The 57,671-nt window shown below is 36.7% G+C and carries 56 protein-coding genes, 2 pseudogenes and 1 riboswitch (1 of these 59 running past the window's edge); of the genes and pseudogenes, 16 read left to right on the forward strand and 42 right to left on the reverse strand.

The features are described 5' to 3' along the window. Together K9V48_RS04720 and K9V48_RS04725 are read left to right on the forward strand one after the other, a co-directional pair. A partial coding sequence (locus K9V48_RS04720) for a DnaB-like helicase C-terminal domain-containing protein (RefSeq protein ID WP_224137358.1) occupies positions 1-239 on the forward strand: 239 nt, incomplete at its 5' end. Positions 240-310: 71 nt separating this feature from the next. Next, entirely contained in the window at positions 311-739 is a 429-nt protein-coding gene (locus tag K9V48_RS04725) for a hypothetical protein (protein ID WP_224137360.1), read from the forward strand. A 215-nt stretch (positions 740-954) separates the two neighbouring features. Here K9V48_RS04725 and K9V48_RS04730 read toward each other — a convergent pair whose 3' ends face one another. Next, positions 955-1,374, reverse strand: a complete 420-nt coding sequence (locus K9V48_RS04730; RefSeq protein ID WP_224137361.1) for a hypothetical protein — start codon at positions 1,372-1,374, stop codon at positions 955-957. 14 nt (positions 1,375-1,388) lie between these two features. Next, the gene (locus K9V48_RS04735; protein ID WP_224137362.1) at positions 1,389-1,784 is read right to left on the reverse strand and encodes a deaminase domain-containing protein; all 396 of its coding nucleotides are present in this window, start codon (positions 1,782-1,784) and stop codon (positions 1,389-1,391) included. Between the two features lie 255 nt (positions 1,785-2,039). On the opposite strand from K9V48_RS04735, the pseudogene nikA reads away from it, so the two are divergent. From nikA to K9V48_RS04765, 6 genes and pseudogenes are all read left to right on the forward strand, one after another. After that, positions 2,040-3,639 (forward strand): annotated as a pseudogene (nikA, locus tag K9V48_RS04740) (nickel ABC transporter substrate-binding protein). Then, positions 3,640-4,584, forward strand: a complete 945-nt coding sequence (gene nikB / locus K9V48_RS04745) for a nickel ABC transporter permease (RefSeq protein ID WP_224137364.1) — start codon at positions 3,640-3,642, stop codon at positions 4,582-4,584. It abuts the pseudogene before it with no gap. Continuing rightward, complete coding sequence (gene nikC / locus K9V48_RS04750; protein ID WP_224137365.1) at positions 4,584-5,432, forward strand: nickel transporter permease; 849 nt, start codon at positions 4,584-4,586, stop codon at positions 5,430-5,432. Before nikB ends, nikC begins: the two co-directional genes overlap by 1 nt. Beyond that, on the forward strand, positions 5,429-6,229 hold the full coding sequence (locus K9V48_RS04755) for an ABC transporter ATP-binding protein (RefSeq protein ID WP_224137366.1): 801 nt from the start codon (positions 5,429-5,431) through the stop codon (positions 6,227-6,229). The genes nikC and K9V48_RS04755 overlap by 4 nt, the downstream gene beginning before the upstream one ends. Then, a complete protein-coding gene (locus K9V48_RS04760; protein ID WP_224137368.1) occupies positions 6,226-6,987 on the forward strand; it encodes an ABC transporter ATP-binding protein in 762 nt (253 codons plus the stop codon). The genes K9V48_RS04755 and K9V48_RS04760 overlap by 4 nt, the downstream gene beginning before the upstream one ends. 193 nt (positions 6,988-7,180) lie before the next feature. Then, a complete protein-coding gene (locus K9V48_RS04765) occupies positions 7,181-8,521 on the forward strand; it encodes an MATE family efflux transporter (RefSeq protein ID WP_224137369.1) in 1,341 nt (446 codons plus the stop codon). A gap of 574 nt (positions 8,522-9,095) precedes the next feature. Here K9V48_RS04765 and K9V48_RS04770 read toward each other — a convergent pair. The 4 genes from K9V48_RS04770 to K9V48_RS04785 form a co-directional block, all read right to left on the reverse strand. Further along, positions 9,096-9,473, reverse strand: coding sequence for a retropepsin-like aspartic protease (locus K9V48_RS04770; protein ID WP_224137370.1), 378 nt, complete (start codon positions 9,471-9,473; stop codon positions 9,096-9,098). After that, on the reverse strand, positions 9,470-9,730 hold the full coding sequence (locus K9V48_RS04775; RefSeq protein WP_224137371.1) for a hypothetical protein: 261 nt from the start codon (positions 9,728-9,730) through the stop codon (positions 9,470-9,472). The genes K9V48_RS04770 and K9V48_RS04775 overlap by 4 nt, the downstream gene beginning before the upstream one ends. A 62-nt stretch (positions 9,731-9,792) precedes the next feature. Further along, on the reverse strand, positions 9,793-10,734 hold the full coding sequence (locus K9V48_RS04780) for a hypothetical protein (protein WP_224137372.1): 942 nt from the start codon (positions 10,732-10,734) through the stop codon (positions 9,793-9,795). A gap of 11 nt (positions 10,735-10,745) precedes the next feature. Then, positions 10,746-11,000 carry a hypothetical protein gene (locus K9V48_RS04785; RefSeq protein WP_224137373.1) on the reverse strand — a complete coding sequence of 85 codons (255 nt, stop codon included), beginning with the start codon at positions 10,998-11,000 and terminating at the stop codon, positions 10,746-10,748. 338 nt (positions 11,001-11,338) lie between these two features. On the opposite strand from K9V48_RS04785, the gene K9V48_RS04790 reads away from it, so the two are divergent. Continuing rightward, on the forward strand, positions 11,339-11,536 hold the full coding sequence (locus tag K9V48_RS04790; protein WP_224137374.1) for a hypothetical protein: 198 nt from the start codon (positions 11,339-11,341) through the stop codon (positions 11,534-11,536). 141 nt (positions 11,537-11,677) lie between these two features. On the opposite strand, the gene K9V48_RS04795 is transcribed toward K9V48_RS04790, so the two are convergent. Then, positions 11,678-13,171 (reverse strand): sodium:solute symporter family protein, encoded by a 1,494-nt coding sequence (locus K9V48_RS04795; protein ID WP_224137539.1) that lies wholly within the window; start codon positions 13,169-13,171, stop codon positions 11,678-11,680. Then, positions 13,171-13,374, reverse strand: a complete 204-nt coding sequence (locus K9V48_RS04800) for a DUF3311 domain-containing protein (RefSeq protein WP_224137375.1) — start codon at positions 13,372-13,374, stop codon at positions 13,171-13,173. The genes K9V48_RS04795 and K9V48_RS04800 overlap by 1 nt, the downstream gene beginning before the upstream one ends. Positions 13,375-13,516: 142 nt before the next feature. Between K9V48_RS04800 and K9V48_RS04805 the strand changes: the two are divergent. The 3 genes and pseudogenes from K9V48_RS04805 to K9V48_RS04815 all read left to right on the forward strand — a co-directional run. Further along, positions 13,517-13,775: pseudogene (locus K9V48_RS04805) on the forward strand (SAR2788 family putative toxin); the annotation flags it as partial. A 26-nt stretch (positions 13,776-13,801) separates the two neighbouring features. Continuing rightward, positions 13,802-13,984, forward strand: a complete 183-nt coding sequence (locus K9V48_RS04810; RefSeq protein WP_224137376.1) for a hypothetical protein — start codon at positions 13,802-13,804, stop codon at positions 13,982-13,984. Positions 13,985-14,146: 162 nt separating this feature from the next. Then, complete coding sequence (locus K9V48_RS04815) at positions 14,147-14,437, forward strand: type 1 periplasmic-binding domain-containing protein (protein WP_224137377.1); 291 nt, start codon at positions 14,147-14,149, stop codon at positions 14,435-14,437. 430 nt (positions 14,438-14,867) lie between these two features. Here the strand turns inward: K9V48_RS04815 and K9V48_RS04820 are convergent, their stop codons facing one another. The 10 genes from K9V48_RS04820 to K9V48_RS04865 form a co-directional block, all read right to left on the reverse strand. Next, entirely contained in the window at positions 14,868-15,503 is a 636-nt protein-coding gene (locus K9V48_RS04820) for a YczE/YyaS/YitT family protein (protein WP_224137378.1), read from the reverse strand. A gap of 399 nt (positions 15,504-15,902) precedes the next feature. Beyond that, positions 15,903-16,142, reverse strand: a complete 240-nt coding sequence (locus tag K9V48_RS04825) for a hypothetical protein (protein WP_224137379.1) — start codon at positions 16,140-16,142, stop codon at positions 15,903-15,905. A 10-nt stretch (positions 16,143-16,152) separates the two neighbouring features. Beyond that, positions 16,153-17,112, reverse strand: coding sequence for a homocysteine S-methyltransferase (gene mmuM / locus K9V48_RS04830; protein WP_224137380.1), 960 nt, complete (start codon positions 17,110-17,112; stop codon positions 16,153-16,155). Continuing rightward, positions 17,087-18,490 (reverse strand): S-methylmethionine permease, encoded by a 1,404-nt coding sequence (gene mmuP, locus K9V48_RS04835; protein WP_224137381.1) that lies wholly within the window; start codon positions 18,488-18,490, stop codon positions 17,087-17,089. Before mmuP ends, mmuM begins: the two co-directional genes overlap by 26 nt. A gap of 80 nt (positions 18,491-18,570) precedes the next feature. Continuing rightward, positions 18,571-18,674, reverse strand: a riboswitch (SAM riboswitch). A 753-nt stretch (positions 18,675-19,427) separates the two neighbouring features. Next, on the reverse strand, positions 19,428-20,348 hold the full coding sequence (gene rbsB / locus K9V48_RS04840; RefSeq protein ID WP_224137383.1) for a ribose ABC transporter substrate-binding protein RbsB: 921 nt from the start codon (positions 20,346-20,348) through the stop codon (positions 19,428-19,430). Between the two features lie 17 nt (positions 20,349-20,365). After that, a complete protein-coding gene (gene rbsC / locus K9V48_RS04845) occupies positions 20,366-21,289 on the reverse strand; it encodes an ABC transporter permease subunit (protein WP_224137540.1) in 924 nt (307 codons plus the stop codon). Between the two features lie 43 nt (positions 21,290-21,332). Beyond that, a complete protein-coding gene (locus K9V48_RS04850) occupies positions 21,333-22,814 on the reverse strand; it encodes a sugar ABC transporter ATP-binding protein (RefSeq protein ID WP_224137385.1) in 1,482 nt (493 codons plus the stop codon). A gap of 18 nt (positions 22,815-22,832) precedes the next feature. After that, on the reverse strand, positions 22,833-23,228 hold the full coding sequence (gene rbsD, locus K9V48_RS04855) for a D-ribose pyranase (RefSeq protein ID WP_224137386.1): 396 nt from the start codon (positions 23,226-23,228) through the stop codon (positions 22,833-22,835). A gap of 2 nt (positions 23,229-23,230) precedes the next feature. Then, complete coding sequence (gene rbsK / locus K9V48_RS04860; RefSeq protein WP_224137388.1) at positions 23,231-24,109, reverse strand: ribokinase; 879 nt, start codon at positions 24,107-24,109, stop codon at positions 23,231-23,233. Then, the gene (locus K9V48_RS04865; RefSeq protein WP_224137389.1) at positions 24,102-25,088 is read right to left on the reverse strand and encodes a LacI family DNA-binding transcriptional regulator; all 987 of its coding nucleotides are present in this window, start codon (positions 25,086-25,088) and stop codon (positions 24,102-24,104) included. Before K9V48_RS04865 ends, rbsK begins: the two co-directional genes overlap by 8 nt. 492 nt (positions 25,089-25,580) lie before the next feature. Between K9V48_RS04865 and K9V48_RS04870 the strand changes: the two genes are divergently transcribed. Continuing rightward, positions 25,581-26,282 (forward strand): YdeJ family lipoprotein, encoded by a 702-nt coding sequence (locus K9V48_RS04870; protein WP_224137391.1) that lies wholly within the window; start codon positions 25,581-25,583, stop codon positions 26,280-26,282. Positions 26,283-26,516: 234 nt separating this feature from the next. Here the strand turns inward: K9V48_RS04870 and K9V48_RS29960 are convergent, their stop codons facing one another. The 6 genes from K9V48_RS29960 to K9V48_RS04900 form a co-directional block, all read right to left on the reverse strand. Then, positions 26,517-26,693, reverse strand: coding sequence for a zinc ribbon domain-containing protein (locus K9V48_RS29960; protein WP_224137541.1), 177 nt, complete (start codon positions 26,691-26,693; stop codon positions 26,517-26,519). Between the two features lie 92 nt (positions 26,694-26,785). Next, the gene (locus K9V48_RS04880) at positions 26,786-27,133 is read right to left on the reverse strand and encodes a hypothetical protein (RefSeq protein ID WP_224137393.1); all 348 of its coding nucleotides are present in this window, start codon (positions 27,131-27,133) and stop codon (positions 26,786-26,788) included. Positions 27,134-27,425: 292 nt separating this feature from the next. Continuing rightward, positions 27,426-28,541 carry a tRNA 2-thiouridine(34) synthase MnmA gene (gene mnmA / locus K9V48_RS04885; protein ID WP_224137395.1) on the reverse strand — a complete coding sequence of 372 codons (1,116 nt, stop codon included), beginning with the start codon at positions 28,539-28,541 and terminating at the stop codon, positions 27,426-27,428. Between the two features lie 144 nt (positions 28,542-28,685). Beyond that, positions 28,686-29,546 carry an SIR2 family NAD-dependent protein deacylase gene (locus K9V48_RS04890; RefSeq protein ID WP_224137397.1) on the reverse strand — a complete coding sequence of 287 codons (861 nt, stop codon included), beginning with the start codon at positions 29,544-29,546 and terminating at the stop codon, positions 28,686-28,688. Between the two features lie 553 nt (positions 29,547-30,099). Then, entirely contained in the window at positions 30,100-31,395 is a 1,296-nt protein-coding gene (locus tag K9V48_RS04895) for an MFS transporter (RefSeq protein ID WP_224137399.1), read from the reverse strand. A 557-nt stretch (positions 31,396-31,952) separates the two neighbouring features. Further along, positions 31,953-32,396 carry an Lrp/AsnC family transcriptional regulator gene (locus K9V48_RS04900; RefSeq protein WP_224137401.1) on the reverse strand — a complete coding sequence of 148 codons (444 nt, stop codon included), beginning with the start codon at positions 32,394-32,396 and terminating at the stop codon, positions 31,953-31,955. 119 nt (positions 32,397-32,515) lie between these two features. On the opposite strand from K9V48_RS04900, the gene K9V48_RS04905 reads away from it, so the two are divergent. Continuing rightward, positions 32,516-33,061: a cysteine hydrolase family protein gene (locus K9V48_RS04905; RefSeq protein WP_224137403.1), complete on the forward strand. Its 546-nt coding sequence runs from the start codon at positions 32,516-32,518 to the stop codon at positions 33,059-33,061. Positions 33,062-33,220: 159 nt separating this feature from the next. Here K9V48_RS04905 and K9V48_RS04910 read toward each other — a convergent pair whose 3' ends face one another. The 11 genes from K9V48_RS04910 to K9V48_RS04960 form a co-directional block, all read right to left on the reverse strand. Continuing rightward, positions 33,221-33,943 carry a cytochrome c biogenesis CcdA family protein gene (locus K9V48_RS04910; RefSeq protein WP_224137405.1) on the reverse strand — a complete coding sequence of 241 codons (723 nt, stop codon included), beginning with the start codon at positions 33,941-33,943 and terminating at the stop codon, positions 33,221-33,223. A gap of 543 nt (positions 33,944-34,486) precedes the next feature. Beyond that, positions 34,487-34,840 (reverse strand): PTS glucitol/sorbitol transporter subunit IIA, encoded by a 354-nt coding sequence (locus K9V48_RS04915; RefSeq protein WP_224137407.1) that lies wholly within the window; start codon positions 34,838-34,840, stop codon positions 34,487-34,489. A gap of 496 nt (positions 34,841-35,336) precedes the next feature. Further along, positions 35,337-37,052, reverse strand: a complete 1,716-nt coding sequence (gene ptsP / locus K9V48_RS04920) for a phosphoenolpyruvate--protein phosphotransferase (RefSeq protein ID WP_224137408.1) — start codon at positions 37,050-37,052, stop codon at positions 35,337-35,339. Beyond that, positions 37,049-37,315: a phosphocarrier protein HPr gene (locus tag K9V48_RS04925; protein WP_224137410.1), complete on the reverse strand. Its 267-nt coding sequence runs from the start codon at positions 37,313-37,315 to the stop codon at positions 37,049-37,051. The genes ptsP and K9V48_RS04925 overlap by 4 nt, the downstream gene beginning before the upstream one ends. 257 nt (positions 37,316-37,572) lie before the next feature. Then, the gene (locus tag K9V48_RS04930) at positions 37,573-38,967 is read right to left on the reverse strand and encodes an MFS transporter (RefSeq protein ID WP_224137412.1); all 1,395 of its coding nucleotides are present in this window, start codon (positions 38,965-38,967) and stop codon (positions 37,573-37,575) included. Between the two features lie 72 nt (positions 38,968-39,039). Then, positions 39,040-40,437, reverse strand: a complete 1,398-nt coding sequence (locus K9V48_RS04935) for a glycoside hydrolase family 1 protein (protein ID WP_224137414.1) — start codon at positions 40,435-40,437, stop codon at positions 39,040-39,042. Between the two features lie 68 nt (positions 40,438-40,505). Further along, the gene (locus tag K9V48_RS04940; RefSeq protein WP_224137416.1) at positions 40,506-42,398 is read right to left on the reverse strand and encodes a beta-glucoside-specific PTS transporter subunit IIABC; all 1,893 of its coding nucleotides are present in this window, start codon (positions 42,396-42,398) and stop codon (positions 40,506-40,508) included. A 361-nt stretch (positions 42,399-42,759) separates the two neighbouring features. After that, positions 42,760-43,611: a BglG family transcription antiterminator LicT gene (licT, locus tag K9V48_RS04945; RefSeq protein ID WP_224137421.1), complete on the reverse strand. Its 852-nt coding sequence runs from the start codon at positions 43,609-43,611 to the stop codon at positions 42,760-42,762. A 309-nt stretch (positions 43,612-43,920) separates the two neighbouring features. Then, entirely contained in the window at positions 43,921-44,499 is a 579-nt protein-coding gene (locus K9V48_RS04950) for an HD domain-containing protein (protein WP_224137422.1), read from the reverse strand. Positions 44,500-44,539: 40 nt separating this feature from the next. After that, a complete protein-coding gene (locus K9V48_RS04955; RefSeq protein ID WP_224137423.1) occupies positions 44,540-45,382 on the reverse strand; it encodes a Sir2 family NAD-dependent protein deacetylase in 843 nt (280 codons plus the stop codon). 62 nt (positions 45,383-45,444) lie between these two features. Continuing rightward, complete coding sequence (locus tag K9V48_RS04960; RefSeq protein WP_224137424.1) at positions 45,445-46,296, reverse strand: SIR2 family NAD-dependent protein deacylase; 852 nt, start codon at positions 46,294-46,296, stop codon at positions 45,445-45,447. A gap of 211 nt (positions 46,297-46,507) precedes the next feature. On the opposite strand from K9V48_RS04960, the gene K9V48_RS04965 reads away from it, so the two are divergent. Next, positions 46,508-46,837, forward strand: a complete 330-nt coding sequence (locus K9V48_RS04965; protein ID WP_224137426.1) for a winged helix-turn-helix transcriptional regulator — start codon at positions 46,508-46,510, stop codon at positions 46,835-46,837. 756 nt (positions 46,838-47,593) lie between these two features. Here the strand turns inward: K9V48_RS04965 and K9V48_RS04970 are convergent. The 7 genes from K9V48_RS04970 to K9V48_RS05000 all read right to left on the reverse strand — a co-directional run bounded on the left by K9V48_RS04970 (position 47,594) and on the right by K9V48_RS05000 (position 56,955). After that, entirely contained in the window at positions 47,594-49,003 is a 1,410-nt protein-coding gene (locus K9V48_RS04970; protein ID WP_224137427.1) for a DUF4179 domain-containing protein, read from the reverse strand. Beyond that, a complete protein-coding gene (locus K9V48_RS04975; protein WP_224137429.1) occupies positions 48,996-49,535 on the reverse strand; it encodes a sigma-70 family RNA polymerase sigma factor in 540 nt (179 codons plus the stop codon). The genes K9V48_RS04970 and K9V48_RS04975 overlap by 8 nt, the downstream gene beginning before the upstream one ends. A gap of 881 nt (positions 49,536-50,416) precedes the next feature. Next, positions 50,417-51,685 (reverse strand): mechanosensitive ion channel family protein, encoded by a 1,269-nt coding sequence (locus tag K9V48_RS04980; protein ID WP_224137430.1) that lies wholly within the window; start codon positions 51,683-51,685, stop codon positions 50,417-50,419. 193 nt (positions 51,686-51,878) lie between these two features. Then, on the reverse strand, positions 51,879-53,282 hold the full coding sequence (gene rlmD / locus K9V48_RS04985; protein WP_224137432.1) for a 23S rRNA (uracil(1939)-C(5))-methyltransferase RlmD: 1,404 nt from the start codon (positions 53,280-53,282) through the stop codon (positions 51,879-51,881). Between the two features lie 18 nt (positions 53,283-53,300). Continuing rightward, positions 53,301-54,167, reverse strand: a complete 867-nt coding sequence (locus tag K9V48_RS04990; protein ID WP_224137433.1) for a DNA-3-methyladenine glycosylase family protein — start codon at positions 54,165-54,167, stop codon at positions 53,301-53,303. Positions 54,168-54,432: 265 nt separating this feature from the next. Next, a complete protein-coding gene (gene pdaA / locus K9V48_RS04995; RefSeq protein WP_224137435.1) occupies positions 54,433-55,233 on the reverse strand; it encodes a delta-lactam-biosynthetic de-N-acetylase in 801 nt (266 codons plus the stop codon). A 183-nt stretch (positions 55,234-55,416) separates the two neighbouring features. Beyond that, positions 55,417-56,955 (reverse strand): fumarate hydratase, encoded by a 1,539-nt coding sequence (locus K9V48_RS05000; RefSeq protein WP_224137436.1) that lies wholly within the window; start codon positions 56,953-56,955, stop codon positions 55,417-55,419. A gap of 712 nt (positions 56,956-57,667) precedes the next feature. Between K9V48_RS05000 and K9V48_RS05005 the strand changes: the two genes are divergently transcribed. Next, on the forward strand, positions 57,668-57,671 hold the beginning of the coding sequence (locus tag K9V48_RS05005) for a hypothetical protein (RefSeq protein WP_224137437.1). It continues 188 nt past the right edge of the window; the window shows 4 of its 192 coding nt (coding positions 1-4); its start codon is at positions 57,668-57,670; its stop codon lies off the right edge, out of view.

Raw genomic sequence — 57,671 nt, forward strand, 5'->3', positions numbered from 1 at the left:
ATCGATCAGTGGAATCAAGAGCCAATAAACGGCCGATGATGTCAGATATTCGAGAATCGGGCAGTGTTGAACAGGACGCCGATGTCATTTTGTTCTTGTATCGTGAAGCATATTATGACAAGGACTCTCAGGATGAAACACTAGAAATCATCGTTTCGAAAAACCGAAATGGTCCAGTTGGAACCGTCGCAGTGAATTACAATGAGTATACAGGAAAGATTGAGGAGCAAAAGGAATAGCGACTTATCCTTCAATAACCTAAAGAACGAAAACCAAAGGTGAAAAAATTCTCATATCGAGGTGTTATCACGTGATTGTGAAAGATCTTTACCTGGATTCTATACGTTTTGAAGAATCATCATTGGCCCATTACATCCACCATTTACTAGAAGAGGGGAGAATTTCATTGGATGACAATATATCTAAAATAGATTTTGATCAAGCAGATCATTGGAAAGTAGCGGAAATGATTGAAAACAATGTATTAAGTTTCCATAAGGTTGGTATCTACTCACTGAAGATGAATCAGAATGAGTTTGTGTTCATTTTTGCTGAGAGCGAGCAAAAGGCAATCAAATTTTATATTGAAACATTTCGTCATGCTCCTTTGAGTTGTCATGAGTATTCGCTGGATTTTGAGATTGTAAGAGGTCATGGGGTGATTTCGTTTCGGGAGATGAGGAAGGAGTTTATGGGGTTTCCGGTTGTTGCGGGGTATTTTGAGAGGGTGGGGACCTAGGTAACAGATGATGATTTTTAATAGAAGTGTTCATCAAGAAGAATTGGTTTCCTTAAATTAGTATGTTATTTGGCATTTTAAGTTAGAAAAAAAGGGTCCTATATGAGACCCTTTTTCATGTAAAAAAGTTATGTATTTATTAATATACTTTTATAAAATACAACTTTCGACCTTTCCTAAATAAACAACAAGAGTACCCCAAAGGAGAACTCTTGTTATTTATTATAACGATCTATTTGTTGATATAAATCCTCTATAACTTCTTCTTTTGCTTCAGAGTCCTCATGATTTTTTATTTGTTCCAACAGTTTATAATATACAAAGATTCTATTTTCTTTTCTTAGTTGCATCCAATTAAGGAGGTCATCAATAATCATATCAGTTAATACTGAAGGATCATTATATTTGCTTTTTAATTCTTTCCAAGTTTCAATAATCTCGTTTTCAACTGATTCCATTGAACGATTTCTAAGTACGGAATCGAGTAAACTAGGAACTCTAGATGGAATCTCTGGTTGTTCTAATATACTTTTTTTTCTAGAAGGGATGATTTTCTTAGGTTTCCTACGTGGGATATTAGGATGATTTTTATTTTCTTCAACTGCTGAGATAAAATAAAAATTATTGTTATCCATTTAAAATCTCCCCTTTATAATTCATTATAAGGAACTTCATAATATATTGTTAATATTATTCTTGGAAACAAGCGTGCAAATTCAATAAAATGATTTTCACAGCTAAGGCAAGGTTCACGATAAGTGTATAATTCAACTTTTCCTCTGTTGTCAGAAAAATCCGGGTCAAAGATACTTATCAGTTTTTCTATAATTTTAGACTCAGTATCCCTTTGCCTTTCCATACTTCCTTTACCTATTTCGCGATGGCTGTTTACTTGTAACTTGTATGTTCTTGTACCTTCCGATAAAAAATCATCTCTCATAAAATCAAAAGGATCATTTTTTTGGTTATTTGAAACTTTACTATGAGCAATAAAACATCCTGACTTGCCTAATTGTGCTCGGAATACTTCTTTAAAGGAACTCATTTACTTATGATACGGTTTACCGTAACGAATCTAAATGAGGTTTTTTTAATCTTAATTAATTTTAATATCATCTATTGTTATTGATTAAATATAGGACCCTGTAAAAATCACTTTGCTCATTATTAATTTTTCTAACATTAATCTCCAATATTTTCGAGTTATCTATTATAATTTATAGGAATATTTCCCTTTGCCAAATAAGAATCATTCCGATATTATATAAATCGTAATGATTTTGAAAAAGGGAGATTCACTATGAAAACAATAAAAAATAATAATTGGTACGGCTTCGTAAGTTGTAAAATTTTCCATGAATACATAAAAAATCACTTTCTTAAAATTAGTATCTTATTGGTATGTATCAGCTTGTTAAGTGCTTGTACGCAGTCCTTGCAAAGTACTGATGAGGAAAAAGCAGAGGACAAACACATCAGTTTCCTCTATAATTTCTCCACTAATTCTCTAGATCCTCATGTTGATTCAAGTTATATTCCATTAAGAGCAGGGATAACTGAAACACTAGTCCGACTAGATGAAAAAAATTTAACTATCGCACCATGGCTGGCAGAGAGCTGGGAAGGTGATAATGGTCAAGATTGGAAGATTAAACTTCGTGAAGATGTCACGTTCCAAAATGGTAATAAAATGGATGCTAAAGCGGTAAAAGCCTCTCTTGAACGAGCACTGAAAGAGAGTGTCGCCATTCAAAATGCACTCAAAATCGATAAGATTGAAGCAGATGGCTATACATTGCATATTTCAACGAAGGAACCTTTTCCAGAGTTTATTTCTGAGCTTGTTAACCCAAATGTTTCGATCATTGACGTAACAGAAGAGGATATTGTCAACAAACCGATCGGTACAGGACCTTTTGCCTTGAAGTCATTCACACCTGGAAGCAAGCTTGAGCTTGAGCGCTATGCTGATTATTGGGATGGTGCTTCAAATCTTGATTCAGTGACATTCGCTTTTAATGAGGATGCAAACGCTCGTTCACTTGCACTGAAGTCTGGGCAAGTTGATATTGTTTATCGTCCAGAGGTAGAAAGCTTGGAATCGTTACGAGCACAAGACGGGATTGAAGTTGAATCCACTGCAACCTTCCGTGTACATCAAATGACGATGAATATGGAGCGCAAAAGTTTGCAGGATGTCAATGTACGTCGCGCTGTTGATGCATTGATTGACCGCCAGAAGATTGTTGACACGATTCTTTTAGGGTATGCTGAACCTGCCGTTGGACCATTTTTACCATCACTGCCGTTTGCCCCTGCTTATCAAAAGAGTGAAACGGGATTGGATATAGCTGTAAAGTACTTGAAGGAAGCAGGCTATTCACTTAAAAATAAGAAAATGCAAAAAGATGGAGAACCACTTAAATTTACACTTCTAACCTATAGCGCAAGAGCAGACTTGCCATTAATTGCTCAAGTTTTCCAATCGGACGCTAAACGAATCGGAATTGATGTTGAAATTCGCCAAATTGATATCCCTGAGGAATACATGGCGTCAAACCGGGATTGGGATTTGGCTACGTATAGTAATTTAACTGCTCCGCGTGGAGATGCTGGCTATTATTTAAACGCAACCTATCACCCGACTGGCGCTCTCAACTTTAGCGGTGCTCATGAGCCTGAACTGACTGCAATCATTGACAAGCTCAAATCAAACTGTCAGTCAAGAAGAACGAGCTGTACTTGCGGAGCAGGCGGCTGATTATGTCCATGACAATGTAATCAATTCATTTGTCTTGCATCCTTCTACGATTGTTGCGTATAACGAAAACAAAGTTAAAAATTGGCTGACAACAAAAAGTGAGTATTACATGATTACAAACGAGTTGGATGTGAAGTAAATGGTTCAAATTCTTGCTCGGAAATTCTTTGAAGTTTTATTTTTTATGTTATTTATTACATTTGTCAGTTTTTTATTTGTTCGGCTTGCACCTGGCGATCCTGTTTTGACCATTTTGAATGTTGATGAACTATCAGTTAGTCAGGAGCAAGTAGAGACATTAAGAGAAGAGATGGGGTTTAACCAGCCATTACTCGTTCAATACGGGCTTTGGCTGCTTAAATTTATCCAGCTTGATTTCGGAGAGTCTTATGTCACAGGTCAACCTGTAATGGATATGATTTTAATGGGATTGCCTGCCACAATTGAATTAGCCATTGGTGCGTTGATTGTCATGTTGATTGTCTCAATTCCATTAGGATCGCTCTCTGCCCTTTATCGAAATAGCTGGATTGATCAGGTGAGTAGAATCCTATCAATTCTTGGTGCGGCCATCCCAAGTTTTTGGCTTGGCCTTATTTTTATCGATTTATTCGGTGTACGTTTCAACTGGCTTCCGACCATGGGGAGAGAAGGATTCGTCTCATTGGTCTTACCGTCACTGACGCTTGGGCTGGCTATTTCAAGTGTATATGTTCGTTTACTTCGTTCCAGCTTGCTTGATTCGCTTAGTCAGGAATTTATCCGTGCAGCAAGAACACGTGGGTTATCAGAACGGCGAATTTTTCTAGTGCATGCATTTCGACACAGCCTTCCACCTGTTATTACCGTATTTGGAGTCAGCTTAGGAAGCTTAATCGGTGGTGTCGTGGTAATTGAAGTTTTATTTGCGTATCCAGGGATAGGAAAGCTTGTCGTTGATGCGATACGTCAACGTGATTATCCCCTTATACAAGGATATATTTTAATCATGGCGATTATTGTTTTCATTGTAAATACATGTGTGGATTTATCTTACCGGTATTTAAATCCTGAAATGAAACTAAAGGAAAGGGAGACCAATTGATGAAAGGATTGTCTATACGTTTGCCAAAAATAAAAAAAACCAGATGGCAAGGAATGATGACGCTGATATGCGTAGTCCTTGTTTTGACAGCTACTATCTATGCTTTTTTTTATTTACGGCATGATCCAACATTAACAAATCTCGATGGGCGCCTTCAGGAGATGAGCCTTCAGCATCCACTCGGAACAGATCAACTCGGTCGAGACGTACTAACTAGGCTTTTGCTAGGCGGTCAGCAGACAATTGGCTATAGCTTGTTGGCACTAATTGTTGCTCTTATCATTGGAATCCCCATAGGTCTTATTGCCGGATATAAACGCGGGTTGGTTGATCGGGTGTTTATGCGAATAGCTGATGGATTTTTAGCATTTCCAGATACGATTGTTGCGATTGTTCTAAGTGGTTTACTCGGACCGGGCATCAGTAACCTTGTGTTTGCTATCGTGATGGTCAAATGGGTTAGTTATGCCCGACTTGTTCGAAGTACAATTTTATCAGAATCTCAAAAAGATTATGTGCTGATTGCCCGCACCAATGGACTTTCTTCAAGTAAAATCATGCGAAAGCATCTTTTTCCGCATATTGTAGGGCATGTACTCGTACTCGCAAGTCTCGATCTCGGCAAAATTATTTTGCTCATTTCTGCTTTTTCATACATCGGACTTGGAGCACAGCCCCCAATTCCTGAATGGGGAGCCATGCTAAACGACTCACGTCCATATTTTCAGTCAAGACCTGAATTAATGATCTATCCTGGTTTAGCGATTGTGGTTGTTGTGCTATTAACCAATATGTTGGGCGATTATTTACGTGACCATTTTGATGTGAAGAAAGAGGTGCGGCAATGATTTTATCGATTGAACAAGTATCGATTAGCAGCAGAGAAAAGAGACTTGTTGATAACGTGTCACTCTCTATTCGTGAAGGAGAGTGGTGTGCACTGGTTGGACAAAGCGGGAGCGGTAAAACCTTACTCTCACAGGCAATTGGACAGATACTCTCACCTAATTTACAAGTTGAGGGAAAGATTCTTTTTAAAGAAGAAGATTTGCTGTCGTTATCACAAAAGCAAATGAGGACAATTCGCGGCCAAAAATTGTCTTATATTTTTCAAGATTACCAGGGTTCTTTTACACCTTTTAGAACGATTGGCCAGCATTTTGAAGAATATCAGAAAGCTCACGACATTCTCGACGCAAAAATGCGGAAGTTAAAGTCTATGGATGCGCTTGGATCAGTAGGGTTAGATGAAGCTTTGTACAACCGATACCCATTTCAGCTAAGTGGAGGACAACTTCAGCGAGTATCGATTGCGATGGCACTATTGCTGTCGCCGGATTTATTAATTGCGGATGAAGTAACTACAGCACTTGACAGTGTTTCTGGGCATAAGGTTTTAGAATTGCTGGCAAGGAGACAAAAGGAAATAGGCTGTGCGATTTTATTCATTACCCATGATTGGCGCCATGTCAGACGCTATGCGACCCGCCTAGCTGTCATGAAGGAAGGAAAAATTGTTGAATCAGGTGGGAAGCATCGCATACTTGACCATCCGCAACACGAATATACAAAGCAGTTAATCCAAGCTGCACCTACACTAAGACGGGGCCTTCCATCGGGATTACAGGAGGTAGAAAACGTATGAGCCTGCTTACTGTTAAACAACTAACAAAATCATATCAAGCAGGAAAAACAGCGATAAACAACCTTTCCTTTGAGCTGAACAAGGGTGAATGCCTTGGCCTCGTCGGTGAAAGTGGCTGTGGTAAAAGCACACTGGCCCGTTGCTTGCTGCATATTGAACCGATTAACAGCGGCTCAATTTATTTTAAGAACGAAGCAATTGAACGGCTTAGTGAGCGTCAGTTGCACCCTTATCGAAAAAAGATTCAAATCGTGTTTCAAAATCCCTCAGCTGCTTTAAATCCAAAGCTTAAAATAAAGGATTCACTGATTGACCCTTACGCCCAGTATAGTAAGGAACTTAATCTTAGCCATTTTTCGTATACCTCTAAGGAAGCCTTTGTAAAGCAGCTTCTTGAAGCTGTTGAACTGCCGCCGAGCTTAGCTGATCAATATCCTCATGAATTAAGTGGGGGACAGCGGCAACGTGTAACGATTGCCCGTGCTATTAGTATTGAACCAGAGCTTATTGTTTTAGATGAGCCGACCGCAAGCCTTGATGTCATTTCACAAGGGGCAGTACTTACTTTATTGACAGAGCTTCGCGAAGTTTTAAATCTCTCTTACTTGTTTATTTCACATGATCTTGCTGCTGTCAGGCAAATAAGCCAGCGGATCATGGTTATGAAAGACGGGAAGCTTGTCGATCAATTCAACCGCGATCATTTATTTGCTGAGGAACGCCATCCTTATACAAAAGAGCTCATTTCATTTTTTTAGATAGAACGGTAGTGAATAACAACACCAATATCAATCTTGTCATCGGCTGTAAATGTTATGAAGCAAGCGTATTATGGTGATGCATCACGGTTGTATTGTAGATGAATGTAAGAAACAAGAGCTATTCTCAGAGAACAGACATCCCTATACAAAAGAATTGCTTCATGTTTTTGAATTGTAAGGAGGAAGTAAATTGAATCATCGATCCTATCTAGCCTTAGCCATTCCTCTCATCATTTCAACCATAACAACCCCTTTATTAGGTGTTGTAGACATGGCTGTAGTAGGACAGTTACCAAATCCAGCTTATATCGGAGGTGTAGCTATTGGTACCATTATCTTTAATACAATGTATTGGTTATTCGGCTTTTTGCGAGTCAGTACATCTGGTTTTGCTGCTCAAGCACATGGGGCTAATGATGAAAGACAACAAGTACTTGCGTTAATCAGACCGTTGTTTATTGCTTTTTCTGTAGGAATAAGTTTTCTCTTCTTACAGTGGCCAATCCTGCATCTGGCCTTTGCTTTTATTAGTCCTGCACCTGATGTTCATAAGTTTGCATCTGATTATTTTTCAATCCGAATATGGGGAGCCCCATTTACTCTAATGAATTACGTCGTTATCGGTTGGTTAATAGGTCGATCCCATATAAAGTTATCATTGTCCCTTCAACTGCTTATGAATCTTATTAATATTATACTAACTGTCATTTTTGTGAAATGGTTTTTTTGGGGTGTGTCGGGTGTTGCCGCAGCCACACTCATTTCTGAAATAACAGCGCTTATTCTAAGCCTACTAATGATTATAAAAGCACTGCCAAAATCATTTAGCTTCCCTACAATAAAAGAAATCATTGACCCGGTACCTTTTAAAAAGATGATGGCTATGAATCGAGACTTAATGATCAGAACCATCTGTTTACTAATTGTTTTTAATTTATTTACAGCTAAGGGTGCTTCGTTTGGAACAGAAATATTGGCAGCCAATGCCATTCTTATTCAAATTCATTACATGATGGCATACTCCTTTGACGGCTTTGCTAATGCCTCAAGTATTTATGTAGGAAAAGCAATAGGTTCCAATAATGAGTCTCTGTACAAGAAGACACTATCATTATCTTGCCAGTGGGCCCTTCTTTCTTCCTTGTTTATTACGGGAGTTTATTACTTATGTAAGGGTTATATCATACCCTTATTTACGCAAACGCAGAGCGTCATTGAATTAATTAACACGTATGAACAATGGATCATGTTATATCCAATATCAGCAAGCTTTGGTCTCATTCTTTATGGTGTGTTTACTGGAGCAACTGAAGCTAAACCAATTCGAAACTCAATAATTTATGCACTAGCTATTTTTCTGGTCGTTTTATATGTATCTGTTCCTTCTCTTCAAAACCATGGGTTATGGCTAGCCTTTATTATATTTAGCTTAGGTCGTTCATTTTTTTTAGCCATATATATCCCTAAGTTAAATCGTAAGCTCTTTTCTATAAAAGGAGATCGTTATGAGGATAATAGCAGGATTAGCTAGATACAAAAATAGAGTAGTAAATTGATATAAATATACCTCAGGGTGTAGACAAACCCCTTTTCTGAAAATTAAATTGAAGAAAAAGGGGGTTTTTAATGATTTTACATATCTTGATGATCATCTTAACCAATCATACTAAAAACCTCATTTACTTATGATACGGTTCACCACCATTAACCCTAAAAAATCCCGCCATGCATCAGGTTTCCAACACTACACTTGTGCCATAAAAAAATCATTTTCATTTCCCACTCAATTTCCCGTTATTCCACCGCTCGTTGTTAAAATAAAGTCTTTCTTTTTCTCCCACTTTTTCCTCATTTTCGCGTTTGTTATCGGTTTAAAATAAAGATTTTCACTCACAATTGTTGATATGTCGGGCTTGATGGGCTTTTTTCTCACGCTTTTTTGGACAAACTTTATTCCAACTGTTGATGAATTGTGGAAAAGTTTATTTTATCTGGAAAATTTCTATTTTTTAGTTACACTTTAAAACAAGCTGCGCCACACACTCCACATGGCTTGAGTGCTGAGCGCAAACATAATGACGTAGCGGTGTTTACCGTATCTATTATTACAGAACTTCCATATTATTGAAGTCGATAATCAATTTGTTAGAGAGGAAGAAATCACTCCCGATAATCCCATCAAAACCGTGCATCTCTCTGACATCACCAAGTTGTATGGTAAAATCATTTAGATAGAACTTATCTATCATCATGCTACTTACTTTTTGTTCAATACAGATTTCAGTTCCACCGATTCCGTACATCTTTCGTGTTATCGCATTTTCTAAATCAAGCAATAGTCCAATTTCTTCACATAAATCCGTATCTAATATGGTTGAAGAACAGCCTGTATCCAGCAGTACGTTGCTAAATGTCTCTTTTCTTCCATTGTATTCAATCTCAACAGAGACTAGAGGTAAGTGGTCTTCCATTCGAAATTTCATACTCTTCTTCGCACCCCTATATATGGCTGCTCAATTACCTTTATTTCTTCATTGTTCGTGTGAAAGATATATAATTCACGACTTTGATTTTCTGCATGCAATTTTTTGTATACTTTCCATGCAGCATTGCCGTTTTCAAAGTCGTCGATGACAGACATTTCTTCAATGATTCTTTCATTATCTTCCGTTTTAGCTTTAAGTGATTCAACCAAGACACAACGATTTGGAAATTGCTTACGTACTTCACTCCATTTCATTTATCAGTACCTCCGTTTTATCCTATTATTTGCTTATATTTTGCTTTACTGGTTCAGAAAATTTATGGATACTGTATTGACAAAGTTAAAGGATTGGAAAATTCCTGTTGTGCTATACTACTTCTTGGTTTATATTCTTTATCTCCAATTGCATCATTAATTTGATCCCGGTAGCGATTAACATATTGTAGGGTAGCTAAACTTAGAAGAGATTGCACTTCCAGTGGAGTAAGCCACATATATTCATACAACTCTTTTGAGATTTGTTCAATTGTCTTTGCCCCTACTTCTTGCCCAATCATAGCCATCATATCATCTATAGCTTGATGCCTTCTTTCTAGTCTACTATCAATTGCTTCATAAGAAGAGACAACCCAATAGAAGCCGTTATAAAATCGTTGAACAACAACATGACAATCAGAGTATTTATATAAGAAATCAGTTCCCTCACTATTCCATATAGGCTTTCCTGTCTCGTCACGTTGGATCAATTTGCTTTTTCCCATCCACACTAAATAAGGATGTTTATTTATATAGAGAGAATATTCATCTTTACTTGAGTATTCATATTCTAAAAAAGAAATATCATCATTTGAAAATGAAATAGGCTTTTGTCGAAAAAATTCATGTGCCTCTATCTTATTATAAGGTGCTGTTTCGTCTACATACATGGATTTAATATTGCCTAAATAAAGCTTTTCCAATAACATAAACAGAAACTCTGACTGGGATGGATGTATCTTTATTTGGGTGTTATTTTGAAAATAAGCTAGCTTTTGTTTGTCCCATTTTTCAAGTAGTTGCTTTCTATTAATACGAATACCTTTTCCTTGCTCCAATCTTATCTTCTTTTCTTCTAAATAATTTCTCTGATTATTTTTTATACACTTTAAAGAATCTTCATAAGTATTTAATAGGGTTACTTTTTCCTGTTCAATCAATTTTTTTAATTGTTCAACAGCCTCTTCTGTATAATCAAATTCCATATTTAAATTAGAAGACATTAAGACCACCCTTACATATTGACTTTTGTACTTATCGTTAGGTTTCCAAAATTAATAACTGCACCAACTTGTTGTAAAAAATCCAAACGAATAATCCCATCTAAATCATACCCATAATCCCTATTCGCAAATTCAATAGCAAAATGATTTACTTCTGTAGAACCGATTTTTATTGAATCTACTCTTTTAGAGAAAATAGATTCAAAACCACCGACACCACTTATTCTGTAAATTACATTTTTCAGCCATAATTCCATTCGTTTCACTAGATCAACCGATACTATTATTTCCAGTATACTATTACCCGTTTTAGATATCGAGGAATCTTTATAGGTGAGTTCAATATGGTAATACCGTCATAGAATTCACTATTTTTGGAATTGATTAGATAATACAACCCAATCATTTCAGTATATACCATTTTTAGGATATAATTTTTCTCCTTCAAAATTATCTTAATAAAGGAAACTATGGGGACATTCTTCGACTTACTCTTTTGCCATGATAAGCCCTCATGAGCCCTCTCAACTCTCCTTTTAAAAATAGTAAAACATCCTAGTTGTTCATTCGTATTAATAGTAAATACACTGAAGAGGTGATCTTAATGAGTGATCAAACATTAACTTGTAAGGCTTGTGGGAGTACTTCCTTTGCTGTTGGAGAATTAGGACATGGCTATGCAAATATCAGACCAGTGAACAAACGAATGACAACAGGCTCGCCTTTACTACTTACATATTGCCAAGATTGTGGGGAAGTTGCCTCCATGAAAGTAAAAGAAATCGGTAAATTAAAGAATTGATAACTCAGAAATTACTTTATAAAAATAATTATATGGGACAAGGGGACAAGCGAGACCGCTGAAAAAGTCCGACTTTTTAAAAATAAAGTGAGACTCCCATCAGTGGGGGTTTCTTCATCCCCCACTGATGAAAGTCTCATTTTATGCGCCTTTCTTTATCTCTGATCTTTGTTGTTTAGAAAATAATTGATCGATTATCGGGTTAGATTTGTCCTTTATATTCTTAACGAAAACAGGATTTAGAATGACAAGTACTAAGACATTTGCAAGCAATCCCCAGAACCCTTCATAAATCCCGAATGTATTTCCAGTCGTGTACACAGTAAAGGTTACAATTAGTCCAACAATTAATCCGATGATTGTAGCCTCTTTTGTCTGATTTCTCCAGAACAAGCTAAAGACAATTGCTGGAAAGATTTGAACCATTCCAGAAACACCTAGAAGCTGAAGGGATACAAGGGCTGTTGGGAAAACCATCCCAAAGATTAAAGCTAATCCAATGACGACAAATACCATCGAACGTGTAATCATCGTTAACTTTGCTGGTTTAACCTTTGGATTAATAAAATCACGGTAAATATTATTGGCAAATAGATTTGAAGCACCAATCGCCATGATTGAACAAGGGATAAGCGAAGCTAGTGCAATTGTAGAATATGCTAGTCCTTGAACAACTCCACCGTAAGATACTTGAATTAAATTTAGTAGTGCGAAACGCGGATCACTGCCTTCTGGGAGTACATGAAATGCTGCAAAACCTAGGAAAACAACAAGAATCAACACAATATTGTAAAATGGCAAATAGATCGCATTTTTTCGAAGCGTATCAGCATTTTTAGCGGTAAATACACCTGTTGCAGCATGAGCCCACATAAATAATGCCAGTCCAGAAACTAATGAAGCTGTGACAAACCATGGAATCCCTTTTGGCCCACTTGTAGGGATTGTAAGAAGCTCGGGAGATTCTACCACGAGTTTATCGATCATTGATCCCCAGCCTCCAAAATGGATGATTGGAATTGACACAACTAGGAATAACATAATAACCCAAACTAAAATGTCTTTAATAATCGCAGTGTAGGTTGGTCCTTTTATTCCACTAAAGAATGTATAAAAGGCAACTAATAGGAATGATACGATAACAACAACCTTAATATTAATAAAACCTGTACCGGCAACTGTTAGTGTATCTTGAATACCCGCTAACTGCAGATCAATATAAGGAATGAGCATTAGAACGCCAACAATTGCTATTAGCAAGGACAAAAATTTACTATCAAATCTTTCCTTAGCATAATCGGCAAGAGTTGTTAATTTATGCTTTTTAGACACCTCCCATAGTTTCGGCAGATAGAAGTAAGAAATAAAGAAAGCAATAATTGTATACGGAATAGCGAAGAAAGCAATACTTCCACTTGAATAGGCTGTACTAGTCAACCCTAAAAATGTATAAGCTGTATAAAGATCGGCACCGACTAAAAGCCAAACTAACAATGGCCCAAAACGTCTACCACCAACCGACCACTCTTCAACAGAGCTTCTATTCGCCTTATCTCTTCCAGCTATAAATCCAATTAAAACGACTGTTAAAACAATGAAACTTGTGATTAGCAAAGCTGTTAAATTTCCATGCATCATTCAATACTTCCTTTCGATTTATCTAATCGATAGATTACAAACGTACATATCGGAGTGAGAATCATTCCTAAAAATAACCAAAAATGAAGAAATGGCAATCCGAGAATAATAGGATCAATTCGATTTACAAAAGGTATTGCACCGAGCATAAGTACAAAAGGCAAAACGAATAGGATTACACTTATGAATTTTTTGCCCATATTTATCTCCCCTAACTTTAGTAATATGATATTTCAGAATAATAAGAATTAAATAATAATACCATAATGAAATAATAAAACAAGAAATTCGTTTTGAAAAAAAGCTTAAATATTGTGGTAAATGAAAACTCAATAGCAACTTTTTGCTTCTAAAACTAAGTTTGACGGTCATTGGAGAGATCACAAAGACGAGTGGATACACACAATCAAGTTACTTAACTAGAGCTCAAGCTTTAGCAGGAACTACAGGTAAACATATTCTTACCAAAAAACGTGCACATGGAGATATTTTAAAATAGAATAAAAATCCTAACGAATTGTTTATTCTTGATAAGAATGCTGTAATTAAAACTCTTTTCAAACCTAAATACCCTAATAACTCAAAAGGTTATGAGTATTAAAAAAGCAGTAACAACGAGGTGATTTGATGAACTATATCTGTCCTGTATCTGGTTTTGATAAGTTAGACGAACCTGCTTATGACAACTATAATGATCCTTCATTTGAAATTTGCCCTTGTTGTCGATTTCAATTTGGAGACGACGATGACGTAGAGATTAGTGAAGGCGTTTTTATGCAAGGCTGTTTTCTTAGAAATTGTTGCTTTTAATATAAGGAAAATTATTAATTGTAAGTTGAATTTCTGGTATACTTGTTATGGATATTAATGGTAAATTTATATCATTTATAATAAATAAAAAAATTTAAAATAAGTAACCATTTTAGATATCAAACGTATTTAAACAAGGTGTTATATAAAGGGGGAGAAAAAATGGGAGCGTTATTTGAACTATTAAGCTCTATTGGAACACTTCTGCTTCCGTTTATAAAAGAAGTAACGGAGGAAGAAATAGATAAGAATATAAAATTTTTAAAACAGTACCAATGGTTTCTAAAACATTGGGATGATGATAAATATAAGGAATTAATTAACGAAGACGTAGATGTTCGTTATGTAATTGGAAAATTTAATAGAAATAAAATGAAAAAGATTTCCTATCACAATAAATATCAAATAAAAATTAACAAAGTTTTACTAACAAAAACAAATTATCGTGCTTAATTGTATATGTAATTAAAGACTATGCTTTAGAATGATAACTAAGGAGCCCATTAGCTTGAGGATTATCCCCACTCCAATGGATACACTCCCTTTTATTTTTACACAAAAAGAACGTATATTCTATAAATTACTTTTAATTGTAAAAAGTTCTTAAAGAAAATTTTAGAACTATAACAAAAGCACAAGAGCCCCGTTATAATAACGAGGCTCTTGTGCTTTTGTTATTTGTTTATATTTATTAACTTCTTAATAATGGGTTTAATAAATACAGCTTCTACTCTCTGCTTTACCATCACTTGTGATACGGTTCACCATAGCATATCTAAATGAGGTTTCCCAAAAAAGCGGGGACTAGCAAATACTTTTGAAATGAAAGGGGCTCCCCCCATGAAGGGATACTCATACATCATGTTTATTTATTTTTAATTGTCTACATATGCGTTAACAGGCGATCCTTTTGGTCAAGGAAATATACCATCAGTTTCTTACATTGAGGAATAGAAAATCCTAAAATTGGACCTAATCCAAACGCAATAAACACTGTTCCAATTCCAACAGGCCCCCCTAACATCCAACCAAGAAGAAAAACGAGTACTTCAATTCCATTTCTAACCAACGGGATACTCCAACCCGTTCTTTCAACAATTATTAACATAAAGCTGTCTCTAGGACCTGCTCCAAAATCAGCAGAAACATATAATCCAATACCGTACCCTATTAAAACAATACCTATGATAAAGGCAATTGTTGCTCCTGCTAAACTATCAATGCTAGGTAAAATCCAATTAAAAAGATCAATAAATAAACCTAGAAACAGCATATTCAAAAAAGCCCCTATTTTTGGCCATGCCTTATTGAAAATTGAACCTATCAACAAGAGTAAAAATCCACTTATTATCGACCAAGTTCCAATAGTAAAGCCAAATTTAGTAAATAGACCATAATGAAAAACATCCCATGGTCCAATCCCTAAATGCTTTCCTTCAATTGTTAAAGATATGCCAAATGCTAACACCATTAATCCAAAAATAAAAAAAGACCAGCGTAGAATCCATTCCTTTTTCATAACCGCTCCTCTATCTTATATCTTATTCTTTTATTAATATAACATTAAATTTGGACAGAATTTATAATCTATATTTTCTGAAATATAACCAAAAAAGCGTATCTTTCATTTTCTTATTAAAGGAGAATTATGGGGGCTTATTCGTTTTAACAATGGAAAAGCTGACGAGGGCAAGATTATATAGCCACGTCAGCTTTTTCTTTTTGCAGATAAAAAAATTCCTCCATTTGTTATGGTTATCTAAAAAATCATCAATAAGAAGAATATATCTAAGTTTGGCTCTTGAATAGATTTTACCTAAAATCAAAGGAGGAGAACATTAAATCAACTTATTTAGTTTTAAAAAAAGGAACTCATTTACTTATGGTACGGTTCCCCGTAATGTGGCAAATTGAGGTTTTAATTAGTAATAAGTGAATCATGATTTCTTATTAAATATGATTTTAGTTTATCTGTAGTTTCTTTATGCTCGAACAATTTACGATTTTCAAATTCTAATTCTTCAGCTACTATCATCTCTCTTATATTCTCAATTACTTTTTTAATTAAAGTATACGTAATATCCTCATTCTTGATCTTTGAACCAAAAAAGCCAACAGAATCGTCCTCATGTTTTTGTTTTTCCTTTGCCCAGTTCATTTTCCTATGGTTATTTAAAAATCTTAGAAGTCCGCCACTTTTTTGATATCTCCGCAATATGATGTGGTGCCGTTCTGCAGCATCCTCCTATTAAACGTGCACCTGCTTGATACCATTCTTCAGATTGAATATCAAACGCGCTACATTGTTCATGGCCATGCCATGTTTTTGTTTCGGGATTATAGGTTTCTCCGGAGTTTGGATAAACAAGGAGCGGTTTATTTGTGTTTGCCCGTAACTCTTGGATAGCACCCGTTACAATAGTTACTGATGCACAATTAATCCCTATTGCAACAATTTGATCATTTTTTTCAAAAACTCGTGCACACTCGGAAAGCTTTATACCTTCACTAATCTCTTTCTCATTTTTTAAAGAAAAGGAAAGCCAGGCATATGTATCAGGAAATTCACGTAATAATGAATCTAATACACTTGCTTCTTGCAGGGAAGGAATGGTTTCAAATGCTAACAGATCTGCTCCTGCTTCAATTAACGCTGACATTCTTGACCGATGAAATTCTGCCAATGTATCATCTGTTACACCATAATTGCCTACATATTCTGAACCATCTGCGAGGTAAGCGCCATATGGTCCAACTGATGCCACCACCAATGGTTTAGGCCTATTCGTTTCGTTATTTTCCTTCCAAAAATCATCTCTTGCTCTTCTTGCGAGCAACACCGTCTTCTTCATTAACTCCAGAGCTTCCTGCTCTTGTATTCCACATGCGGAAAAACCATCAATAGTAGCTTGATAGCTTGCCGTGATGGCACAGTCTGCCCCTGCACGAAAATAGTCCGAATGAACCTGATAAATCAGTTCTGGATTCTCCAGTAACGCACGTGCAGACCAAAGGGGGTCATCCAAATTACATCCATGCGCCTCCAGTTCTGTAGCCAATGCTCCATCAAGAATCATAATGGAATGTTCGGATAAAATGGCTTCAATTGGATTGATTTTGTTGGACATAATCTACGCCTCTCTTCTTACGTTTATTTGTTAGATAGTAACTTCCATAGCAAAGTAAAATAAACGGTATGCCGCAATATAAGGCAATTCGTTGTGTTGGATCGAAGGCAATTCCAATACATGATGCTAAACAAAGAATAAAGGAAGCAATTGGTACCAATGGATAGAGTGGTGTTCGATAGACCAAATCCTTTTCAGAATTTCCCTCTTTCAAATATTGTCTGCGAAATAGAAATTGGGCAGCACTAATACTCATCCAAACAACAACCACTGCTAAACCGGAAATGGAAACAAGCACGATATACACTGTATTTGGTGCCACAATACTTGAGAGCAATGCCAAAGCTCCACCCACCATGCTGAAAATAACCCCATTAATCGGAACACCGTTCTTATTCATTTTTCCAAAAATCGGGGATATGGCGTTCTGATTAGCAAGCGACCAAAGCATTCTAGAAGAAGCATATAGACCTGAGTTGGCAGCCGATAAAATTGCCGTCAAGATCACAAAGTTCATAATGTCTGCAGAATAAGGGAGCCCCATTCGATCTAAAACTACAACAAATGGGCTCTCTAATACCCCTGCATCGGACATCGGCAGTAACGCAGATAAAACAACAATTGTCCCTACAAAAAAGATGATCAATCTCCACAAGGTAGTGCGAATGGCCTTCGGTATCATTTTTTCTGGATTTGCTGTTTCGCCAGCTGCAATACCGATTAACTCAGTTCCTGAAAAAGCAAAGTTAACTGCAAGCATGGTCATGAGTATGCCAGTAACACCATGAGGAAATAAACCTGCGCTTGTAAAATTCGAAAAGAATGATGCTGGTTTAGAATGCGTCATCGGAAGAAACCCTAGCAGTGCCGCTGCTCCGATAAGAATAAATAGCACAATCGCTATAACCTTTATCGACGAAAACCAAAATTCTGCTTCAGCGAAAAACTTCACTGTCAGGACATTTAAAACAAAGATTAAAATGGCAAAAAGTGCACTCCATATCCAAACATTGATGGATGGAAACCAACGCTGCATAAGCAATCCTGCTGCAGTAAACTCAGAACCTAAAGCAACTGCCCATGTCAGCCAATACAACCAAGCTACTGTATACCCTGTCCCTGGACCAATGTATTTAGCCGCATAGCTATGAAATGCACCGGTTTCAGGCATATGGACAGCAAGCTCTCCTAAACAAAGCATGACTAGATACACTACCAGTGCACCAATCAGATAGGAAAGAATCGTACCAAATGGCCCAGCTTGTTGAATCGTGTAACCCGAACTTAAGAATAAGCCCGTTCCAATTACCCCGCCAAGCGCGATCATGACTAAATGACGTGCTTGCATTGTTCTTTGAAATTCTTGCCTGTTCCCCATTAAAACTCTCCTTTGTTACTATCCAGAAAAAACAAAAACACACTCTAGAAGAGTGCGCTGCTGACAAATAAAAACGGACGCTCTTATCTATCAGGATATCACCCGCTGGAATTAGCACAGTGTCTTAAACAGACCTGTTGCTGAGGTTTCATCGGGCCAGTCCCTCCACCTCTCTGGATAAGAAATATTTTTATATAAACTTATCAACCATCGCTGAAAATGTCAATATAATTCTATTTTTTGCGAAAATTCAGTATCATCTAAAATAGAAAAAGCAAATTTTCCAAGTAATTAGAAGTCATCCTGAACCAAGCAATACTAGAAACCAGAGATTACTACAAAGAAAACTACATAGAAAAACCCTTGTTGTTCAAACCGAAAAAAATCAAAAACCTCCCGTAAAGACCTAAATCCTTCCCGATCCATTCTTTTACCACTTCGCCATATTAAAAAATTCTACTTATAGTAAAAGGCTAATGAGCTTATCGATGAACCTAGAGGCGGAAAGCAAATATAAATCGTTTGACCATTCGAAAGGGAGGAAAAAGGCGATGCGAAAATTAAGAAATAAAGTATCTATAAATTTGTCGTACACGGATAGATTTATAGAATTTGAGAATAAATTCAAAATTAACTCTGCTAATCCTCATTAACTGTTTGAAAAGGTTACTATGATTAAAGATTTACTATCCATATTTAATAATGCTTAAAAGAAACTTAAAAAGACAACTTCCAAATGGATAGTTGTCTTTCTTTAAAATGAGTTGTCAAATACACTCCAAACGTGTAGAACATGGAAACAAGTCTATCTAGCTTCTCACCAATAATTTTAACAAAAACCTCATTTACTTATGATACGGTTCACCACCATTAATCCTAAAATACCCTGCTGGCGGCCATTCGTATAATCTTTCTCCAGTTCAAAATATATGCTATTTTAATTATCTTGCGTTACTAATTTTAGTGGAGCAGCTATGATATTCTCAACCTTTTTACCCTGCAAAACGTCTCTTGCAGCATCTACAGCGAGCTTACCAATTAACTCTGATTGTTGAGCAACTGTCGCTTCCATATCTCCTGATTTAATAGCATTTAGTGCGTCGTCATTCCCATCAAATCCAATGACCATAACTTCCTTACCAGAGCTATTAATTGCCTCAATAGCCCCCAATGCCATTTCATCATTATGAGCAAATACAGCTTTAATATCAGGATTTGCTTGCAGAAGATTTTCCATTACAGTTAATCCTTTTGTACGATCAAAATCAGCTGCTTGTTTAGCAATTATATTCAATTTTTGATCTGCTATGTTATGGAATCCCTGACCTCTTTCACGTGTGGCAGATGCCCCTGGAACTCCCTCTAATTCAATAACTTGTGCATTTTCTCCAAACTTTTCAATAATATAATTTGCAGCCATTTCCCCGCCTTTTATATTATCTGAAGCCACTAATGCTTCTACTTTGCCTTTATCTGCTGAGCGATCCAACGTAACTACCGGTATGCCAATATTATTCGCTGATTGAACAGCAGTTGAAATGGAAGCGGAATCTGTTGGATTAATGAGCAAAGCATCTACACCTTGCTGAATTAAATCCTCCACGTCATTAACTTGTTTTGCAGAGTCATTTTGTGCATCTACGATAATAACTTCCATACCTAAGGCTTCTACTTCTTTAACAACTCCATCCCTTAAAGAAACAAAAAATGGGTTATTTAATGTGGAAACCGATAAGCCAATTTTAATATCTTTTAAACTTTCTTTTTTATCCGGTTTTGCCCATCCAGGCGGTTGCATTGAACAAGCACTTAGGAGCAAAAGTGTTAGTGATAGACATAAAACTATTAATTTTTTCATCATGATCTCTCCCTATACTACTTTTTACGGTCAAGTAATACTGCAATTAATATAACGATCCCCTTAACCACCATTTGGTAAAAAGATGATACTCCAAGAAGATTCAAGCCGTTATTTAAGGTACCGATAATTAAAGCACCGATAAGTGTCCCAAAAATTCTTCCTTTTCCTCCTGAAAGGCTTGTCCCTCCTAACACAACTGCTGCAATCGCATCAAGCTCATATGAAGTGCCAGCTGTAGGCTGTGCTGAATTTAAACGAGATGTTAAGATCGCACCCGCCAAAGCTGCAAGCATTCCCGAAAGGCTATAAATCATAATTTTTACTTTTGGTACTTTAATCCCTGAAATTAATGCTGCTTTTTCATTTCCACCAATCGCATATGTTTTTCGTCCGAATGGAGTTTTGTGAAGAAGAATGAATAAGAAAACAAATGCAAGGATCATCGTAATAGCTGGTACAGGTATTCCTAGAAAATAACCACGGCCAAATAACTGAAACAGATAATTATCACCAAGACCAGTAATCGGGTTTCCACCAGTATAAACAAGTGTTAATCCTCTGAAGATCGTCATTGTTGCTAGTGTAGCAATAAATGGAGCCATTTTTCCCTTGGTAATGAATAATCCGTTTACCGTTCCCATCAAGCCACCAAGAATACATCCAATGATGATCGCAAGAATCGGGTCTACACCAGATACCATCATTCCTGCTGTCAAAGCACTGGATAAAGCAAGAATAGCCCCGACAGATAAATCAATTCCTCCTGTTAAAATAACAAATGTCATACCAAAAGCAATAAGTGCATTAATCGCAACCTGTCTTAATAAATTTAAGATATTCAAAGGCTCGAGAAAACTTGGATTTAATATCGACACAATCACAACTAATATAATTAAACCTAGCAATGGCCCTAACTTTTGGGTAATTGCATTCATCATATTTGTCTTGCCAGGCTTTGTCACTGTATTAATGGAATTCATTTTATTGACCTCCTGTTGCCAATGTCATAATTTTTTCTTGGGTCGCATCTTCTTTCAATAATTCTCCATTTATTTTTCCTTCATGAACGACGAGGATTCGATCACTCATTCCAAGGATCTCAGGTAATTCTGAAGATACCATGATGATAGCTACACCCCGATCTGTTAATTCATTCATTAGTTGATAAATTTCTCTCTTCGCTCCAACATCTACTCCTCTAGTTGGTTCATCTAATATAAGTAATTTCGGCCCTATTCCTACCCACTTGGCAATGACCACTTTTTGCTGATTTCCCCCTGATAGCTTTCCAACAGCAATATCTTTGGATTCCGTTTTTACTGTCAAGCGTTTGATTAGCATATTAACAAAGTCTGTCTCACTTTTTTCATTAATGATCCCTTTTGGAGCGAAGCTAGAGAGAGTTGGCAAAACCATATTATCTCTTATTGAGAAATCTAGGATTAATCCCTCATCTTTGCGATCTTCTGTAATGAATCCGATACCTAACTTAACAGCCTGTTCCGGTGTTTTAATCGTCACTTTCTTACCTTTCAGCCAAGTTTCACCGCCATCGATCGCATCAAGGCCAAAGATTGCCCTCATGATTTCTGTTCGACCGGCTCCCATCAAGCCTGAAACCCCAACTATTTCTCCAGCACAAACTGAAAAATTCACATCTTCAAAATATCCTTTTTTTGTTAAACCCTTTACTTGAAGAACGGTTTCACCCGGGTTAGGATTTCGTTTAGGATATCGATCGGTTAATTCCCTTCCAACCATTTTCCTAACAACCTCATCAAAATTTGTTTCTGGGATTGCCTTCGTGTCAACAGTTTTCCCATCACGCATTACTGTAATCCTGTCACAGATGGAGAAAATCTCCTCCATTCGATGAGAAATATATACGATTGATACTCCTGCTTTTTTTAATGAAGAAATAACATCAAAAAGTTTGCTGATTTCCCTTTCTGTCAATGCAGCAGTAGGTTCATCCATTATAATCACTTTTGCTTCTGTCATTAAAGCCTTAGCAATTTCAATCATTTGCTGTTCCCCAACAGAACAACTTCCTGCCTCTTTATCTAACGGAATTGATACTGCTAATCTATCAAACTGTTTCCTTGCTAACGCTTTCATTTCAGTTGTTTTTAAAAAGCCAAAAGAATTCTTTAGTTCCTTACCAATAAATAAGTTTTCTAGAACAGTCATATCAGGCCAAATATTTAATTCCTGATGAATAAAGGTGATTCCACTTTGCTCCGCTTCTTTTGGGTTCTTAAAATAGGTTTCCTCTCCATCAATTGTGATTTTCCCTTTATCACGGGCATGCATCCCTGTAAGTACGTTCATCATCGTTGATTTCCCTGCACCATTTTCCCCCATTAAGGCATGTACTTCCCCATCCACTAAATCAAAATCAACACCTGTTAAAACTTGATTGGTTCCAAATGCTTTATAGATGTTTTCCATCATAATTCGCATGTTTATCACCTCATTCTATTAAAAAAATACTCCTGATTGTAAAATACAGTTTGCATACGGTGTACTCTCACCCGTACGAATTACTGCTTTAGCTTGTTTAGTTAATTGTTTAAACTCCTCATGGGAAACGTGTTCTATTTTCTTATTAGCGAATTTATCCATTACATATTTAGCATGTTCAGGATTTCCTTCTTCTATTTCAGAGGCAATTATCACTTTTTCGATAACCATATCCTCTTCAACGACATTCACTACATCTATAAATGAAGGCATGCCAGTTTTGACTGCTAAATCTATCTTTTTAACGCCCTCTGGAATGGGCAAACCAGCATCTGCTATTACAATATAATCGGTATGACCCAGATCAGCTAAAATCTTTGAAATGTGGCTGTTTAAAATTCCATAACGTTTCATTTTTATAAATTCCCTTCTACTTCTTCTCTTGTTGGCATACCACCCTGTGCACCAAATTTTGTTACGGACAAAGATGCAGCCCGATTAGCAAAACGAATGCTATCTTCTATGCTTTTCCCCTCAGCTACTGCCACTGCAAAAGCTGCATTAAATGTATCTCCTGCACCTGTTGTATCAACTGCGTCAACAGGATAAGCGGGGACAAGTATTTCATTTTCACCATCATAATAACGAACTCCGTTTTTACCTTCTGTAACCAATAATTTATTTGGAAACCATTTTAATGCTTCATGGATATCCTTGTTCTCAAAAAGAACAGAAGCTTCCCCTTCATTTGGTGTAATATAAGTTGCCTTTTCAATCACCGTTTTACTAATAGGTCTTGCCGGTGCTGGATTTAGTAATAAGGGCACATCATTTGCAAAGCAAATTTCTGTTACATATTCTACTGTTTCCTCAGGAATTTCTTGCTGGATTAGGACAATATCTGATTCACGTATGACACCCAGTGCCTTTTCAACTAAATCAGGTGTGACATAATTATTAGCACCTTTAACTACAATAATACTGTTATCGCCATCTGCTAGGGTAATATGTGCTGTTCCTGTCCCTGAATGTGTAACCGGTTTCACATAAGTTGTGAAAACACCATTAGAAGTGAAATTGTTAACTATTTGTTCACCAAACTCATCGTCACCTACACATCCCACCATATACACTTCAGCACCGAGCCTGGCAGCTGCGACAGCCTGGTTAGCCCCTTTGCCACCAGGAACTGTCTTAAAGCTCTCCCCAAGAATCGTTTCCCCTTTATTTGGCCGTTTTGAAGCGGTTACAACCAAATCCATAGAAGAACTACCGATAATCGTCATTTTAATCATTTTTCTCAACCTTTCTTGTCGTTTGCCTTTCAATAAATGTAACTGGCATTTGGATATTCTTCTGCACTAACGGTTTTTTATTAATAATTTTCATTAATAATTTTGCTGCTTCTCTTCCCATATCATAGGCAGGTTGTCTAATGGTAGAAAGTGGTGGGAATAGCAACTTGCTAAGCGGTATATCATCATATCCGATAATTTGTAAGTCATCCGGAATGGATCTTCCTATTCGCAACGCCTCATGTAATATCGCTGCTGCACTAAGATCATTGCTGGCAATTACCCCATCTGTTTCAGGAAATTTCTCAAATAAAGTTTTAGCCATTTTTTCTGCATCGTGAAAACTAAACGATGAAGTAATAACCTGAAAGTCCACATTAGCATTACACAGCTCATCAACTGCACCTTTGAATCTGTCTTGTGCTGTCCTTAATTCAATAGGCCCTTTAAGTAAAGCAATTCGCTTACTTCCCCTTCGAATCATTTCTTGTGCTGCTTTTTTTCCCCCATCCAATCCATCTGCATAAACTGAAGGATAACTATTTGTTATCCGATCTAGTAATACAACAGGAAAAGATAAGTTTTCGTAAAGTTTTGTTTCAGCCTGATTTGTTGCTGAAATAATACCTATTACATTATTTTGTTTAAAAGTCTGTATATAATCTATTTCTTTTTCAAGTTTTTCATCAGCATTTCCAATAATTAAATGAAGTCCTTGCTCCTGCATTTCATCCTCTACCCCACGAGCTAACTCAGGAAAGTAGGGATTTCGAATATCCGGAAGCAATAACCCTATTAATCTTGATTTTTTGTTATAAAGAGATCTTGCCACTTCATTTGGTTTGTAATTTAATTCTTTAATTGCCTCGTTTACTAGCTTCCTAGTATCTTCATGTGCATAACCTTTATTGTTTAATACTCTTGAAACGGTCGCCACAGATACTCCAGCTTTTTTTGCAACATCCCGTATAGTAGCCATCGATTCACCCCTCATGTGTAACCGGTTACACACATAATAGCATAATATTTTTTCGCACGCAACATATAATTGTAATCGTTTTAGGAAAGTGCTGACGAAGCTATGCCTCTCTATTAAAAGTACATGGAAAAAATTCCACATAAAGTTGAATAGACTAAAATCTTAGATACTAAGTCTCTTATGTAATTCGTTTAGGCTATACAAGCCCAAAAACCTTAAAAAGTCCAAGGTAAACTAGGAAATTTCCGAGCAAGTCCAAACTATTGTGAAGTATTACGCCTAGTACACTGAATGTATGGAAGAAAAAGTTGTAGATAAATTCTTAAAGAACCTTTTAAGAAACAAAAATTTCATTGGCTGGGTAGAATTACGACGACACAATAAAGAAGGTTTGTCCTAAACATTATAAAATGTTACTTATTTTTCCAAAAGGTTTTTGTTATGCTAGAATGAGACAGATAGCACGTTTTAGAAAAGATTGGAGTTGTAAAAGTGAAGAGAAACAAATTTTTAATTGTTGCAGCTTTATTAGCCGTATTGTTAGTAGTATTTTCTGCTTGTAATTCGTCCGATGAGTCCACTTCAACAACCGATAATCAGTCACAAACGAATCGCACTTCGCAAAAAAGCACAGATGATTCTTCTGAAACAATGGATTCATTAAACAATTCTTCGAGTAATAGCTCGACATCCCCCCACAAGAATGAAAATAAAAAACAAGAGAGCATTGAAAACGATTCAAATACTGACACTGACCAAACCCCAACTGAAAATAGTGACTTAAATGTAGGGGATGAGAAATACAAAGAAACACTATCCCAGTATTCTAGTGAACAAATTGAATACGCTAGAATTTGGTTGCAACTTGGACCCAATCAAGATATAGATGGATTGTATGTTCGACATATTCCAGCTGGCACACCACTCAACCCTGATGATGACACCAGTGCTAGTTATCCAGAAGCTGTTATCCAGTTAGCAGGTTCTCGCTTAGTAGATGGATCAGTAACTTATAGTAGTAATGGCGATGGCACGATTAATGTATACAACGTTCCTTTACGTTGGGATGGCAGTTACCCTGCCGGTAAAAAATTCTACACAGATATTATTAAAAATAAAAAGCTAGTGCACGTTGATCCGGGTGACGATGAAAAAATCATAAAATTAATCAAATTGCTAAATGTTCATTATTAAGCCAACGGGTGCTCGTATTATAAGGGGCTGTCCAGAAAGTCAGTTGTCATTGACTTTCTGGACAGCCCCTTATTGTTTTATAAAGCGTCGACGCACTTCATTATTAATTTTCACAATAAAAATTAGACATACCTTTAAAACTCAATGTAACTTAACTATAAATGGTATAAAAAATCTAATATAACAAAATGAGGTAAGCATTACATAATCCTCTTTCAGCTTGGATTGTAATGTCTATTTCCACCTCTCCAATTTATGAAGTTTTTTTACAAACATTCCTGCCAATAACTTCGGAAAACCCATTTCGATGCATTTATCTTTTACAAATTGTTTCATTTCATCTACAGAAATGTCCTTTTGCGTGAATTCCCCTTCTTGATAACAATGCTTACAGTAACATAGAACTTTTATCTAAATCCTTCTCCGTACCACGGCATAGCGCAGCTTTGGCACTTTTTATATTCTTTCATACTATCACCTCAAATTGTACTTCAATTAAGCTTCTAATGTTTTATAAATTTTTTGACTCTTTTTAGTTGAGGAGCTGTTAGGTATTTTTCTCTTTTTCGTAACACATTCAATAATTCCTCTTTATTTTCATCCGTTACGGCTAAAAGCGTGCTTTCCGAGTGCTGAGGAATTTCCTTTGGTCTGCAATTCTCAAGGTGATGAAGTAAGAAAGGAAAAATCACATCATTGTTTTCCTTACTGACGGTTGCTAGTTTCGCAAGAGTTAGGACACCCTTATCAATTGTAATAACCGAACCGATTTTCATGGCACTTTTTAATGTGTTAAGATGAGCCATAATAGTTTCTGATGCTACCTCAGCAATCGTTGCTAATGCCGTCATTCCACCCCACACCAAACGATTATTACGGCTTTTTAACAACTCTATAAAAGTCAGAGCATACTTACTTATGAGTTCTGGTTTAACTTGTCCAATTTCGTACGCTACTTTAAAACCATCTTTACTTAGCACCGTACAGAGTTGTTTATCAATCCAGTAACATTTGATAATACTTTAAACAAATCTACTAATTTTTCATCAATTATAGCTAATTAATTTTCAATCATTTTATTATCTTCCTACTTCAAATAGGGGGACGCTCCTAACAGGAGACAGCTTTTAGTTTCGATTCTTCTTACCCTACATAAGTTAATTGTTTGTTTTCACGATACACTTGGTTAATAGTTCCTCCACCGAGGCATTCTTCTCCTCGATAGAAGACAACTGCTTGTCCAGGTGTTATAGCACGAATCGGTTCGTGGAAAATGACTTTAACTTTGGAATCATCCAACCGTTCTACAGTTACTTTATTGTCCGATTGGCGATAGCGGAATTTTGCAGTACATTCAAATGTATCAGGTATATCTTCTCTTGAAATCCAGCTTACATGATCAGTAATGATGCTGTCTGAATAGAGCATTTCATGGTGGAAGCCTTGTCCAACATATAGTACATTCCTTTCAATATCCTTTCCAATTACAAACCAAGGATCGCCGTTTCCTCCAATACCCAATCCATGCCTCTGTCCGATTGTAAAGTACATGATTCCATCATGATGTCCGACAACTTTTCCGTCGAATGTTTCCATATTCCCCTTTTGAGCAGGCAAATAACCACTTAAGAACTCTTTGAAATTTCGTTCACCAATAAAGCAAATGCCTGTACTATCTTTTTTGGAGGCTATCGCCAAATTAGCTTTGGCAGCTAATTCCCTTACTTTTGGTTTTTCCATATCACCTATTGGAAATAACACCTTACTTAACTGCTCCTCTGTTAATTGATTAAGGAAATAGGTCTGATCTTTTTGTTCATCCTTCCCTCTTAACATGTGAACTTTCCCGTCTTCTCTGACCACTCGTGCATAATGTCCTGTAGCCACATAATCGGCTCCAAGGCTCATGGCATGATCTAAAAATGCCTTGAACTTGATTTCCTTATTGCATATCACATCAGGATTCGGCGTCCTTCCCGTCTTATATTCTTCTAGAAAGTAGGTGAATACCTTGTCCCAATACTGCTTTTCAAAATTCACAGCGTAATAGGGAATTCCTAGTTGATTACAGACGCGGATAACGTCCTCATAGTCTTCTGTAGCCGTACAAACCCCAAATTCATCTGTATCGTCCCAATTCTTCATGAATATTCCGATGACGTCATAGCCTTGTTCTTTTAGAAGCAGTGCCGCAACAGAAGAATCGACCCCGCCTGACATTCCTACAACTACACGTGTATCTTTTGGTGCTTTCTCCATTTGTTTTCCTCCTGTCTTTCTATAAATACTTTCTATCATCAATAGTAATTTCTGCTGCTAGTTGAAGAAAAGAATTATACTATCAATTACACTTCCTTTATATTCTATGAAATGCCCGCTTTTAATAATGCTTCTAAACCCTCTTCATTTTATTGCCTTCTCATTCAAGGCATCTTGAAATACCCGGGCAATATCTTCGTTAATTGCAAGTCCTTTTTCCTCTATCTCTCTAGGAACCACCGCATCTTTAGGATTAATGCTAATGTAGTATGCTCTCGGCAAACTATAAGTCATCTCCCAAAATGGTTCTTTAATAAACATTGGTGTCATCGTTCCTACGCCTAATTCCAGGAATAGAACCTTTTTATATTTGTTTTTCATAAGATATGTTTGGTATTTTTTAATTTGATTTTTCCAGAAGCTACCCTCTAGAAAAATAAAGGAACGAATCCACGGCTCCATCTCGCCTCCGCATTCTGAACATTTGGGTACTAAATCAGAAGGAATTTTCGTTCCAGCCAACTTACTATGCATTTCCCGAATCGACTTTTCATTATAATAAACATTATCGTGACAGCGACTTTTACATTGAAAATAACGCCAGTCCCCTTGAATTAGACTGATTTTATCCTCAGGAAAAACTTTTGTAAATTGGAAGTCTTGATTCGTAGTGACGACAAAATAATCTTTATCCTTGATAAGCTCATAAAGGTCCAAATAGGGTTGTCCTGGTTTGGAATCGTACAAATAATGAATAAGCTTAGTGAAATATCCCCATCTTTCTTCACTGGAGGAATATCGATAATAAAGGGCTTCCCACAAACTACGAACCTCATATGCTCTTTCAAATTCACTAAAATTTTTCCAAATCACTCCACTACTCTGATACCAGTTATAACCAGCGGAATTTGATAGCCCGGAAGCCCCACCAACTATAATTGCATCAGCTTCTTCGATTTTCTGAAGTAATGTTTCTATATGGTCTTGATATAGTTGATTGAACATACTTTATTTTTCCTCCTATCAATATGTCTAAAAACATTTACACAGATATGACCCTCCCTCAAATACAAATAGTAAAATCAAGGGGTGTAATATATTTTTTATGCTTTGACAGACTGTTTCACTTGAATCTAAATGAATTATATAGCATATATAGATCAATCGAAAAGTATGCACTTTTCCACCACATACTATCTACAAGGATAGTGTGAATATGAAAATATCCAAAGGAAAGTAGCTCCCCTTCTTGAATTAGAATGATCGTGTAAGAAAAGAGAGGGTTTTGTACACAATAAGGGTTAATGAGACACAGATTTTAAGCAATTTTTCGAAACATAGAACGATAAGATTTTAACTAAAATGAGACTTTATAAAAACCATTCAAAAATATTCGTTTTAAGATAAGGAAATACGAAAAGGCAGCTTTCAGTTTCTTACCGAAAGCTACCTTTATTCTAGTTTAGGAAACTATAAAATTCTTGTACTGTGGATAAGCACACTGCATCCAGCGCCCAGCGACGTATGCAGTACAAAAACTTTCTATCAGCTCTTTGATTTAAATCTTGCGAGACCAAACAACAACAGGAATAAGCAATAGCGACAAAACAGCTCCAGAAAGGGATAATGCTGCGTAACTAGAATGAGCGACTACCATTCCTGACAGCACACCGCCGGAGGCACCTGATAGTGCCAGCAAAACATCAACCGATCCCTGCGTTTTAGCACGAATAGATAGATGTGTTGCATCTATAATGAGAGCTGTTCCGCTTATTAGGCCAAAGTTCCAGCCAATACCAAGCAGTACTAGTGCACAGATAAGCAGTACCATTGAGTCTGCCGTCGCAAAAGCCGCCAGCATACCGGAGGCCAAAAGCGTGACACCAGCAGCAACAGCCATAGCAGTACGGCCGACTTTATCTACCAGCAGGCCTGTCAGAGGTGAAGTAAAGTACATGGCTCCTATATGGAAACCTATAACCAACCCTACTTCTCTCAAACCATGGCCATGATGTCCCATATGGATTGGTGTCATGGTCATAATGGCCGCCATAACAAATTGAGTCAAAACCATCACTGTAGCGCCTACGACAATTCCTCTTTTGTTTATTGTAAAGCTTTCCGAATTTGGTTCTGCCTGCACTATACTGTCTTCCTCTTGCGCATTTGCTATAGCTGTAGACACAACCAAAGGATCTGGACGAAGAAAAAGTAAGAGAACCAATCCGGCAAGGATAAAAGCTGTGGCTGCTAAGATAAATGGTCCAGCCAAAGTTGGAATACCAATAGATTGCGCAAATTCTCCCATCACACCGACCAAGTTAGGACCCGCTACAGCACCAAAGGTAGTAGAAAACATAGCCATACTCACAGCAGTTGCCCGCTGTTTAGCTGTCGCCAGATCTGTACTTGCGTATCGTGCTTGCAGATTCGAGGCAGTACCAGCTCCATAAATAAGCAGGGAAGCGAATAAAAGCAAGACGCTATTAAATAAGGCAGCAATTATAACGCCGATCGCACCCAGTCCACCAGCAAGAAAACCGGCTGCAAGTCCTGCCCGTCGCCCAAAACGCTGTGAAAGCCGACCTACAATCAGTGCGGCCCCCGCAGATCCTAAAGTGAGTAAAGCAACTGGAATCCCTGCTGCACTTTCGATTCCCAACATATCTTGTACGAGAAGTGCACCTACTGTTATACCGGCTGCAAGTCCCGCTCCTCCAAAAATTTGTGAAAGAATCACAACTCTTAATGTTCTTTTATAAAGCTGTCTTTGCTTTTCTGGTGAATCAATATACTCCTGTAGCCAGACAGGATGTTGTTGTGACTTCCTTATATCTACCATTTTATTTATCATAAGCTACACTTCCTAACAAAATAGTTCCTAGCTTTTCATATGTTCATTAGCCCTCTCTTTTAGAAGGTAACGATTACATGCAGCCTTTTTTAATCAACATTTTTGGTCAACTACTGATGTTAACGAATGAGTAAGAATCTCCTATGTTCGCATCCTCTTTACTCAGATTTGAATGTATTATATAGCGGTTGTAAATACGCAAACAAGTACGCACTTTTTCGACTCATACTATCCAAGAGAATAGTATTATTATGCCAATGAGAAAAGTACAATAAGAGAAAGAAATGAAGATATTCTGCATTAATGACTTGATTAATAAGGATCATATGTTTCACCTTATTGATCAAGTCATTAACTGAGGGCAAGTAAATATAGGGATATTCTGTAAATATGAAAAGGCTGAAACGCTTGTTTAATCAAGAATTTCAGCTCTTAATTCATTTCACTAAGTGATTTCAAATCTTAGAAACCAACAATTTAGTAGTGATAAAAAAGGATTCTAAACAATCTAGAATGATTGAAAATACTATTCTCCTAGACAAAGTAAACGTTTTTTGTCATGTGGCAGTCAACGGATTATTATATTGTTTAATCTCTTGTATTGATAGATACAAAGAATAGTTCCCATAATCGAGAGTTTTATTAAGAAAAAGATTCAATTGTTCTTGCGAATTAACTTTTATTTTTAAATGGTAACAGCCTTCTCCCGATACTCGATGAGCTTCAACTACCTCATTTCGATCATTAATAAAACGAATAAACGAATCATGGTGTGCTGTTTTCATATAAATAATAACAAATGCTGTATAAGAAAATCCTAATTTCATTTCATCTACTATTAGAGAGTAAGCTTTAATTACACCACTTTCCTCAAGTTTTTTTATACGATTTCCTACTGCTTGTCCCGTCATATGAATTTGTTCACCTAGGTCTTTCCATTGAATACGTGAATTTTCGGATAGTAACCGAAGGATCTGAAAATCAATGTTATCAAGTTCCATAATACATTCCTTTCACCATGAAATGATTTGATATAAAAGTGTTTCATCAAAGTATCGATAGAAATTAAAATATTATTTATCATTGTAGTGTAACAAAATTTTAAATGAGGTGAAAGAAAATGAGCACAGCTTTAATTATTGTCGATATTCAAAATGACTATTTTCCAAACGGAAAGATGGAATTAAGCAACCCTGAAAAAGCAGCCGCTAATGCTGCTAAAGTTCTTGAATGGTTTAGACAAAATAACAAAGATAATATTTTTCATGTCCAACATATCGCAAGTAGTCCAGAGTTAGGCTTCTTTCTTCCAGATACAGAGGGCGCTGAACTACATGAAACTGTTCTACCATTAGAACACGAAAACATTATTGTGAAAAATTTCCCTAACAGCTTTTTGAAGACTGATTTAGAAAGCAAATTAAGAGAAAATGGTGTAACCAAAGTAGTTGTTGTAGGTATGATGACACATATGTGTATTGATGCAACAGTTAGAGCTGCAGTGGATCTAGGCTTTGAAACTACACTGATTGAAGATGCATGTGCGACAAGAGACTTATCTTACCAAGGTAATGTCGTTCCAGCTGAACAGGTTCACTATGCGTTTGTCAGCGCACTTCAAAGTATGTATGCCAATGTAATTTCGACCGAGGATTTCCTTCAATAAAAAGCTAATACAACCTTATAGAGCCAAATATAAGCGGGAGTTTGTTTAAAAACAAGCTCCCTTTTTTCCAGTCAGACGCCATCATTTCAAGCTGTTGACCAATGCATCTTATCCTTCTTCCCAAAGCTCTTTTTGTGCTTAGTTGAGAATTCCATCTATTTATTTGTTGAGCATTCCCTCAAAAAAATACTGTATTTGAGAGCCCCAAATAGTTACATATGTCATTTTATCAAAAAACACCATTAATCCAATGATAATCATTAAAACGCCACCGATTTTCATAAATAATCCAGAATATTTTACTATTAGTTTTATTTTGCTCATGAAAAATGCCATGATTATAAATGGGAGGCAAAAACCCAATGAATATGCGATAATATTAAAAAAAGTTTGGGCAGGATACATGATATTAGCATACATAATTGCTCCAAAAATAGGTCCTATGCAGGGAGACCATCCTGCTCCGAATACGATTCCCACAATAACCGAATTAAAAAATCCTACTTTTCTTTTTGTATATTGGAAACGATGCTCTTTCATTAAAAAACTTGGTTTGAAAATATCTAACATAAACGTTCCCATTGTTACAAGAAAAATCCCACCCAACATTCGTATTAAATCATTATAGTTAGAAAAAATTTTTCCGATGAAACTCGCTGAAAAACCTAATGCAAAATATACGATTGTAAACCCAATTGAAAAATAAATTGAATGTAAGAGAACTATTTTCCTACTATTAGAATGACCCTGCTGATTTTTTAATTCTCCCACGGTTACACCAGTAATATAAGAGATAAATGATGGATATAAAGGTAGACAACAAGGAGAAATAAATGCTAATAATCCCCCTATGAATGCGACCCATATTGAAATGTCCTCCAAAAAACCCTCTCCCTATATACATATTATAACTAAACATAATCAGCTTATTTTATCTAAACAAATTGTTGGAATCCTTTCGGAATATCCTCTTCAACGCCGATTGATTACACACAATCACATCCGGAATCGCCGTAAATCCAGAGGTATATATTTTTTCTTCATGTTAGAACCCTCCTTCACTTAGATTTGAACGTATTATATAGCAGATATAGATTTGCAAACAAGTATGTACTTTTTTATCATATACTATCTATGAGGATAGTTTAATTATGAGTGAATCTAAAGGTTGTGGTGACTACATTCCTATTTTACATGCCCTTCATGGGTATCGTTTCTGTAGCCATTGTATAAGGTAAATAGAGAACCTTACTAAAAAAGTTGACATATTTACTGGTTTTTTTGACTTTTCAGCAATATTTTTTATACTCTATTAAACAGAAAAGACTCCTGATCTTCATGGCTAACCAAAAAACCATAATGATAAGGAGTCTTTTAAAAAAACAAAATAGATCATGTATCCAATACATGGATGAACGAATCTACCTATTTAAAAGAGATTATTGTGCCTTCTTTAAATGTCGGGAAATGATGTGGGCTAGCAAATACCGCACCAGGTAATATTTCTTCAAAAGGTTCTCGAAAGTAAAGTGAGATATGCCCTCGTTCCTTTAAGTTTTGATTTGCCTGTGAACCTAATGCTGTAATTGTAAAAACTTCATCCCCAATTTCAATTGTACCACCAACTTTTAATGGCTCTTCTGTTAATTCTTCAAATTCATGGACGATTGCCATTTCTCGTAAGTCCCTAGGAGCTTGTTGATCAAATAAAATCGCCAATTTATCCAATTCAAATGTAGGAACTAAAATTCCAATTTCTTTTACAACCGTTTTAGACATTTTCATACCTCCATTAGTTCATTTACTTTTCTATTAAATTTATAGTCCTTTTTTTCAAAACTTTATTGAGCTAATACAGGAAATACAGCATTCTGGTCAGATCTTCTATCGATTGGATTTAGCTTCTCGTTAATCTTTGTAAAAACAAATTCCTTCTAAGCCGAACCTTTGTTATTACCATTTCTCCTTCAATACATTCAGCCAACAATACTATCTAACTACTTCTATCAATAATTAACATTTGATAATAAGAATGAAAAATATTAATAAAGGTAGTTTACGATGGACTGTAAAGGTTTTCAAGTTAATCATTTCAAAATAAAACATCGAATATGTGAATGGAAAGGAGGAAGAAATATGTATAATTTCCCCAACTATATTCCCCTTCCCACGGATTCCTCCTTGGCATGCAAAAAACACAGGTGATCAAAAAATCAAACCTGTGTTTTTCTTGATTTTAATAGGTGGTAAACCCAACCACGAGGATTTATCAGCTTTAAAACTTCTCTCTTACAAACTGTTCAACTTCCTCAGCTGTGTCCATGTTTAAGACTTGTTCAATGGTACCTTTTATCTCTTCTTTCGCTAGCTGACGAATTTGGCTTCTCGCCTGAAGAATCGATGTAGCACTCATACTGAATTCATCTAAACCAAGCCCAAGTAAAATCGGGATCGCAATTTCATCCCCTGCCATTTCTCCACACATCCCTGCCCATTTTCCTTCTTTATGTGCGGCATCGATGACCATTTTGACTAGACGTAAAATAGCTGGGTTGTACGGCTGGTAAAGATAGGAAACTCGTTCATTCATGCGGTCTGCTGCCATTGTATATTGAATTAAGTCATTTGTTCCAATGGAGAAGAAATCAACTTCCTTCGCAAATTGGTCGGCCATAACGGCAGTAGATGGAATTTCCACCATGATTCCGATTTCAATTGTCTCAGAAACAGCTACACCTTCAGCCTGTAACTTCGCTTTTTCTTCTAGTAAAATCGCTTTTGCTTGGCGGAATTCACCGAGAGTTGCGATCATTGGGAACATAATTTTCAAGTTTCCAAACGTACTTGCACGAAGCAATGCGCGAAGCTGTGTACGGAAGATGTCTTGCTCTTCTAAGCATAAACGAATCGCACGGAACCCTAGGAATGGATTCATTTCCTTTGATAAATTTAAATATGGAAGCTCTTTATCACCACCGATATCAAGCGTACGGACAACAACTGGCTTTCCATCCATGCGCTCTAATACTGTTTTATAAGCGTCAAATTGCTCCTCTTCAGTCGGAAGCTGCGTACGTCCCATGTATAAAAATTCCGTACGATATAAGCCAACGCCTTCTCCGCCGTTTTCAAGCACACCTTTTACATCCTCAGGTGTACCAATATTGGCAACCAGTTCAACATGTTGTCCATCCTTCGAAACGGTCTGCTCATTCACAAGCTTTGCCCACTCTGCCTTTTGAGCTTCGTAAGCGGCTTTTTTCTCTTCATACTCTTTGACCATATCAGCTGACGGATCTACAATGACTGTTCCAGCTAAACCGTCTAGGATGACCAATACGCCATTTTCGATATCAGCTGTCACTGTTTTTGTTCCAACAACTGCGGGAATTTCCAATGAACGAGCCATAATCGCTGAATGGGATGTACGTCCACCAATATCAGTCGTAAAGCCTTTTACATATTGTCGGTTCAATTGAGCTGTATCCGACGGTGTTAAGTCCTCAGCAATGATAATCACTTCTTCTAAGATCATACTTGGGTTCGGAATGGTGACACCTAAAAGATGGGACACAACACGTTTTGTTACATCACGGATATCTGCCGCACGCTCTTTCATGTATTCGTTGTCCATGGACTCGAACATGCCGATAAACATGTTTGCCACTTCCTGTAAAGCAAATTCTGCATTAACCTTTTCAGTTGTGATTTTGTCCTTGATTGGATTAATCAATTCTGGATCACTTAAAACAAGAAGATGGGCAGCAAAAATCGCTGCCTTATCTTCTCCAAGCTCCTTGAAAGCATGCTCTTTGATTTGTTCAAGCTCAGATGCTGATTGCTTAACCGCAGCATCGAAGCGTTGAACTTCTGCTTCGATATTTTCTATACTGCTTTTTTCTACATTTAATTTAGGTTCTTCTAATCGATAAGCTTTTGCGATAGCAATTCCTGCTGATGCTCCAATCCCTTTTAGACTTTGAGCAATCATTGACCTAACCCCTGTTTCGTGATTGTTTCAATCACTGCAGCAAGTGCTTCATCTTCATCTGAACCAGACGCAACAATTTTAATTTCAGCTCCTTGTCCAATTCCTAATGACATAACACCCATAATTGATTTTAAGTTAATGCTTTTTCCGTTATATTCTAAATTGACCTCTGCGTTAAGACTAGATACCGCTTGTACTAAAAGTGTTGCTGGACGTGCATGAATTCCTGAAGCTTCTGTTATTGTAAATGTTTTTTCTACCATATTGATCATTCTCCTATACTCTTGTTAGATTTTCTTAGATTTATAATAAGATTCATTTCAAAAAAGAATGACTTTCTCGATGAAAGAATCGTATAAACAAAATAAAATACGTCTTACTTTTTTAATCTTTTATAATGATGAAGAATCTCTTTCGTAACCTCATCTGTTTCAACAAGCTAACATACTGCTTTCGACACAGCTGCTATTTCACTTTATTAATCATCGCTCTTGTTTTCTTCACCCACTGCAGTTTTTACTTAAAAGTTAGCAGTTTCTTCAATCTCTGAAGTTCCTTTTACAACTTTTCTTTTTGTTATGAACAGTATTCCTGAAAGTAAAATAACGGACACAACAATTAAAATGACTGTCATCCAATTAAGATTAGTATCATTGACTCCAGTTGCAAACATGATACCAAATGCACTGGAAGCAAGAATATTACCTATGAATCTTGATGTCAAAAATAGCCCCGAAGCCGTTCCCGTTTCCGCTGTAGAAACAAATGAATAGAGTAGTGTTTGTAACCCTATATTTAAAATACCATTACTAAATCCGATGATTGATAACACGATAAAAATCCAGTAAAGTGGAGAGCTATGGTTGATTGTCATTAAAAGAACAACACCAACTACTCCTATTATGACTCCTATAAATAAAGGGATTTTATATCCTGACTTTTCTATCCAGTGCGTAGTAAGTGGTGTACTAATAATTGAAAATACCGAAAGCGATAGCATAATGAGACCCGTTAGCTTTGGGCTGAGCATTAATTCAGATTGTAAATAACTCGGCACCGAAAGCAACATAGCAAAAAAGATTATTGTTGCAAAAATATATTGAATATACACCAATGAAATGTTGGGATTCTTCCTTAAGAAAACAACATCTATAAAAGGTTCTTCTTTCCTTTTTTCAAAGAAGTAAAATAGAAATGTTAAAGCTAACGAACCGATTAATGCCCCTACGTTTAAACCACTTTGTAATGTCTGTAAAAAATAAATCCATAAAGAAATGAGACAACTGAAAATAATAATTCCTATTCCATCCCACTTGAATGTTTTGGTAGTCCCCTTTTTATCTTGAGGAATAAAAAAGACAGCCAATACAGCGGAAATAATGATAATTGGAAAATTAATATAAAAGATCACATGCCAGCCGCCCTGTTGAATTAACAACCCACTAATTGTCGGTCCAAATGCTGCCGAGGTAGTAGCACAAACAGTTAGTAAACCGATTACTTTATTTTGATTTTTTTCAATATACGAACGAACAATCCCCATTCCGGCAGGATATAGAGCAGATGTACCAATTGCTTGTATCGCCCGCATTCCTAGCAGCATCGGCATATTTTGCGATAATGGAGCAGCAAATGAAGAAATACTGACCAATAGTAATCCAAACAAAAAGATTTTTTTCCTTCCATAATAGTCACTAAGTTTACCAATAAGCGGTAGAAACATAGCGCAAACAATAAAATAGGAAGCGATCAACCATGTAATATCGTTTGATGTAAGTGAAAACTCATTTTTAATCTCTGGCAACGCAACCGTGATCATCGATGTATTTAATGGATTTAATATGATTCCAAACGCGATAGCGGCAATTAAAAAATAATGATTTTTAACTAATGAAACATTTTTTTGTACTGACATAAATCATACAGTCTCCTCTTGAGATACTATTTATTTAATCAAATAGTACCTCAATTTTTTTAGCACTAAAAGCTACAAATTTCCCCCATTTGACTCAATAACCTCTTTATACCAATAGAAGGAATCTTTTTTCATCCGCTTAAATGTGCCATTTCCGTTATCATCTACATCAACATATATAAACCCATATCTTTTTTTCATTTCACCTGTGCTTGCAGCAATGATATCGATTGGTCCCCACATTGTATAACCCATGACAGGAACACCGTCAATCTCAATTGCTTTTTTCATTTCTTTAAGATGTTCGCTTAGATAGTCAATCCGATATGAATCATGGATACTTCCGTCTTCTTCTACTTTATCAACTGCTCCTAAACCATTCTCTACAATCATTAATGGTATTTGATAACGATCATATAAAAGGTTTAATAAATAACGGAGACCCATCGGATCAATTCCCCAGCCCCAATCACTCATTTGCAAATAAGGATTTTTGTATCCTGTTTTGACACCATTCAGCCCTTTAAAAACTAAAGGTGTATTTTTTCCAACAACATGAGTCATATAGTAACTGAAGGATAAAAAATCAACCTTTCCTTTCTTCAATTCTTCTAAATCCCCGTCTAGAATAGGTAAAATGATTCCTTCACGTTCAAATTCCTTTAATTTATAGGCTGGATAATAACCACGGCATTGAACATCACTATAAAATAGCATTGTATGCATAAAATCATTCGTTCTTTGCATATCCTCAGGGTCACTGCTGGCTGGATAAGCAGTGTGTCCGTTATACATCATCCCTACTTTATTATCAGAATCAATTTCATGCGCCATTTGGACAGCCTTTGCACTGGCTAAAAATTGGTGATAGGCAGCAGTCATACTTACTTGCTCATCATCAGAATTGACTCCACCAGCCATCCAAGGCTTTGTTGACATGACATTAATTTCATTAAAAGTAAGCCAATACTTCACTTTTCCTTTGTAACGATTAAAAAGCGTTTCGCAATAACTTAAATAAAAATCGACTACTCTTCGATTCTCCCAGGCACCGTATTTTAATAATCCTAACGGTGTCTCAAAATGAGATATTGTTACTACCGGCTCTATTCCAAATTGAAAGCACGTATCAAAGACTTCGTCATAATGCTTTAAGCCTTCTTCATTTGGTACTTCTTCATCCCCATTTGGGAAGATTCTTGACCAAGCAATGGACATGCGATAACATTTGAATCCCATTTCAGCAAACAATGCGATATCTTCCTTAAAATGATGATAATGGCCAACCGCATTGTGGCTAGGATAATATTTTCCTTCAACAACACCATCTGTAATTTCTCTAGGAACACCATGAGCCGATGCTGTCATTACATCTGCAGTGCTTAATCCTTTGCCATCTGTTAAATAAGCACCTTCACATTGATTAGCGGCGGTTGCGCCACCCCATAAAAAGTCTTTTGGAAAACCCATGATTCTGAACATCCTCTCTTTAAAAGTTGGGATTGGGTGTCCTTATGGGCAACCAATCTCCAAAATTATTAAACTAATTTAATTAAAGCGTCTCCTACTTCTACATCTTTTCCTGTGATACCTAAAACATCTGAATAATCTACGGAATTCGTCACAATAAATGGTGTAATAACTTCATATCCTTCCTTCTTAATTGCATCAATATCAAACTCTAATAATAAATCACCTTTTTTAACTGTTTGTCCTTTTGTTACTTTTGGCGAATAATGACGACCTGCTAATTGTACTGTGTCAATTCCGACATGGATTAGAACTTCTGCCCCAATTTCACCTGTAATACCAATCGCATGATGTGAATCAAGAAAAGCTGTTACTGTTCCATCAATAGGAGAAAATACCTTTCCTTCTGCAGGAATAATCGCAACACCTTTGCCTAATATTCCTTCTGAGAATACAGCATCGTTTACTTCTGTAAGTTCAACTGCTTTTCCTTTAATAGGGGAATAAATGACATCATGGTTAGTTGCCGCAACTTCTTTATTTGCTTCGTTTACCTCTTTCTTTGCTTCATTTACTTCTTTAGTACTTTCTTCCATCGATTCTTCTTTAATTCCAAGAATATATGAAACAATGAATGCTGTAGCGAATGAGATAACACAACCAATAGATGCATAAATTAAATCTGTAAAACCGTCCGGCCCAATGTAACTTGGCAATGAGAAAATCCCTGGAGAAACTTGAGCATATCTTCCTACACCCATGATACCGAGGAATAAACCTCCAACCCCGCCACCAATCATGGTAGCAATTAATGGTCTTTTGAATCTTAAACTAATACCATACATTGCAGGTTCTGTAATACCAACAACCGCTGTAATTCCAGCTGAAGAAGCGAGTTGTTTAATATCTTTATTCTTTGTACGAAATGCGACAGCCAATGATGCTGCACCTTCAGCAATATTCGAAACCAGCATTCCTGGGCCCGCAATTGTATCAATGCCTTTTGTTGCAAGCATATTCATACCGAGAGGAATAATACCGTAATGCATACCTGCCATAACCAGAAATGGCGTAAATGTACCTACTAATGTTGGAACTAGCCAGCTCACATGAGTGTCGAGAAAAGCAAAGCCCATTCCAAGTACTTGACCCAGATAATTTCCTAATGGTCCAACAGCAATCAATGTCACTGGAGCTACGACAATCAAAGTTAATAATGGAGCGAAAAAAATCCTAGTAGACTTTGGTACAATCTTTTCCGCAAAGGGTTCAACATAAGACATAAACCAGACAGCTAATATAATCGGTATAACTGATGATGCATATGAAACATGAGGAACTAAAATCCCCAAGAAATGTAATTCCGTCCCTTCATCCTTTGCACCATTCATCATTGAGATAAACGTTGGATGCACCAAAATAGCACCAATTGTCATAGCCATATATTGATTGACTTTAAACTTTTTAGCTGCTGAAGCTGCTAATAGGATAGGCAAGAAATAGAAAGCTGCATCTGACATAAAGTTTAAAAACTGATAAGTTTCTGATTCAACCGTCACCCAATTAAATGCTGTTAATAATGCCAGTACTGCTTTTAACATACCAGCACCAGCTAAGGCTGGAATAATAGGGAAAAAGCTCCCAGCAATTGTATCTAATACTTTTGCAACAACTCCTTTATCTTTTTCTTTTGTATCACTGTTGCTTGCATCACTGAGATTTCCTAATTGGACAAGTTCTTTATAGACGCTGGATACATCATTTCCAATAATGACTTGATATTGTCCACCGTTGTTAACAGCACCAACAACACCTTTTATGCTTTTAATAGCTTCAGTATCGGCTTTTTTATCATCCTTTAAATTAAAACGTAGACGTGTTGCACAATGTCCCACTGATGAAACATTTTCTTTTCCGCCAACTTTTTCTAAGACTGAAGCTGCTAGATTTTTAAAATTCACGTTTTTCCCCCTCTTTCTTTAAGTTCCTGATAGATTTTGTAAAAATAAAACCCACCAGCTAAGGAAAGAAATCAACATATGATTCCTTTCTTTAACTGGTGGGTATAGCCTTTCGTAACAATCCCACTGGCAAAGCCTGTTTATCGATTACACTATTCTAAATATTCTTTCTAATATTGATGAACTTATGCCATCCATACGTTTCGATCATTCCTATTCACTGTTTTCCCCCTTTTATTTTTGACAAATTTGTCAAAAATAAAACCCACCAGCTAAGGAAAGAAATCAGCATATGATTCCTTTTGTTAACTGGTGGGTAGAGCCTTTCGTAACAATCCCACATGGCAAAGCCTGTTTATTTTTATACACTTTCTCCAATCACTCTTCTTATGTGAATAGAAAGATAAATAATTTCATCTTCTGTCAATTTACAATTCATTTCTTTTTGAACAAATTCTTCAATATGTTTAGCACATTTATACTCATTAGGATACTTAGCTTTGATCACATCTAAGAATCCTAAGTCTTCGGTGATCATTTCTTTTCCTTTAGATAATCTTCTAACAAAGTATTTTAGATGGGTCCAAAACCTGTCATAATGAATTGAACTTTGATTAAGCTCTATACCATAATAGTCTTTTACTATATCTAGTATTTTTTTTTGTATCCGGATCATTTCCATCGTTTCTTGAATCTTTACTGTATCATCCATTTGTGCATTAACGAGATGAATTGCGATAAATCCTGCCTCAGAATCATTAAGTTTTACACCATGTCTTTTTTCAATAATTTTTAATGCTTCTTTACCGATAAGATACTCATGATTATAAAACCTGCTGATTTCCCATAACAATGCATTTCTTACTGTTATGCCTTTTTTAAGACGATCAATCGCATGATATATATGATCTGTTAGACCTAACCAAATAGTATCATCTAATTTTTTATCTAAGGAATTGATTGCATATTTTACGATTTCATTTGTAGTTTGAACATATGTGTAAGGAATATTAGAAAGTAACACTTCTAGATAATTACCATTCTCTTTTCCTTCCATGACATAAACTCTTTCAATCAAAGTTTCATCAATGAAATCATTTCTCTGCTTTTTAAAACCAAGACCTTTTCCCATGACCAGTACTTCTTTACCATCCTTATGAGAACGCACTAAATTATTGTTAATAACCTTATCTATCTTTAAAGTTCCAGACATAAAATTCATCTTCCTCCAAGGTTACACAATAATAATCAACAATAATATTACCAAAAATCGGTATAGCCTGCCTTACAGTAACTATCCAATTAATTTTGATAGTGCTATTCTATCTTCCTTTGAAAACGATGTCAACAATATTTTTTGAAATTTCAAAGAATACTATTCTCCTAGGAAAAGTGAATATTTATTGTCATGTGCTAGTCAGCGGATTATGTTGTTCACTCTTTTGTATGGGTAGATTTACACTATAATCTCCTAATTTTTGCTCAATAACTGGCTTGAAATGAGCAACTTCCTTTTATATTTTCACGAATTCGTTTCACTACTTTTCTGTAAAAGATATTTTGCAAATTCAACAAGTCCATGTGCTTCCTCTGTCCGAAGAAAATTTACATCCAAAGCATCAGGGCCCAGACGGAAACGATCCAACCCATCGGCATCCTTGAAAATCTGATACAGCAGCATGCCCCGTTCACTGATAATAAGAGACTTTGCAATCTCTGACAAACCAAGTGAATCATCCTGATCATGGTAATAGGTGATGTAATAGGCTTGCTCATCATATGGCAAATCGTACTCACGACAATAATCTTTGTAATACTCTGCCGCACGGCTACCATGTCCCTTGTCAATCCCATCATCCAGGCGGCGAGAATCATGGAAAACAGCCGCCATTCCCAATGCATCCTTCTCCTCATCACTTAAGTCTTTTTGATGTCCGATGAGGAGTGACAAGAGCAGCACACGAGCGCAATGGGCTTTCGTATGCCATTCACTATCCGGCAGCCAAAACTCTATCGTTTCTTCCATGAATTTATACCATCGTTCATACGTCTTTTTGATTGGTTGGCAGACTGGATCATCCAGAATATTCGCTAGAAACATCTTTCATCCCCTCCTCTGTTTTCTAGTAAGCTGAATAAGCTTATTTCATCTGCACTAATTGCTGTAACACTTCCGCAGTATCACCATTGATACCAATAGATTTAGCGGCGATTTCATCTGGAATATAAAGCTCCCCTTTATTAAGGGTAATGTAGGTAGCATATTCCTCAATATTAGTTAACCTCATAAATGGAGCTTTAATTAGTTGGTTTCTTGCACCTACGCCTAATTCCAGCAGAACTAATTTTTTACCATGCGCTTTCCGGGTAAAATCCTGATAAGCTTGATAACTTGTTTGCCAAGACTCGCCTTTTAGAAAATTCCGATCGACTTCGATATGGACTTGCATTAGGCCGCCACACTCCGGACACTTAGGAATGAGATCCAGAGGAACCTTTCCATTCTCTTGGCTTTTGGCCATCTTGCTCAATATTTCATCGCCTGGATAAATTTGATTATGACAACCATTCATGCATTGGAGATTCCGACAATTGCCTTCTATTTCGAAGAGGCGTTCCTGTGGAAATCCTGCCTGTCTGAAATGATTATCTATATTAGAGGTAACGACAAAATAGTTTTTATCTTTCACCAGTTCATAAAGATTTTTCATAACCGGACTGGCTTCCGTTTTGTATAAAAAGTAATTGTACATCCTGCTGAAGAATGCCCACTTTTCTTCTTCGGAAGGAAATGGATAAAAGCATCCCTGTATGATGCTTCGGAAACCATATTTTTCACGGAAGTCACCAAAATTCTCCTGGAAAGATGAATCATCCGCAAAGATATGAATGCCTTCAGAAATGGAAAGACCATTACTTGCACCAATTACAATCCCGTCAGCTTCTTGAATTTTTGTTAAAACTTCATAATATTTCTCTTCCATATGATCCTCCATTTTTATAAAACTTTGATGAATCTGTGTCCCTGAATGAATTCATCTATTCCTTATCTATCCGAAACCAGATCATGTATTACTTGCGCTATATCTTCATGAATAGCGAGTCCCTTATCCTCCAGTTCCCTCGGTAACAATGCGTCATTTGGATTGATGGTAATATAGTATGCGTCCTGCCAATTGTAAGTCATGTTCCAGAAGGGCTCTTTGATGAACATCGGAGTCATTTGACCGACGCCCAACTCTAAAAAGAGGACTTTCTTATTTTGATTTTCCCGAAGAAATTCACGATATTTACTATGCTCGCTTCTATATTTGTCGCCTTCTAGAAATACAAAGGAGCGTACCCACAGTTCCATATGGCCGCCGCACTTCGGGCACTTTGGAACCAGGCTGGATGGAATCCTCGTCCCTTCGATGTGAGCACACAATTCTTTTGCCTGTTCCGCATAAGGATAAATACCGTCGTGACAAGGACGCCCACACTGTAAATATGTCCAGTTACCTTGAATAGCACTGACTTTTTCTTCCGGAAACACTTGTAAAAACTGAGTGTCTTGATTTGTCGTAAGAATATAATAGTTTTTATCTTGCAGGATTTTATATAAATCCTTATACGGCTGGCCGATAGGAACTTCCGCTACAAAGTTGATCAAAGTTGCAAGATATGCCCACCGTTCTTCTTCAGTGCGGAATTTATAGTAAAAGCCTCCAAAGATGCTGTCAATTCCATATTCTTGCGCAAATGTGTTAAAATACTTTCGAAAATTTGCATCATCTTGATACCAGTTATATCCGGCAGCCGCAGACATACCGGCAGCACCGCCAACTACAATCGCCTCAGCTTCTTGAATTTTTTGTCGTAATGTTGCTATGTTGTCTTGATATTGTTGTAATAACATACTTTATTTGTCCCCCTTACGATTTTTCTTCATAGTTGAGAAAATTAACTTTTATTACACCTCTCACAAACTATTAGAATCCCGAGGTGTCATTTTTTCTTCACGTTCGAACTCTCCTTTACTTGGATTTGAATGTATTATATAGTTGATATATAACTACAAACAAGTATGCACTTTTTCGACGCATACTATCTTGGAGGATAGTGTAATTATGAAAAAATCCAAAGTTAATGTTGCTGACAGCCAAGAGACTTTTTTTGGCTACACACTTTCTATTATCAACGGTAAATGGAAGCTGCTAATTATTTACTATTTATCAAAAAATGGTGCAGTACGTTATAATGAGCTTCAGCGTATGATAGGTAAGATAACCTATAGAACTCTCAGTTCTACATTAAAGGAAATGGAAAGTGATGGCTTAATTCATCGTGAGGAATATCCACAAATTCCCCCAAAGGTAGAATATAGCCTTACTGAAAAAGGGCAAACTCTCTGGCCTCTTATCCAAGAAATGTGCCAATGGGGAGAGCTAAATCAGTAAAACGAGACTTACCTTATCTTTTACGGGCAGTTATCCCCCACCTAGATTTACTCGTTTAAACTTGTACTCTTGAGATGGGGGTCTTACTGCCCGTTAATGCGGGATAAAAGAGAGAAAAAACAGATATTCCGCATGGATGATTGGATTATATGTTACGTCTTATTTAAAGACTATTGATTGGTTTTTATTTTTGTAGACAAATCAAAATCTAGTAAAAGACACTGGTTAGTATAGAACCTTGCGGAATCGTGAAAAGACGTCCGAATTTTATGAGAGGAAGAAATTTAAACCAATAAACTAGAGTACCGAAAAAATTCTCCTAAGCAAAAAAGGTATAATCTCTCAATATCCGAGAGAATTATACCTTTTTTGCTGTTTTTATGTTTTTTTGTAATCTTATCCTCTATTTAAAGCACTGATTGGTTTTCTATTAGAGGTAATTGATTATATGCTGTTTCTGCCCATCTATAGGATTCTAAAAAGTGATAGACCTCATCCACATTTGTCATGTAATTACTATATATTTAGGATTCTTCTAAGTTCTCCCTTACTAATCCATACTAAACGTAGTGAAGAATATGTATAAAAAGAATTGAAAGTTTGAAAAAGATAGCTACCTAAACATGTTAAAGAGCCTCTCCAGAAGGAAAGGCTCACTAATCACTATTACATCCGCTAATTATCCTTCCTTACAAGTAGTGAACAGCACTCCACATGTATGGACTGTAATTGAAAACACATGAGATGCTGGCGGGTTTATTCATTCTCCACTGGAAGTTCAACAATAAATGGTTTTAATTCCTTAGTTGAGACAAAGCTTGAAAAATCAAATAGCAACATTGTATTTTCCAGCTTAAAATTCTCAATCCTTTCTTCTCCGTTTAAGTCAAAAGTAGATTGGAAGTGCGCTGTTGCCTTATCAACCATTTTTACTTTATTAAAGGGAATACCGTGGTTTTTAGGAGGCCATGGATTTTCCGGGTCGATTTTAGTTAAATATTCCTTATCAACCAACCAGAAAAGGTATTCTAAATTATGGTTAATCGTTTCGAGTCTACCTTTACTCAAATTCTTCGGCAGTCCTGTAAGTTGATAATCTATTACCACTTTCTCACCTTTTTGAGTAACATCATTTACCTGCAGGCCTAAATTGAACCGTGTGCTTTTTAAGGTGAAAGATTTACTATTCAAAAGCTGTTGTACTTTTGGATCTGCTGCAGATAACTGAGGATAAAAGGTAAGTGAAGTAATATCTGAATTGAGCCGGGTCATTTCTCTTCTTATGGTACTATGATATCCATCTTCTTGTTCTGACTCCTCAAGTAAAGTTTCATCTCCAAACCTATACACCTTTCCTTTATTATCAACTGCTTTTAAATAAATATCATCACCTTTGTATTTCTCAACGGTCTCATATATAAGTGAAGATGATGCCTTTGCAGTGAGTATCTCTTTAATACGGATCTTTACCTCGTCTTCTGGATATCCTTGCTCCTGGTTAATAGCAAGCGTACTATTTTTTTCTTGTTTAATTGGAATATCAAACTTCCATTCGCCTTTTATCCCGTTGATATTATGAATAGTAATAGGAAGAGTAAAATTCTCCTTAAATGATTTATATGGATATTCCATTTTCCATTGAAAGTTATATCCATTTTCCACTTTCTTAATTGCTCTTGATCCACTTAACCAAGGATCATGATCCCCTTTATTCTGTTCGAAGTTCATATCAAAGCTTACTTCCCCTGTTTCGTTATGCCCTTTTTCAACACCTTTATCTACAAATCCTGTAATTGATACCACATTGCCATCAAAATAAGCACTGGTGAGTTTTACAGTCACTCCATTTTTAGTTAACGATTGATTTAATTCTGTCACTGCATCTTGATTCGCAAGTTCAACGCCCATTGAATCATCAAACTCTTGAAAGATCCCGCCGATTAAGGGTGCATTCGCTAATACTTTGTTCATAGTAGGATTCATAAAACCAGAGGCAACAGTCATTCCAAGAAGAACAGCGGCAGCAGCTGAACCTGCAAGAACTTTCCTTTTCTTCGTTTTTCTACCTTGCCCTGACATTTTTAAGCCTTTACCAATAGCGTTAAACACTTTTTCTTTTGGTACAACTATTTTTTCAATAGCTCTTTTTACTTCTTTGTTATCCATTGCATTTGCCCTCCTCTTCTTTATAGGACTTTTTTAATTCGGCTCTCCCCCTGCTTAAATAAGTTTTTACAGTTCCTTCGGGGATCTCCATGATTTCACTAATGGTTTTAATAGAATAATCATAGTAGTAAAACAAAATAATGGCAGATTGATAATTTCCTCTTAACTGTCCGATCACATTTAATAGATTTATTGCTTCATCATGACCTGAATGATAGTCTACCGTTAAATTTGACAATACTTCGTCTGTTAGCGGCACAATATTATTTCTTTTCTTAAGGATTTGGCCAGCACAGCGGATAATGATTTTTGTTAGCCAAGTCATAAAATATTCCGGATGTTTTAACGAATGAATACTCGTAAAAGTTTGATACGTTGCCTCTTGAACGACATCTAATGCATCCTCTTCGTTATGTACATAAAGATAAGCAGTCCGGTAGATTCGTTCATAGTACTGCTTTATGAGTTGTTCAAAAGCTTTTTTATTACCCCTGATTGCTTTTTTAACCATCTTATCATTCTCAAACTCCATCCCTCTCTCTCAACTCCTTTCAACTATTAGTGGAATTTACCTTTAGAAAAAGTTTCGAAAATTAATAATAAAATTCCGATAAATATCTTGGCAAAATGTTGCAATTTATTTCTCAAAAGGTTGTATTAACGTTACAAGTATAAACCCCGCCCTGGTAAGAGATGCCACCCTCTGCTAAAAAGCTGTCGTTTAAGTAGTGTTCGACATGGAGAAAATCCCTGTGACACCCTGAAAAATCTTGTTTCACAACAAATTTTCATGATTAAGTAAAAGAACTTAATCAATGCTATTAGGTTGTAAACCCGAACTATAAAAAATAAGCGCACCTCTCTGGTACGCATGACAAATAGCCATATATTACGACTTTTTTAATCGAATATATGGCTTATTTCTTTTATTTGCTACACTCTTCCTGAATCATTTTTGACCAGGGCATGTAATGAAACTTTATTCTCGGGATGTAGTGTAACGGGGACAATTGTAAGTTGTTGTTTTGACATGTGAAGCACCTCCTTAAATTGATACAAGTATCGTACCAGGAGATGCTACGTGTTTATATGCGTTGTTTGAATGCGGGCTTACATTCTCCATGATGAAATCTCGAATTAAACTAAGAATAATCCATGGATTGAGGTAGATTATGAATATAGAACAAGACTTAACTTAAAAGAAATATGTAGGAAAAATATATACAGAGAATAGCTTAGTTCATTTAATATCGGACTAGGCCTTTTTATTATAACAGCATCACATTTCATTTAATTTACGAGGGATTTTATCGAGATTTCTGCATTTTGTCTATAGACAATTTTGTTTTTCATATTGTTGAAAAACCGACTGTGTTATTTAAACAGTCGGCTTTGTTTCAGTGATTGATTATTTCAATAGCTTCTTTCGCCAATCAAGGCTTTGTTGCTCGATTCTTCTACCATGTTTCTTAAATCAGCCCCAGATGGATTCTGGAATACTCTAAGTCCAAACTCTGGTGCAACTGCAAATAGATGGTCAAAGATATCAGATTGCACAGATTCATACACTGCCCACTGTACGTCATTGGTAAATGCATAAATTTCTAGAGGCAACCCGTATTCACTATGTCCCAGTTGTCTAACCATTACGGTCATATTCTGATTGATTCCATGGTGATTCTTGAGGTAATTGCTGATATACGCCCTAAAAACACCGATATTGGTAAGGGCCCTACCATTCACACGATTGTTCCTATCTATTTCATTTTTGGCATTGTACTCAGTAATTTCCATTTCCTTTTGAATAATGAAGTCTGAAAGGTAATGAACTTGTATAAATTTCTCAATCATTTCGTCAGTGCAAAACGTGATACTACTGGTATCTATATACAAAGAGCGCTTGATTCGTCGGCCGCCTGAGCTTTGCATCCCTCTCCAGTTTTTAAAAGAATCGGAAGTAAGGGCATAACTTGGTATCATCGTAATCGTTTTGTCCCCATTTTGAACCTTTACGGTATTTAAAGAAATATCAATAACGTCACCATCTGCTCCATACTTTGGCATTTCAATCCAGTCACCAACCCGAACCATATCATTGGCCGTTAACTGAATTCCTGAAACTAGTCCTAATAACGAATCTTTAAATACTAACATCAAAACTGCCGAGAGAGCACCAATACCACTTAATAGGATAAGAGGACTCTCCCCTATTAGGTTCGAGATAACTAAGATGAACCCGAGAGTCATAATAATAATGTTAATCACCTGAATATATCCTTTAATAGGCTTAACCCTGGATATTTCAAAGGTTTGATAAATATCATTAAGTGCATTAAGTAAGCTTTGAATAAACACTAACCCTACAATAATGATATAGGTAATGGCCAATTTTTCGATAATTGATTGATAGGTTGGAAAGGTTGAAGAAAACGAATAAATAATGATCGCAGGAACAATATGGGATAACTTTCGAAAAATCTGTCTTTCCAATATGATTTTACTCCACTTGACTTTGGAGTTTGTAACGATACGAGTAATGATCCTGATCACTATTTTCTTTGAAATAAAATTTGCTACGATACAGATAAGCCCTATTAGCAGAATCTTGATTATAATCGAAAGATATTCTACTAATCTAGGATCTAGTTCCATATCCAGAAGTAGTTTATTAATGAATTGCATCTGTTCTCCTCCATTTTAATTTGCATCATAAGCAACTTTACGGGTAAAGTACCTAAACTGTCAATTCCTACTTTATCCATAACGAAAAAACGGTGCCTTAGCCGCTGAGTTGTAACGCTTCAGTTTACTGGGGGCAGTCAAATGGAAGTGTTCATACGTTGCAGGAAACGTTAAAAGGCAACACCCACAAGGGTTAGTTGCCTTCTTTTAAAATGAGCTGCGCCACACACTCCACATGCGCCGTATGCGGAAACATATCCACCGGCTGAATATACTCTACCTGATAATCCTTCGATAGATAATCAATATCCTTCGCAAGCGTAGAAGGATTACATGAAACATAAACAAACTTCTTCGGCTTTACCTTCTTGATCGCATCTAGTAACTTGCCGTCACAGCCAGTTCGTGGTGGGTCTACAACGACTACATCTGGGCGCCAGCCTTCTTCGACCCATTTTGGGAGCCAGTGCTCTGCTGTGCCTGTGACATAGGTTGCGTTATCGATTTCATGTCTTCTTGCATTTTCTTGTGCATCGATGATTGCTGCTTCGATTGTGTCCATTCCACGTACTTCACTTGCACCATCCGCAAGCCAGAGACCAATTGTTCCTACTCCACAATAGGCGTCAGCGATTTTTTCCTTGCCTGTAAGGGCTGCTGCGTTTTTGACCTCATTGTATAGCTTGACTGTTTGGATGGGGTTTAGCTGAAAAAATGCTCGGGCTGATAGCTCGAAGCTTAAGTCGCCGAGTGTTTCTTGGATGACTTCTTCTCCGCTTAAGTGAAGCGTTTTTTCTCCAAAAATGAGCGAGGTTTTGTTTCCATTGATATTTTGAACAAGTGATTTGACCTCTGGTAATCGTTTCTGGATTTCAGCCATGATGAGTTTTTTACGTGGTACTTCTTTTTGCGTTGTAATTAAGACAACTTGAACTTCACCTGTTTGAAATCCGGCACGAGTGACGATTGTGCGAACAATGCCTTTTCGTTTTCGTTCATCATAAATTGGCACTTGCAATTCTTCGAGGATCTTTCTTACCTCTTCTGATACTTTATTTGTTAATGGATGCTGGACCATGCAGTTTTGAATTGGTACTAGTCGGTGTGAATCTAGACCATATAAGCCAGCAATGATCTTTCCATTTTTTTGTTGGCCGACTTGAAATTGGCTTTTGTTGCGGTATTTCCAAGGGTCTTCCATCCCAATCGTTGGTCGAATATCAAGCTTATTCACCTGAAGCCTTGTATGACGCTCCAATGATTGCACAACAATATCACGCTTTTCCTTTAACTGTTGGTCATAGGCTAAATGTTGCAGCTGACAGCCACCACATTCTTCATAAATTGGACATGGTGGCTTGACACGGAAAGGTGATTGCTTGCGAATTTTCTTCACTTTTCCCTCTGCGAATTTTGGTTGAATCTTCGTTGCTTCAACAAGCACCTCTTCTCCAGGAAGAGCACCAGGCACGAAAACAACCTGCCTTTTAAAATAGCCGACACCTTCCCCATTAATGCCTAATCGTTTAATCGTTATTGGAAAGGTTTGTCCTTGTGCAATTTTGATTTGATTACCTTGTTGCTTTTTATCCTTCATGTTTAAAACGCTCCGTTTCTACTCAATGCTTCTCCATAAATACAAAGTAGCGTAGCTTAAATATGGCTCCCATTGTACGCTATAGCGATCCATTTCCTCACTCGTTGGCTTTTGTTCGAGTTTGAAATGTTTTTGTAATGCTTTTTGAATACCAATATCGGCTTTGGGAAAAAGATTAGGCCGTCCAAGTCCAGATAATAACAGACTTTGCACCGTCCAAGGACCAATCCCCCGTACCTTCGTTAATTTCTTCATCATCTCATCATCTGACAGCATGTCCAGTTCCGCTAATTTTAACTTTCCCTCTGAGATTAATCGTGATGTATCGATGACATACTCTGCTTTTCTTCCACTAAATTGTAATGCCTTTAAATCATCATAGTCTAGTTTTGCCACAGTTTCTGGCTTTGGATAAAACCAAACATCTTCAACTTGATAGCCAAATTTCTTCACAAACCGTTCCGTTAAAGTATGGGCAAACGTGACATTTAATTGCTGATGAATAAAGCATTTCATTAAACAACGATAAAGATCAAATTCTAACACAAGTGGTGTCCCCACATGCTGCCGAAAGATATCAGCTATGTTTGTCGTTTGAAAGTGTGCATCTACGTTATGCAAGGAAAAATCCAATTGGAAAATTCTTTGTACGTTCATAAGCGCCTGCTCTTTTATCCCGTCTTCACTTCCGGTAATTTCAAATCTAGGTTCTGCGGTTGTTCCGATCGCTTTTACTGTAATAACGTATGGATGTTCATTTATGATTAAAGGGATTTTGACGAATTTCTCTTCTTTGTTCAGAGAATTAAGAGGGTCCTTTGATAAACGATCTAACGCACGATCAAAATTATAAGGACCATCAATCGCGACGATTTCCTTCCACATCGCTTCCCCATCCTTTACTTCTTTTTATTTGCCTATTATAGCACTTTATACATAAGCATTATACCGAAGAACAAAAGCGGAAGCGCCTTGATCAGCCTCAGGCATGGCATAAGACGCGCATGAATAGAAGGCGTTCTTTGCCTTCAATTCATGCGTGGCTTATGACCCCGAGGGGCTAGGCGCTTACGCTTGCTTTCGTGCGCTTATCCACAGTACAAGAATTTTATCATTTCCTTAATAACAAGAAAAACCCCTTTGAACCACGTCAAAGGGATAGGAGATAAGGATTTTCAATCATTTTATTGATCATCATATCGTCTAAGCTTTTAAAAATATAGCCTTCCTTCTTCAAATCAATGATTGCTTGGTCAAGTGCTTCAGCATTATCCTTTGAAACAGTATGAAGCAAAAGAATCGATCCGGGATGAATTTGTCGCATAATATTATCGTAAGAATATTTCCAGCCTCGTTGTGCATCAACCTTCCAATCAATAAATGCTAAAGACCAAAAGACGGTCGTATAACCAAGCTTCTTTGATTCGGCAAGAACACGTTCACTAAAAATCCCACGAGGTGGACGAAGATAGTTCATTTCTTTTTGACCCGTAAGCTCTTCTACCTTTAAACGAACTGACTCAAGCTCTTTTTTTAGCTGCTCAGCACTTTGCGTTGTTAAATCAGGATGGTGCCAAGAGTGATTGCCAACAATATGACCTTCGTCTACCATCCGTTTCACTAACCCTGGCTCTTTTTCTAAATAATGCCCCGTCACAAAAAATGTAGCCGGAACCTTTTGTTTCTTTAATACATCAAGAATCTTTGGTGTATAGCCATTTTCATACCCATTATCAAATGTTAAATAGATTTCCTTTGTTGTGGAATTCCCTAAATAAAATGATCCATATTTTCCAAGCAATGTATCTAATTCCACTCCCGCAGACGGTGGTTCGTGATTTTTACTTTTCGCAAATCCCCAATGAAGTGGTTTGTTTGATTGTGCGTAGACAGGACTCATAGAAAGGAAAAATAAGCAAAGTATGCTTAAAACAATGGCACATTTTTTCATCTATTTTCTCTCCTCATTCGTTGTCATTATCTATAGTGTTTATTTAGAGAGATTTTCAATACTGAAAAAAACTACCATGTATAGGCGATGAATCAGAAGTATAGAATCGAAAAGAAATGGGGAACATATCTACAATTTCAAAAAAAGACCCGGAGCATCCTCCAAGTCTTCTTAAACAAACGTTTATTTAAATACTGGCTCTTTAAACTGGGCAAGCTTCTCTAATGAAGATTTGTCAACATCAGCATGCAGACTATTACCATGAGAATCCATCGTTACAACAGCAGTAAAGCCTTCTACTTTTAAGTGCCACATTGCTTCTGGAATTCCGAATTGCATAAGGTCGACACCTTCTACAGATTTGATACAATCTGCATAGTATTGAGCAGCTCCTCCAATTGCATTTAAGTACACTCCACCATGTTCACCTAGTGCTTGAAGTGTTTTTGGACCCATGCCGCCTTTTCCAATCACAGCACGAATACCAAAGCGCTTCATGATGTCGCCTTGATACGGTTCCTCACGAATACTTGTTGTTGGACCAGCCGCTTTTACATGATAATTGCCATCGTCATCCTTCATCATAACAGGTCCGCAATGATAGATAATTTGTCCATTTAGATCTACTGGAGAATCGTTTTCTGAAAGATGCTTATGAATCGCGTCACGACCGGTATACATCATACCGTTTATCCGGACAACATCTCCAACCATTAGCTCTCTAATTTGTTCTTCCGTAATCGGTGCTTCAAGGACTACTTCTCTTGATGCCAAACTCTGTTCTTCCGTTGCGGCTACTTCTCCCTGCGCAAAATCAACTTCTTCACCATCCTGGTATAACCACTCGTTAATTGCACCATTTTCAGGATCAATGAACACACCTAATCGGCGATACGCCCAGCAGTTGTAAGCAACAGATACGAAGAAGCTTGCTGGAATACGGTTTATGACACCAATTTTGCAGCCAAGAAGTGTTGTTTCTCCACCAAATCCCATTGTACCAATGCCAAGTTCATTTGCATTTTTCAATACATAGTCTTCAAGTTGACGTAAGTCTTCGCGTTCATTAACATCGTCAACTCTTCTAAATAATTGTTCTTTTGCAAGTTCATAACCGCTTGTACGGTCGCCACCAATTCCTACGCCGATAAATCCAGCACTACAGCCTTGTCCTTGAGCTTGGTAAACAGAATGCATGATACATTTACGAATCCCATCAAGATCACGCCCTGCTTTACCTATCCCTTCAAGCTCACATGGTAAGCTATACTGAATGTTTTTATTTTCACAGCCACCGCCTTTTAAAATAAGACGAGCGTCAATGTAATCTTTTTCCCATTGCTCAAATTTAATGACAGGAGTTCCTTCCCCAAGGTTGTCCCCACTGTTATCACCTGAAATCGAATCTACTGAGTTTGGTCGTAGTTTTCCATCCTTCGTTGCTTGTTCAATCGCACGCTTAATTTCTTTCTTCATTGTGAGCTGATTTGCACCAACAGGAACTTTCAATTTAAATGTTGGTAAACCTGTATCCTGACAAATTGGTGAAATATTGTCATCAGCCATTTTAATATTATTTGTAATCGTTGCAAGTGACATTGCTGAACGAGTACCAGCACTTTCTTTTAACTTTGCAGCAGCAATTGCTCTTCTTACGTCCTTTGGTAAGTTGGTCGATGTTTCAACGATTAACTGATACATACTTTCATAGAATTTCTCCATCTAATTTCTCCCCTTTTAATAGAAATTTTCAGGTAGCACAAGCAATTACAACGCTATGCAAAACCTACTATTTTTGTTAATTCATTCTAACATTCGGTCGATTTGCCTCAACCTTTATTATACCCCCTTTGATATTTATTGGAAAGGTGTATTATAAGCGCTTTCATCCCGTTCTTACTGTTGCTTTAAAAACTACAATAGCAGCATCGAATTTTCCAAGCGTTTGTTATCCTTAAAGTGGGTTCACCAACATTTCGGACATTTTTGAACTCTGCTAAGAACGATTCCATTTTTGCGCAATATCAGCCTATTTTGCAGTTAAGACTTAACCTCAGAGTAGGGTTGAAAATAAAATGGATTGGCAAAATCAAACTTTTTAATTCTACATAATCTTTCGTTTAAAATCTATGATTTATGTTGCTTTGAAATAAATTTTGATCAAAAATACCCCCTAAGCAAGCATTTTGCGATAAATAAAAAGAATCCATTTTGAAAAAAGATTGATCAAAATGGATTCTTATCCAGTAGATTAATGTTTCGATTTTATAAAAAAGTTTGATCATTTTCTACCTATGTTGTTAAACAATCGCGCCCTATTATTAAAGAAGCTACTGCATATTGTTTACGAACTCCGACATTTATAAAATGAGTAAAACTCCCCTCACATTTCATTCATTCCATAATAACTTAACTACAAGAAGGAGTTGTTTGGATGG

The organism is Metabacillus rhizolycopersici (assembly GCF_020075705.1).

Excerpts from the sequence above, each read along its gene's own strand:
- K9V48_RS04730 (WP_224137361.1), bottom strand. The coding sequence starts at position 1,374 with ATGGATAACAATAATTTTTATTTTATCTCAGCAGTTGAAGAAAATAAA.
- K9V48_RS04735 (WP_224137362.1), bottom strand. The coding sequence starts at position 1,784 with ATGAGTTCCTTTAAAGAAGTATTCCGAGCACAATTAGGCAAGTCAGGA.
- nikB (WP_224137364.1), top strand. The coding sequence starts at position 3,640 with ATGGTTCAAATTCTTGCTCGGAAATTCTTTGAAGTTTTATTTTTTATG.
- nikC (WP_224137365.1), top strand. The coding sequence starts at position 4,584 with ATGAAAGGATTGTCTATACGTTTGCCAAAAATAAAAAAAACCAGATGG.
- K9V48_RS04755 (WP_224137366.1), top strand. The coding sequence starts at position 5,429 with ATGATTTTATCGATTGAACAAGTATCGATTAGCAGCAGAGAAAAGAGA.
- K9V48_RS04760 (WP_224137368.1), top strand. The coding sequence starts at position 6,226 with ATGAGCCTGCTTACTGTTAAACAACTAACAAAATCATATCAAGCAGGA.
- K9V48_RS04770 (WP_224137370.1), bottom strand. The coding sequence starts at position 9,473 with ATGAAATTTCGAATGGAAGACCACTTACCTCTAGTCTCTGTTGAGATT.
- K9V48_RS04775 (WP_224137371.1), bottom strand. The coding sequence starts at position 9,730 with ATGAAATGGAGTGAAGTACGTAAGCAATTTCCAAATCGTTGTGTCTTG.
- K9V48_RS04780 (WP_224137372.1), bottom strand. The coding sequence starts at position 10,734 with ATGTCTTCTAATTTAAATATGGAATTTGATTATACAGAAGAGGCTGTT.
- K9V48_RS04790 (WP_224137374.1), top strand. The coding sequence starts at position 11,339 with ATGAGTGATCAAACATTAACTTGTAAGGCTTGTGGGAGTACTTCCTTT.
- K9V48_RS04795 (WP_224137539.1), bottom strand. The coding sequence starts at position 13,171 with ATGCATGGAAATTTAACAGCTTTGCTAATCACAAGTTTCATTGTTTTA.
- K9V48_RS04800 (WP_224137375.1), bottom strand. The coding sequence starts at position 13,374 with ATGGGCAAAAAATTCATAAGTGTAATCCTATTCGTTTTGCCTTTTGTA.
- K9V48_RS04810 (WP_224137376.1), top strand. The coding sequence starts at position 13,802 with ATGAACTATATCTGTCCTGTATCTGGTTTTGATAAGTTAGACGAACCT.
- K9V48_RS04815 (WP_224137377.1), top strand. The coding sequence starts at position 14,147 with ATGGGAGCGTTATTTGAACTATTAAGCTCTATTGGAACACTTCTGCTT.
- K9V48_RS04820 (WP_224137378.1), bottom strand. The coding sequence starts at position 15,503 with ATGAAAAAGGAATGGATTCTACGCTGGTCTTTTTTTATTTTTGGATTA.
- K9V48_RS04825 (WP_224137379.1), bottom strand. The coding sequence starts at position 16,142 with ATGAACTGGGCAAAGGAAAAACAAAAACATGAGGACGATTCTGTTGGC.
- mmuM (WP_224137380.1), bottom strand. The coding sequence starts at position 17,112 with ATGTCCAACAAAATCAATCCAATTGAAGCCATTTTATCCGAACATTCC.
- mmuP (WP_224137381.1), bottom strand. The coding sequence starts at position 18,490 with ATGGGGAACAGGCAAGAATTTCAAAGAACAATGCAAGCACGTCATTTA.
- rbsB (WP_224137383.1), bottom strand. The coding sequence starts at position 20,348 with ATGAAAAAATTAATAGTTTTATGTCTATCACTAACACTTTTGCTCCTA.
- rbsC (WP_224137540.1), bottom strand. The coding sequence starts at position 21,289 with ATGATGAATGCAATTACCCAAAAGTTAGGGCCATTGCTAGGTTTAATT.
- K9V48_RS04850 (WP_224137385.1), bottom strand. The coding sequence starts at position 22,814 with ATGCGAATTATGATGGAAAACATCTATAAAGCATTTGGAACCAATCAA.
- rbsD (WP_224137386.1), bottom strand. The coding sequence starts at position 23,228 with ATGAAACGTTATGGAATTTTAAACAGCCACATTTCAAAGATTTTAGCT.
- rbsK (WP_224137388.1), bottom strand. The coding sequence starts at position 24,109 with ATGATTAAAATGACGATTATCGGTAGTTCTTCTATGGATTTGGTTGTA.
- K9V48_RS04865 (WP_224137389.1), bottom strand. The coding sequence starts at position 25,088 with ATGGCTACTATACGGGATGTTGCAAAAAAAGCTGGAGTATCTGTGGCG.
- K9V48_RS04880 (WP_224137393.1), bottom strand. The coding sequence starts at position 27,133 with ATGACGGCATTAGCAACGATTGCTGAGGTAGCATCAGAAACTATTATG.
- mnmA (WP_224137395.1), bottom strand. The coding sequence starts at position 28,541 with ATGGAGAAAGCACCAAAAGATACACGTGTAGTTGTAGGAATGTCAGGC.
- K9V48_RS04890 (WP_224137397.1), bottom strand. The coding sequence starts at position 29,546 with ATGTTCAATCAACTATATCAAGACCATATAGAAACATTACTTCAGAAA.
- K9V48_RS04895 (WP_224137399.1), bottom strand. The coding sequence starts at position 31,395 with ATGATAAATAAAATGGTAGATATAAGGAAGTCACAACAACATCCTGTC.
- K9V48_RS04900 (WP_224137401.1), bottom strand. The coding sequence starts at position 32,396 with ATGGAACTTGATAACATTGATTTTCAGATCCTTCGGTTACTATCCGAA.
- K9V48_RS04905 (WP_224137403.1), top strand. The coding sequence starts at position 32,516 with ATGAGCACAGCTTTAATTATTGTCGATATTCAAAATGACTATTTTCCA.
- K9V48_RS04915 (WP_224137407.1), bottom strand. The coding sequence starts at position 34,840 with ATGTCTAAAACGGTTGTAAAAGAAATTGGAATTTTAGTTCCTACATTT.
- ptsP (WP_224137408.1), bottom strand. The coding sequence starts at position 37,052 with ATGATTGCTCAAAGTCTAAAAGGGATTGGAGCATCAGCAGGAATTGCT.
- K9V48_RS04925 (WP_224137410.1), bottom strand. The coding sequence starts at position 37,315 with ATGGTAGAAAAAACATTTACAATAACAGAAGCTTCAGGAATTCATGCA.
- K9V48_RS04930 (WP_224137412.1), bottom strand. The coding sequence starts at position 38,967 with ATGTCAGTACAAAAAAATGTTTCATTAGTTAAAAATCATTATTTTTTA.
- K9V48_RS04935 (WP_224137414.1), bottom strand. The coding sequence starts at position 40,437 with ATGGGTTTTCCAAAAGACTTTTTATGGGGTGGCGCAACCGCCGCTAAT.
- licT (WP_224137421.1), bottom strand. The coding sequence starts at position 43,611 with ATGTCTGGAACTTTAAAGATAGATAAGGTTATTAACAATAATTTAGTG.
- K9V48_RS04950 (WP_224137422.1), bottom strand. The coding sequence starts at position 44,499 with ATGTTTCTAGCGAATATTCTGGATGATCCAGTCTGCCAACCAATCAAA.
- K9V48_RS04955 (WP_224137423.1), bottom strand. The coding sequence starts at position 45,382 with ATGGAAGAGAAATATTATGAAGTTTTAACAAAAATTCAAGAAGCTGAC.
- K9V48_RS04960 (WP_224137424.1), bottom strand. The coding sequence starts at position 46,296 with ATGTTATTACAACAATATCAAGACAACATAGCAACATTACGACAAAAA.
- K9V48_RS04965 (WP_224137426.1), top strand. The coding sequence starts at position 46,508 with ATGAAAAAATCCAAAGTTAATGTTGCTGACAGCCAAGAGACTTTTTTT.
- K9V48_RS04970 (WP_224137427.1), bottom strand. The coding sequence starts at position 49,003 with ATGGATAACAAAGAAGTAAAAAGAGCTATTGAAAAAATAGTTGTACCA.
- K9V48_RS04975 (WP_224137429.1), bottom strand. The coding sequence starts at position 49,535 with ATGGAGTTTGAGAATGATAAGATGGTTAAAAAAGCAATCAGGGGTAAT.
- K9V48_RS04980 (WP_224137430.1), bottom strand. The coding sequence starts at position 51,685 with ATGCAATTCATTAATAAACTACTTCTGGATATGGAACTAGATCCTAGA.
- rlmD (WP_224137432.1), bottom strand. The coding sequence starts at position 53,282 with ATGAAGGATAAAAAGCAACAAGGTAATCAAATCAAAATTGCACAAGGA.
- K9V48_RS04990 (WP_224137433.1), bottom strand. The coding sequence starts at position 54,167 with ATGTGGAAGGAAATCGTCGCGATTGATGGTCCTTATAATTTTGATCGT.
- pdaA (WP_224137435.1), bottom strand. The coding sequence starts at position 55,233 with ATGAAAAAATGTGCCATTGTTTTAAGCATACTTTGCTTATTTTTCCTT.
- K9V48_RS05000 (WP_224137436.1), bottom strand. The coding sequence starts at position 56,955 with ATGGAGAAATTCTATGAAAGTATGTATCAGTTAATCGTTGAAACATCG.